The sequence below is a fragment of the Thiorhodococcus minor genome (assembly GCF_010820565.1).
Lineage (GTDB): Bacteria > Pseudomonadota > Gammaproteobacteria > Chromatiales > Chromatiaceae > Thiorhodococcus > Thiorhodococcus minor.
The window spans coordinates 1-45,104 of the sequence record NZ_JAAIJQ010000044.1 but is presented as its reverse complement, the minus strand read 5'-3'; the positions used below and the strand labels follow the sequence as shown (position 1 = coordinate 45,104).

The 45,104-nt window shown below is 65.0% G+C and carries 40 protein-coding genes; 24 read left to right on the top strand and 16 right to left on the bottom strand.

The genetic code is table 11. The annotated features are described in order from the left end of the window. Window positions 1–143: 143 nt before the first annotated feature. On the bottom strand, window positions 144–509 hold the full coding sequence (locus G3446_RS15235) for a helix-turn-helix domain-containing protein (RefSeq protein WP_164453686.1): 366 nt from the start codon (window positions 507–509) through the stop codon (window positions 144–146). 318 nt (window positions 510–827) lie between these two features. Here G3446_RS15235 and G3446_RS15230 point away from each other — a divergent pair, with 318 nt between their 5' ends. The 6 genes from G3446_RS15230 (at window position 828) to G3446_RS15205 (ending at window position 10,882) form a co-directional block, all read left to right on the top strand. Then, window positions 828–1,238 (top strand): bacteriohemerythrin, encoded by a 411-nt coding sequence (locus G3446_RS15230; protein ID WP_164453685.1) that lies wholly within the window; start codon window positions 828–830, stop codon window positions 1,236–1,238. A 377-nt stretch (window positions 1,239–1,615) separates the two neighbouring features. Next, window positions 1,616–4,054 carry a tetratricopeptide repeat protein gene (locus G3446_RS15225; protein WP_164453684.1) on the top strand — a complete coding sequence of 813 codons (2,439 nt, stop codon included), beginning with the start codon at window positions 1,616–1,618 and terminating at the stop codon, window positions 4,052–4,054. A 172-nt stretch (window positions 4,055–4,226) separates the two neighbouring features. Then, a complete protein-coding gene (locus G3446_RS15220; protein WP_164453683.1) occupies window positions 4,227–5,573 on the top strand; it encodes a TIGR03790 family protein in 1,347 nt (448 codons plus the stop codon). Window positions 5,574–6,057: 484 nt separating this feature from the next. After that, entirely contained in the window at window positions 6,058–7,833 is a 1,776-nt protein-coding gene (locus tag G3446_RS15215; protein ID WP_164453682.1) for an N-acetylglutaminylglutamine amidotransferase, read from the top strand. Between the two features lie 194 nt (window positions 7,834–8,027). Then, complete coding sequence (gene ngg / locus G3446_RS15210; protein WP_164453681.1) at window positions 8,028–9,776, top strand: N-acetylglutaminylglutamine synthetase; 1,749 nt, start codon at window positions 8,028–8,030, stop codon at window positions 9,774–9,776. Next, complete coding sequence (locus G3446_RS15205; protein ID WP_164453680.1) at window positions 9,773–10,882, top strand: osmoprotectant NAGGN system M42 family peptidase; 1,110 nt, start codon at window positions 9,773–9,775, stop codon at window positions 10,880–10,882. The genes ngg and G3446_RS15205 overlap by 4 nt, the downstream gene beginning before the upstream one ends. Window positions 10,883–10,909: 27 nt before the next feature. On the opposite strand, the gene G3446_RS15200 is transcribed toward G3446_RS15205, so the two are convergent. Continuing rightward, the gene (locus G3446_RS15200) at window positions 10,910–11,707 is read right to left on the bottom strand and encodes an inositol monophosphatase family protein (protein ID WP_164453679.1); all 798 of its coding nucleotides are present in this window, start codon (window positions 11,705–11,707) and stop codon (window positions 10,910–10,912) included. A gap of 75 nt (window positions 11,708–11,782) precedes the next feature. Between G3446_RS15200 and G3446_RS15195 the strand changes: the two genes are divergently transcribed. From G3446_RS15195 to G3446_RS15180, 4 genes are all read left to right on the top strand, one after another. Further along, complete coding sequence (locus tag G3446_RS15195) at window positions 11,783–12,610, top strand: RNA methyltransferase (protein WP_164453678.1); 828 nt, start codon at window positions 11,783–11,785, stop codon at window positions 12,608–12,610. After that, window positions 12,595–13,392, top strand: coding sequence for a serine O-acetyltransferase (cysE, locus tag G3446_RS15190; protein ID WP_164453677.1), 798 nt, complete (start codon window positions 12,595–12,597; stop codon window positions 13,390–13,392). The genes G3446_RS15195 and cysE overlap by 16 nt, the downstream gene beginning before the upstream one ends. A gap of 62 nt (window positions 13,393–13,454) precedes the next feature. Then, entirely contained in the window at window positions 13,455–13,937 is a 483-nt protein-coding gene (gene iscR, locus G3446_RS15185; RefSeq protein ID WP_164453676.1) for a Fe-S cluster assembly transcriptional regulator IscR, read from the top strand. A gap of 169 nt (window positions 13,938–14,106) precedes the next feature. Beyond that, a complete protein-coding gene (locus G3446_RS15180; protein ID WP_342450126.1) occupies window positions 14,107–14,664 on the top strand; it encodes an iron-sulfur cluster co-chaperone HscB C-terminal domain-containing protein in 558 nt (185 codons plus the stop codon). Window positions 14,665–14,695: 31 nt separating this feature from the next. Here the strand turns inward: G3446_RS15180 and G3446_RS15175 are convergent, their stop codons facing one another. Next, entirely contained in the window at window positions 14,696–15,127 is a 432-nt protein-coding gene (locus G3446_RS15175; protein WP_164453675.1) for a rhodanese-like domain-containing protein, read from the bottom strand. A gap of 185 nt (window positions 15,128–15,312) precedes the next feature. Between G3446_RS15175 and G3446_RS15170 the strand changes: the two genes are divergently transcribed. Further along, a complete protein-coding gene (locus G3446_RS15170) occupies window positions 15,313–16,272 on the top strand; it encodes a lysophospholipid acyltransferase family protein (protein WP_342450125.1) in 960 nt (319 codons plus the stop codon). 105 nt (window positions 16,273–16,377) lie between these two features. Here G3446_RS15170 and soxZ read toward each other — a convergent pair whose 3' ends face one another. The 5 genes from soxZ to G3446_RS15145 form a co-directional block, all read right to left on the bottom strand. After that, window positions 16,378–16,689: a thiosulfate oxidation carrier complex protein SoxZ gene (gene soxZ, locus G3446_RS15165; RefSeq protein WP_164453674.1), complete on the bottom strand. Its 312-nt coding sequence runs from the start codon at window positions 16,687–16,689 to the stop codon at window positions 16,378–16,380. 93 nt (window positions 16,690–16,782) lie between these two features. Beyond that, window positions 16,783–17,256 carry a thiosulfate oxidation carrier protein SoxY gene (gene soxY, locus G3446_RS15160; RefSeq protein ID WP_164453673.1) on the bottom strand — a complete coding sequence of 158 codons (474 nt, stop codon included), beginning with the start codon at window positions 17,254–17,256 and terminating at the stop codon, window positions 16,783–16,785. A 272-nt stretch (window positions 17,257–17,528) separates the two neighbouring features. Continuing rightward, window positions 17,529–19,064 carry a beta-barrel assembly-enhancing protease gene (locus tag G3446_RS15155; protein ID WP_245232525.1) on the bottom strand — a complete coding sequence of 512 codons (1,536 nt, stop codon included), beginning with the start codon at window positions 19,062–19,064 and terminating at the stop codon, window positions 17,529–17,531. 157 nt (window positions 19,065–19,221) lie between these two features. Further along, entirely contained in the window at window positions 19,222–20,511 is a 1,290-nt protein-coding gene (locus tag G3446_RS15150) for a vWA domain-containing protein (RefSeq protein ID WP_164453671.1), read from the bottom strand. Further along, complete coding sequence (locus G3446_RS15145) at window positions 20,504–21,547, bottom strand: AAA family ATPase (RefSeq protein WP_164453670.1); 1,044 nt, start codon at window positions 21,545–21,547, stop codon at window positions 20,504–20,506. The genes G3446_RS15150 and G3446_RS15145 overlap by 8 nt, the downstream gene beginning before the upstream one ends. Window positions 21,548–21,919: 372 nt before the next feature. Here G3446_RS15145 and G3446_RS15140 point away from each other — a divergent pair, with 372 nt between their 5' ends. Further along, window positions 21,920–22,117 (top strand): Alvin_2107 family globule sulfur oxidation protein, encoded by a 198-nt coding sequence (locus tag G3446_RS15140; RefSeq protein WP_164453669.1) that lies wholly within the window; start codon window positions 21,920–21,922, stop codon window positions 22,115–22,117. A 97-nt stretch (window positions 22,118–22,214) separates the two neighbouring features. Here G3446_RS15140 and G3446_RS15135 read toward each other — a convergent pair whose 3' ends face one another. Both G3446_RS15135 and G3446_RS15130 read right to left on the bottom strand, forming a co-directional pair. After that, window positions 22,215–24,704, bottom strand: coding sequence for an ABC transporter permease (locus G3446_RS15135; protein ID WP_164453668.1), 2,490 nt, complete (start codon window positions 24,702–24,704; stop codon window positions 22,215–22,217). Next, window positions 24,701–25,390, bottom strand: a complete 690-nt coding sequence (locus tag G3446_RS15130) for an ABC transporter ATP-binding protein (RefSeq protein WP_164453667.1) — start codon at window positions 25,388–25,390, stop codon at window positions 24,701–24,703. The genes G3446_RS15135 and G3446_RS15130 overlap by 4 nt, the downstream gene beginning before the upstream one ends. Here G3446_RS15130 and G3446_RS15125 point away from each other — a divergent pair. Together G3446_RS15125 and G3446_RS15120 are read left to right on the top strand one after the other, a co-directional pair. Further along, window positions 25,389–26,015 (top strand): arylesterase, encoded by a 627-nt coding sequence (locus G3446_RS15125; RefSeq protein WP_164453666.1) that lies wholly within the window; start codon window positions 25,389–25,391, stop codon window positions 26,013–26,015. The two genes, G3446_RS15130 and G3446_RS15125, sit on opposite strands and share 2 nt — an antisense overlap. Window positions 26,016–26,116: 101 nt before the next feature. Then, window positions 26,117–27,244: an NAD(P)/FAD-dependent oxidoreductase gene (locus G3446_RS15120; protein WP_164453665.1), complete on the top strand. Its 1,128-nt coding sequence runs from the start codon at window positions 26,117–26,119 to the stop codon at window positions 27,242–27,244. A gap of 114 nt (window positions 27,245–27,358) precedes the next feature. Here the strand turns inward: G3446_RS15120 and secF are convergent, their stop codons facing one another. The 6 genes from secF to G3446_RS15090 all read right to left on the bottom strand — a co-directional run bounded on the left by secF (window position 27,359) and on the right by G3446_RS15090 (window position 33,798). After that, window positions 27,359–28,306, bottom strand: coding sequence for a protein translocase subunit SecF (gene secF / locus G3446_RS15115; RefSeq protein ID WP_164453664.1), 948 nt, complete (start codon window positions 28,304–28,306; stop codon window positions 27,359–27,361). Between the two features lie 12 nt (window positions 28,307–28,318). Continuing rightward, on the bottom strand, window positions 28,319–30,175 hold the full coding sequence (secD, locus tag G3446_RS15110; protein ID WP_164453663.1) for a protein translocase subunit SecD: 1,857 nt from the start codon (window positions 30,173–30,175) through the stop codon (window positions 28,319–28,321). Window positions 30,176–30,510: 335 nt separating this feature from the next. Continuing rightward, on the bottom strand, window positions 30,511–30,843 hold the full coding sequence (yajC, locus tag G3446_RS15105; RefSeq protein WP_164453662.1) for a preprotein translocase subunit YajC: 333 nt from the start codon (window positions 30,841–30,843) through the stop codon (window positions 30,511–30,513). Window positions 30,844–31,054: 211 nt separating this feature from the next. After that, the gene (tgt, locus tag G3446_RS15100) at window positions 31,055–32,161 is read right to left on the bottom strand and encodes a tRNA guanosine(34) transglycosylase Tgt (protein WP_164453661.1); all 1,107 of its coding nucleotides are present in this window, start codon (window positions 32,159–32,161) and stop codon (window positions 31,055–31,057) included. Beyond that, window positions 32,151–32,912, bottom strand: coding sequence for an HAD family hydrolase (locus tag G3446_RS15095; RefSeq protein ID WP_245232524.1), 762 nt, complete (start codon window positions 32,910–32,912; stop codon window positions 32,151–32,153). The genes tgt and G3446_RS15095 overlap by 11 nt, the downstream gene beginning before the upstream one ends. Before the next feature lie 31 nt (window positions 32,913–32,943). Further along, a complete protein-coding gene (locus tag G3446_RS15090) occupies window positions 32,944–33,798 on the bottom strand; it encodes an NAD(+)--dinitrogen-reductase ADP-D-ribosyltransferase (RefSeq protein WP_164453659.1) in 855 nt (284 codons plus the stop codon). A gap of 178 nt (window positions 33,799–33,976) precedes the next feature. Between G3446_RS15090 and nifH the strand changes: the two genes are divergently transcribed. From nifH to G3446_RS15040, 10 genes are all read left to right on the top strand, one after another. After that, complete coding sequence (gene nifH, locus G3446_RS15085; RefSeq protein ID WP_164453658.1) at window positions 33,977–34,858, top strand: nitrogenase iron protein; 882 nt, start codon at window positions 33,977–33,979, stop codon at window positions 34,856–34,858. A 121-nt stretch (window positions 34,859–34,979) separates the two neighbouring features. After that, the gene (gene nifD / locus G3446_RS15080) at window positions 34,980–36,464 is read left to right on the top strand and encodes a nitrogenase molybdenum-iron protein alpha chain (protein ID WP_164453657.1); all 1,485 of its coding nucleotides are present in this window, start codon (window positions 34,980–34,982) and stop codon (window positions 36,462–36,464) included. Between the two features lie 127 nt (window positions 36,465–36,591). Beyond that, entirely contained in the window at window positions 36,592–38,163 is a 1,572-nt protein-coding gene (nifK, locus tag G3446_RS15075; protein ID WP_164453656.1) for a nitrogenase molybdenum-iron protein subunit beta, read from the top strand. 78 nt (window positions 38,164–38,241) lie between these two features. After that, entirely contained in the window at window positions 38,242–38,460 is a 219-nt protein-coding gene (gene nifT / locus G3446_RS15070; protein WP_164453655.1) for a putative nitrogen fixation protein NifT, read from the top strand. Window positions 38,461–38,601: 141 nt separating this feature from the next. Further along, window positions 38,602–38,802 carry a 4Fe-4S binding protein gene (locus G3446_RS15065; RefSeq protein ID WP_164453654.1) on the top strand — a complete coding sequence of 67 codons (201 nt, stop codon included), beginning with the start codon at window positions 38,602–38,604 and terminating at the stop codon, window positions 38,800–38,802. Between the two features lie 84 nt (window positions 38,803–38,886). Then, entirely contained in the window at window positions 38,887–39,594 is a 708-nt protein-coding gene (locus G3446_RS15060; RefSeq protein WP_164453653.1) for a dinitrogenase iron-molybdenum cofactor biosynthesis protein, read from the top strand. After that, window positions 39,591–39,860: a DUF6129 family protein gene (locus tag G3446_RS15055; protein WP_164453652.1), complete on the top strand. Its 270-nt coding sequence runs from the start codon at window positions 39,591–39,593 to the stop codon at window positions 39,858–39,860. The genes G3446_RS15060 and G3446_RS15055 overlap by 4 nt, the downstream gene beginning before the upstream one ends. A 20-nt stretch (window positions 39,861–39,880) precedes the next feature. Continuing rightward, entirely contained in the window at window positions 39,881–40,645 is a 765-nt protein-coding gene (locus G3446_RS15050; RefSeq protein WP_164453651.1) for a 4Fe4S-binding leucine-rich repeat protein, read from the top strand. A 58-nt stretch (window positions 40,646–40,703) separates the two neighbouring features. Beyond that, the gene (locus G3446_RS15045) at window positions 40,704–41,666 is read left to right on the top strand and encodes a hypothetical protein (protein ID WP_164453650.1); all 963 of its coding nucleotides are present in this window, start codon (window positions 40,704–40,706) and stop codon (window positions 41,664–41,666) included. A 915-nt stretch (window positions 41,667–42,581) separates the two neighbouring features. Then, window positions 42,582–44,639 (top strand): EAL domain-containing protein, encoded by a 2,058-nt coding sequence (locus G3446_RS15040; RefSeq protein WP_164453649.1) that lies wholly within the window; start codon window positions 42,582–42,584, stop codon window positions 44,637–44,639. Window positions 44,640–45,104 lie beyond the last annotated feature (465 nt).

Here is a 45,104-nt window from a genome sequence, read left to right as displayed (position 1 = left end):
CGGTACGGCCAGACCGACAATTTCCACGCCTCAATCCCGGCAAGCTCAAGCCCGGATTCCACCCGGCGTACTGCCGGACGGCTTAAGTCCATGGCATTGGGTTGCGTCCTGGCACAGAATTCTGGGGTTGCGCAGACCTGCGCTCAGGATGCCGCCTGCTGATCGCCTTGCCGTTTCTTGCTTCGGGTCAGATCGATGATTTGGCGCCGGCTGTTGGGGTCAAGGGTGCGGAAATCCTTGATGAGGGAAAGCTCCTCGTCATCGAGAGGGCTTTCTTCTTCCAGTAGCAGAAGCCACGCGGGCGTGACGGTCTCGAGGGCGGCGGCTAGGTGCTGTGCCGCTTCCAGTCCCATCCGGCGGATTCCTTGCTCGTAGTTGCTGATCCTGGACTTGGACAAGACGCCATGGGTCCGTGCGGAGAGGTCGTTTAGGGACCAGCCGCGTCGCTGGCGCTCGGCGCGCAGACGAGTGCCGATCCGCTGAGAGCGTTCTGCGAATTCAGGTTCCACGATCAGCTAGCTCCGGAGTGATGGCGGGACCATGCAATCCCGATCACCTTACTCTAGCAAACGGATCCGATCATGAAAGGCGTGTTCTTACGGATTGTTGATACCGTCTGTCCGTGTGCGGGGTATCTTGCCTGGCCCGGCTCTGGCGGGCCGGGACCCGTCGCCGAGATTCCAATGTGACTGTGGGTGGCTTAGGATGCCGTCTTGGCCGAGCCGGGGCTCCCTGGCGCGTCCGCTCGCCGCAACGCCTCGCGCTTGCGGCCGGGTCGGCCGGGGGATGTGCTGTTTCTTGAATAACGCTTTTGCTGCAGGTGTCGAATGCTAAAAGACTGGTCCGATGTCTATCTTATCGGCGTCCCCGAGATCGATGAGCAGCACAAGGGATTCTTCGCTGCATCACATCAGCTCTACGAGGGCATTCTGGGGAGGGAGGGCAAGAACGCGGTCGTCGATGCGATTGCCTTCATGCGGAGCTATGCGGAGAAGCATTTCGACACGGAAGTGGACTTCATGCGTCGGCATGAGTATCCCGGTCTGCGAGAGCATTTACATCAGCATGCGGCCTTCTTCAGGCGCCTAGACGAGCTCGAGAACGATTTGATGATCTTTGGGCCTAGTGAAGACTTGGCGGAGCGCGCCCTGGACATCACGCAGGACTGGCTGATCGACCATATTGCGGACGAGGACATGCTCTATGCCTTGCATGTGAAGGGGCGAGCCGCTGGTTGAGGACGTCGGCGTGGCTTCGCGGACGTAGGCGATGGCGGTCATCGCGGCATCGCTGTGCAGGCGGCGCTCCGGTGCGAGCAGCGTCTCATGAGTGGTCTCCTTCCATAGCTCAGAATGGCGCTCGCAGCCATTATGCGTTCTTGGCTTCGCAGCCCAGTGCCAGTGCTTCATTGATGTGATCGAGACACCGCGCACACTGACGCAACAGTCAATGATGCTCGAACCGATCGCCCTTCCCGCGAGGGCGCCACTGCGCGTGGCTGGCGGCTTCGGCCTTGTCTCTCGGCCGCGAGTGAGGAGCGCCGGATTGCTTGTGATGCATCGATATAATACGGTCTTTGACCATGGTTATCGAGCTGACTTAGGAGCTGAAGTCGATGTCGTCGTCAACATTGCTGTCACGTCCGCGAGCGCGGGCCGGGTATGCTGGGCTTGCCTTGTCGATGCTTCTCGCGCTGCTCGCCGGGTGTGGCGCCGAAGACCGCAAGCAGGCCTATTTCGATCGGGGCATGGAGCTGCTCGCGGAGGGTGATCCGGTCAAGGCCCGGCTCGAGCTCAAGAACGTCTTGCAGATCGATCCCAAGCATGCGGAGGCTTGGTTTCAGCTCGCCCAGATCGAGGCCGACCGCCAGAATTGGAGCGCCGCCTTCGGCGGGTACAACAAGGCCGTCGAGCTGAAGCCCGACTTCATCGATGCACGTCTCAAGCGCGGGCAGCTGTTATTCGATGCCGGCCAGCAGGAGGACGCGCTGGCCGACGCCGCGGCCGTGCTGGCGCTGGCCCCCGAGAATCCTGATGCCTTGGCCCTGCGCGGGGCGGTGCGGGCCAAGCAGGGGGACCTGGATGTGGCGACGGCCGATGCCCAGGCCGCCTTGGCTGTCGATCCCAGCCATCGCAATGGCCTGCTGCTGCTCGCGGAGGTGCGTCGGGCTCAGGGTGCCGGCGCGGAGGCGGTCGCGCTTCTGGAGCGGGCCGCGGAGGCGCATCCGGATGATGTCCAGCTTCGCTTGTCGCTAGCCGCCGGCTATCAGTCGTTGGGTGATGCCGCTAAGGCGCGCGAGCAGCTCGAGAAGTTGACGGAGATCGAGCCGTCCCAGCTCATCCATACCGCCCGCCTGGCGGCCTTCCTGACGCAGCAAGGTGAACGGCAGGCGGCGGAGCAGGCCCTGAGACGCGCCATTGCGGCCAACCCCGAGGATGCACAGCCAAAGCTGCTGCTCGTCGAATGGGCGGTCAAGGAGCATGGGCCGGAGGCCGGTGTTGCGCTCCTGGAGGAGCTGGTCGCGCAGGCGCCGGATCAGTATGACCTGCGCTTCGCGCAAGCCGAGCTTGCCGCGAGCCTCGGGCAACGCGACAAGTCCAAAGACATCTATCGCGCCATCATCGAGCGGGACGACCTTGGAACGGCGGGTCTGAAGGCGCGTCATCGACTGGCGACGCTCGATTTTGCCAATCAGGAGATGGACCAGGCCCTGGCGCTCCTTGCTGAAGTGCTGGAGGAGGATCCGCGCAATGTGGATGCCTTGACGCTGCGCGCCGCAATCGCCTTGACGCGTGATGAGCCTGACGCAGCCATCCCCGATCTGCGCGACGCCCTGCAGAACGATCCTGAGTCCACGCGTGCGCTGCGACTTCTCGCCAAGGCGCACGAGATGCGTGAAGAGGTTCCCTTGGCCCAGGATGCGCTACAGAAGGCGATCGATGCCGCGCCCGCCGAGCCAGCGGCCTATCTGGACATGGCGCAGCTTCTCGTGCGGAGTGGTGACATGAAGGGCGCCTCGCGCATCCTGGAAGGATTCCTGGAGAAGGTCCCTGACGATACCCGCGTACAGAGTGCCTTGGCCAAGCTGCAGCTGTCCCAGCAGGATTGGGATGCGATGGAGCGGACCGCCGACCGGATCCTGGAGACGCGCCCCGACCATCCCCTGGGCTACTACCTCAAGGGGCTTCTGCTCCAGCGAGACGGCAGGCTTCAAGAGAGCGTCGAGGTGCTCAAGGTCGCCATCGAGAAGCGGGCCGATGCGGTCGAGCCAAGGCTCGCGCTGGCGCGCAGCTATCTGGGTCTAAAGCAGGTCGAGGATGCGGAGGCCAGTGTCAAGGCGTATCTGGATCAGCAGCCCGCCAACGCCGCGGCGCTCAATCTGTTGGGCGAGATCTATGCCTCTGCCGGCCGCTTCAAGGAGGCGGCGGCCCAGTTCGAGCAGGTCATCAGTCTCTACCCCAAGTCGCCGAGCGCCTATACGCGCATGGCCGACCTCTATGTGCGCGCGGGCGAGTCGGACAAGGCGATCTCGACGCTGCGCGCCGGGATCGAGGAGACCGGGCGTAATGCCTTCTTGATCTTCAGGCTGGGGATCGCCCTCCAGGACGCGGGGCGTGGCGACGAGGCGATCTCAGCCTACGAAGAGGTGCTCGATAGCAACCCCGAGGCCGATGCCGTGGCGAACAATCTTGCCATGCTGCTGGCCAATGCCCGGAAGGACGATCCCGCGAGCTTGAGTCGCGCGATGGAGCTGGCGCGGGGGCTCGCGACATCCGGGCAGTGGGTCCTGCTGGATACCTTGGGCTGGGTACAGTTCAGGAGTGGCGATATCGAGGGCGCCCTGTCGACCTTGGAAGAGGCTGCGGGCCAGGTCGATCCAGTGCCGGCGGAGATGCAGTTCCACCTCGGTATGGTCTACGCGAGCCTAGGGCGCGACGACCAGGCAAGGGAGATGCTGACGGCGGCGGTCGACTCGGGGGCATCGTTCCCCGGATTGGAGGAGGCGCGGGAGACCCTGGAGGGGCTGTCCTCGGCCTCACTCGGCGGCGGCTGAGTCCGGGTTGGCCTGACGGTTCGCCCGATAGTCTCTCGAGCCTATGTCTCGCGGGCGGGTATTCGTCCCTTGCTCGCTCCGGCTCGTTGAGCGGGGATCCCATTTGCGGCGGTTCTCGCGCGTCGCCTGCGGTCTGGGGGCTGGTCGCGCCGGCCGTCCAGCTGAGATCCGGATGGCGTCACGAGGGGCGTTGCCGCGTGCTCCGCTCCCCCGCAGAGACACTGCTCTTGGCTCGCTCACCGGACTCACGGCGGGTGCCTGTGCCCGCCTTTGGTGGGGCGCCCTCTGCGGGCTCCTGCTCAGCGTTGCGGTCTCGTCTCGGGCAGCCCCCGTGGTGGTGCTTCCCAAGCAAGCCCTGGGGCCGGAGGACGTGGCGATCATCGTCAATCGCGAGGACCCGGTCAGCGTTGCGGTGGGGCGTTATTACAGTCGCGTCCGCGCCTTGCCTGCCGACCATCTCATCGAGGTGTCGTTTCGCCCGGGCGCGTCCAAGATGCCAGCCTCCGAATTCGCCCCGATCTACGCCCGTGTGCGCGCCGAGACGCCTGACGCTGTCCAGGCCTATGTCTTGACCTGGACACAGCCCTACCGGGTCGACTGCATGTCGATCACGACCGCCTTCGCCGTCGGCTTCGACCGGGACTACTGCGCCTCCGGCTGTCGTCCCGCCAAGCCCAGTCCCTACTTTGCGTCCAACAGCCACCGGCCTTTCGCGGACTATGGCATTCGGCCGACGATGATGATTCCCGGCCCGACGCTCGACGCGGCGCGGGCGCTCATCGAGCGCGGCCGGTCGGCCGATGACACGCGCCCGACCGGGACGGCTTACTTGGTCAGTACCTCGGATGAGGCCCGGAACGTGCGTGCCCAGGGCTATGCCGAGACGATGCGTGAGCTCGGTGGGGCTCTGCGGATCGAGAGTCCGTCTGCCGACTTCATTCAAGACCGGTCGGACGTCCTCTTCTACTTCACGGGTCTCCGTGAGGTGCCGCGGCTGGCGACCAACGCCTTCCGGCCGGGCGCGATCGCGGATCATCTGACATCGACGGGCGGACAGCTCACCGATAGCCGTCAGATGAGCATCCTGCGGTGGCTCGCGGCGGGCGCGACGGGCAGCTATGGAGCCGTGACGGAGCCGTGCAACTTCCCGGCGAAGTTTCCTGACGTGCGAACATTGATACGGGCCTATGTGACGGGCTCGACGCTGCTCGAGGCCTATTGGCAAAGCGTGCTGATGCCAGGGCAGGGTGTCTTCGTCGGCGAGCCCCTGGCACGGCCCTTCGGCGGCTATGACGTTTCGAAACGCGGCAGCAATTGGACCTTGTCGACCTATGCGCTCAAGCCGGGGGCCTACCTGCTGGAAGGCGCCGGATCACCGCTAGGGCCCTACAAGCCCCTCATGACATTCGTGAAACCCTCGGCGCAGAGGCTGGAGCTTCCGCTGCCCCTGCCCGTGCTCCACTCCTATCGAATCCTGGCCGATGTTGCGGGGGGCGAGGGGTTGGATTCCACCCCTTGATCGCGGCTGACCGCCCTGCGCGCTGAGGCTCCGCGGCTGGAAACTCATGGCTTGGTTCGCTAACATGGCGGATAACAAGCAGATTTAGCGCTCGGCTCATGCGGATTCGGCCTCGACCGGGTCTGCGTCGCTAGCGTGCTCGGACCCGAGGTCCCCAGTGCGAGCCTAGGGCGGGCTTGAATCTGCGCGGCCGTGCGGCGAGAGGCGGCTTCCCCAGCTCTGCCTCGCACGGTCTTGTAACTGCGGACGAAAGGCCATGAGCGATCAGCCAGTCGCCCCAGAGATCTCGACAGTGGCTCTCTTGGCGTGGCTCCGGTGTCCGCCGGAGTCGGCCTTGGGGCCGGCTTGAGCCGTTCCGGGTCTTCTCGTCGCCGCTCCCGTTCGGAGCGGCGCGTCTCGTCAATCCTCGGCGATTCGCTCGGTTTGAGCCTGACGGCGTCTCGCTGCCGTCAATGTCTTTGCTCCAGTCTCAGGAGAAGCTTTCATGTGTGGATTCTGCGGTGAAGTCCGCTTTGACGACGCGCCGATCGATCTGGGTGCCTTGAGTGCCATGAGCGCGGCCATGATCCCGCGCGGTCCGGACGGACATGGTCTCTGGCAGCAAGGGCGTGTCGCGCTGGCGCACCGCCGCTTGTCCATCATCGACCTGAGCACCCACGCGGCGCAGCCCATGGTGGATAGCGAGCTGGGGCTGTCGGTCGCCTTCAATGGCTGCATCTACAACTACAAGGAGCTGCGTGCCGAGCTGCAGCAGAAGGGCTATCGGTTCTTCTCGCACGGCGACACCGAGGTCGTGCTCAAGGCCTTTCACGCCTGGGGCGCTGATTGCGTCGATCACTTCCACGGCATGTTCGCCTTCGCCGTGGCCGAGCGCGACTCGGGCCGCCTGACCCTGGTCCGTGATCGCCTCGGGATCAAGCCGCTCTACTACGCCGAGGTGAAGGGCGGGCTGCGCTTCGCCTCCAGCCTGCCAGCGATCCTGGCCGGCGGCGGCGTCGCAACCGACATCGACCCGGTGGCCCTGCACCACTACATGCATTTCCATGCCGTCGTGCCCGCTCCGCGCACCATTCTGTCGGGTGTTCGCAAGCTCCCGCCCGCGACCATTCGGACCATCGAGCCCAACGGCCGCTCCAGCGACCGGACCTACTGGGCGCCGCTCTTCGAGCCGCGTCCGGACGAGCAGGGGCTCGGCTTCGAGGACTGGCAAGAGCGCGTCCTAGCGAGCCTGCGCACCGCGGTCGAGCGCCGACTGGTGGCGGACGTCGACGTCGGTGTGCTCCTGTCCGGAGGGCTGGATTCGAGCCTCATCGTCGGCCTGCTCGCGGAGCACGGCCAGCAGGGACTGAATACCTTCTCCGTCGGCTTCGAGACCGTCGGGGAAGAGGTGGGCGATGAGTTCCAGTACTCCGACGTCATCGCCAAGCACTACGGGACCATCCATCACAAGATCCGTGTCGACTCGGCCTCGCGTCTGCTTCCCGAGCTGCCGAACTGCGTGCGCGCCATGGCGGAGCCCATGGTGAGCCACGATGTCATCGGCTTCTTCTTGCTCTCGCAGGAGGTGTCCAAGCACGTCAAGGTGGTCCAGAGCGGGCAGGGCGCCGACGAGGTCTTCGCCGGCTATCACTGGTATCCACCCATGGTCGGCAGCACGGATCCGGTAGCCGACTATGCGCGGGCCTTTTGCGACCGCAGTCATGAGGAATACAGGCGCGCGGTGCATGGCCGTTTCCATGGCGACGACCATAGCCGGGCCTTCATCGCGGCGCATTTCGCCCGCCCCGGGGCGGCTGCGCCGGTCGACAAGGCGCTGCGACTCGACCAGCAGATCATGCTGGTGGACGATCCCGTCAAGCGCGTCGACAACATGACGATGGCCTGGGGGCTGGAGGCGCGTGTCCCCTTCCTCGATCACGAGCTCGTCGAGCTGGCCGCGCGGATGCCCGACGAGTACAAGCTCTGCGACGAGGGCAAGTGCGTGCTCAAGGCGGTCGGCCGCAAGGTCATTCCCAGCGAGGTGATCGATCGCCCCAAAGGATACTTCCCGGTCCCGGCATTGAAATACCTCCGTGGTAAGGTGCTGGACACGGTTCGCGACCTGGTCCATTCCCAGGCTGCGCGGGAGCGTGAGCTGTTCCAGCCCGCCTATGTCGAAGAGCTGCTGGCCGCGCCGGACGACCACATCACGCCGCTGCGAGGCTCCAAGCTCTGGCAAGTCGCCTTGCTGGAGATGTGGCTGCAGGAGCACGGCGTTTGATAAGACGCAGGGCGAAGCCATCTCTCCACCTTGTGAGAGGGGCCTCGATCGGGCATTCGCTGCGCTCGGTGCCAGACGAGACCGCGGGTGGCCAAGGAGAAGACGTCGCTGGGACAGCGCCAGGGTATGGCTGGCGGTATGACCTCCCGGCTGCGCAGACATCCCGACCGATGCAGGTTTAAGGGCAGGTGACGATGAGCATGAAAGAACGTTTCCATCACCGTCTCGAGCGCAGCCGGGCGCCCTCGGTCAAGAATTGGGAGCGCGAGCAGCGCGCGGATCAGCACCTGGGGCAGTCCGCCTCGGTCGATTGCGGCTGGGGGCGCCTCTTGTTCGGCCAGTCGTTCACCGACCCCAAGTCAGTGGCGGTTGCGCTGCAGGACGAGCGCCCCGGCAAGCGCGACGTGGCCCTCTACTTGAGAGATCCGCACGTCGTCTTGTCATATGCGCCTCAGGACTTGTTCCTCGATCCCTCGCATACCTTTCGGCTGTGGCTGGAGCGCTACCAGTCTTGCCACCGGCGCCCCAAGGGGTTCCACATTCGGCTCCTGAACAGTCGTGACGACGCCGAGGCCATCCAGCGTCTCTACATCAGCCGGCGCATGGTGCCGCCGGGCGCCGACTTTATCTGGGGCAATCGCACCTCCAAGGAGCTCAGCTACTGGGTCGCGGAGGACGAGCAGGATGGCGTCATCCTCGGCGTCGTCAATGGTGTCGACCATGTGGCCGCGTTCGACGATCCCGAGAACGGCGCCAGCCTCTGGGCGCTCGCGGTCGATCCTCAGGCGCCTTATCCGGGCATCGGCGAGACCTTGGTGCGGCAGGTCATCGAGTACTACGTGGCGCGTGGCCGCGCCTTTCTTGACCTCTCCGTGATGCACGACAATGCCAATGCGATCCGTCTCTATGACAAGCTCGGATTCGAGCGGATCCCGGCATTTGCTATCAAGAACAAGAACGCCTTCAACGAGCCGCTCTTCATCGGACGACAGCCCGAGGCCAATCTCAACCCCTATGCCAGTATCATCGTCAACGAGGCCCGGCGGCGCGGCATCGGTATCGAGGTCATCGACGCCGAGGCCGGCTACTTCGCGCTGGTGCTCGGCGGCCGCCGCATCGTCTGTCGCGAGAGCCTGAGCGAGCTGACCAGCGCCGTTGCCATGAGTCGGTGCGACGACAAGGCGATTACCCATCGCCTGCTGAAACGGGCGGGCTTGCGGGTGCCGGAGCAGGCGCGCTACGAGGCGCTCGACCAGGCCGAGGCCTTCCTCTCGAAGCTCGGCAGCGTCGTGGTGAAACCGGCGCGCGGCGAGCAGGGCGCCGGCATCAGCGTCGATGTCCGCGATCCAGAGACGCTCGAGACGGCGGTTGCCGCCGCGCGTCGGATTTGTGACGTGGTCATCCTCGAAGAATTCGTGAAGGGCGAGGATCTGCGCATCGTCGTCATCGATCTCCAGGTCGTTGCAGCGGCGATTCGCCGCCCGGCGCACGTGGTCGGGACGGGGCAGCACAGCGTCCACGACTTGATACAGGCGCAGAGTCGCCGACGGCGCGCGGCCACCGGAGGTGAGAGCTCCATTCCGATGGACGCCGAGACCGAGCGCTGCGTGCAGGAGGCTGGTTATGCGATGACGGATATCCTTCCCGAGGGCGAGTACCTGCAGGTCCGTAAGACGGCCAATCTGCATACCGGCGGCACCATCCATGACGTCACCGCGGAGCTCCATCCCAGGCTAGCGGATGCCGCCTGCGCGGCGGCGCGTGCGCTCGACATCCCGGTCACAGGTCTGGACTTCATCGTGCCTTCCGTTAGCGCTCCCGAATATGTGATCATCGAGGCGAATGAGCGCCCGGGGCTGGCCAATCATGAGCCTCAGCCGACAGCCGAGCGTTTTGTGGATCTGCTGTTTCCGCAGACCGTGTTTCGGGAGGATTTTTCTTGAAGCTACCCAAGATCGACATGGATTACCTTGTCGATACGCTGCTGAGGCTGCTCTTTACTCCCAGTCCCTCAGGCTATACGGATCGCGTCGTCCATCTGGTCGCCGAAGAGCTCGAGCGGCTCTCGGTGCCCTTCGAGCTGACGCGGCGCGGCGCTATCCGGGCGACCCTCTCCGGCAAGGTGTCGCAGCCAGATCGCGCAATCGTGGCCCACATCGACACCCTCGGCGCCATGGTGAAGTCGCTCAAGGACAACGGACGACTTCATCTTGTCCCCGTCGGGCATTGGAATGCCCGTTTCGCCGAGGGCGCCCGCGCGACGCTCTTCACGGACACTGGACAATGGCGCGGGACCATCCTGCCGCTGAAGGCCTCGGGTCATACTTTCGCGCCGGAGATCGATAACCAGCCGGGCGGGTGGGACTATGTCGAGTTTCGCATCGATGCGAAGGTGCGGGGCCTCAAGGACCTCTTGAGGCTCGGGATGCACGTCGGCGATTTTCTCGCGATCGATACCTCGCCGGAGGTCACGGAGACCGGCTTCATCAACAGCCGCCACCTGGACGACAAGGCAGGTGCCGCCGTGCTGCTGGCGGCGATCGAGGCCCACAAGCGCGAGAACTTAAGGCTGCCGGTCGATTGCCATCCGCTGTTCACCATCTCGGAAGAGATCGGCTCAGGGGCCTCCGCGGCACTCCATCAGGACGTCGCGGAGATGCTGACCATCGATAACGGGACCTCGGCCCCAGGGCAGAACTCCAGCGAGTTCGGCGTGACCATCGCCATGGCGGATCAGAGCGGTCCCTTCGACTATCACCTGACGCATCGCATGATCCAGCTCTGCCAGGAGTTCGCCATCGCGCATCAGCGTGACGTCTTCAAGTATTACAGGTCCGATAGCGCCGCGGCCCTGGAGGCCGGCAATGACGTTCGCACGGCGCTCATCACCTTCGGCATCGACGCCTCGCACGGGTATGAGCGGATTCACTTGGATGCCTTGGAATCACTCGCCAAGCTGGTCAGCGTCTACATGCAGGGGCCGCCGCTTTATAGTCGCGACCGCTACGGGATCGGGCCGCGCGCAGGATTCCCGACTCAGCCAGGCTGAGGGCGTCCGCGCGCCGCGGCCGGCCGCTCAAGCCTTCAGCTTGTCATTCAGGAAGGGCGTCAGGAGGTCCAGCATATGGCGATGCACCTTGAGATTGCCGGCCGCCATGTTGCCGGTCTCGAGGAACCGATCGCCTCCGCTTAGGTCCGTGATGGTGCCGCCGGCCTCCTTGATCAGCAGGGCGCCCGCGGCGCAATCCCATGGCGATAGGCCAAGCTCCCAGAAGCCGTCCGTGCGTCCCGAGGCGACATAGGCCAGGTCCAGCGAGGCGCATCCGGGCCGCCGCACACCTGCGGTCGCGAGCGTCATCGCCTTGAACATGCCGACATAGGCATCGATGTGGCGCTGGTCGCGGAAGGGGAAGCCGGTGCCGATGAGGGCGCCTTCGAGGGATTGACGATTGGCGACGCGGATCTTGCGGTCATTGAGCTGAGCGCCCTGGCCGCGTGCCGCGGTGTACATCTCCTCGCGCATCGGATCGTAGACGACGGCGCACTCCAGCTGGTCCTTGTGCTTGAGCGCGATGGAGACCGCGAACTGCGGCAGCCCATGCAGATAGTTGGTGGTGCCGTCGAGCGGGTCGATGATCCACACGAATTCGCTGTTGCCATGCGCGCCGCTCTCCTCGGCGAGGATGGCGTGACTGGGGAAGCGGCGCTGGAGCTCCTGAATGATGGCTGCCTCCGCGGCGCGGTCGACGTCGCTGACGAAATCATTGCGGCCTTTCGACTCGAACTTGATGTCGTCGACTCGGTCCGAGTAGCGCATTAGGAGCCGGCCGGCACTGCGTGCCGCGCGGATGGCGATATTGAGACTTGGATGCATCTGTTGAAGGATTCTGCGGCTGTCGCTGTATCCTATCGTGCTGGTACAGCGATATTCGTGAAGAAGTAGCCCGCCATGATAGACCAATTTAAGGACCCGCTGGCGCGAATCCGTTTCGTCCTGGTGGAGACGACCCATCCGGGAAACATCGGCGCCGCGGCGCGTGCCTTGAAGACCATGGGTCTCTCCCGCATGGAGCTGGTGGCGCCGAGACAGCCGCCGGACGCCGAATCCTTCGCGCGCGCCTCTGGCGCGGACGATCTGCTGGCTGGCGCCGGCATCCATCCGACGCTGACCGAGGCGCTGGCAGGCTGTCGCCTGGTCATCGGTGCGAGCGCGCGTCTGAGAACCATCGAATGGCCGCTGCTCGACCCGGGTGAGTGCGCCCGCCGACTCATTGCTGAGAGTGCCGAAGGCGACGTGGCCGTGGTGCTTGGGCGCGAGAGCTCTGGGCTCACCAACGAGGAGCTGGCGCGCTGTCACTACCTGGTGCACATCCCCACCAACCCCGAGTTCGGCTCGCTGAACATTGCGGCCGCGGTCCAGGTGCTCGCCTACGAGATTCGACGCAGCCTGCGCGAGGCGAACGGCGCGCCTCTGCAGGAGCCGTCGCGTGAGGTGGCGACGGTCGACGAGATGGAAGGCTTTTACGGTCACCTGGCCCAGACCTTGATCCAGATCGGCTTCAGCGATCCCGAGCAATCACGCACCCTGATGAAGCGCCTGCGGCGGCTCTTCAATCGGGCGCGCCCCGATCGCGTCGAGATGAATATCCTGCGTGGGATCCTCAGCGCTGCGCAGGGGCGGAAATCCCCTGGACGTTTCGTGCGCTCGGACCGACCCGCAGCTGGCGCCGGGTCGAGCTGCGACGAAGGAGATGGGGCGAAATGCTCGAGCGATTGAGGGAAGACGTCGGTTGCGTCTTCGAGCGCGATCCCGCCGCGCGCAACGCCTTCGAGGTCCTCACCACCTACCCTGGATTGCATGCGGTGATGGCTCACCGTGTGGCGCATGCCCTCTGGCGGCGTGGGCTCAAGTGGCTGGCGCGCCTGCTGTCGAATGTCGCGCGGCTCTTCACCGGGATCGAGATCCATCCAGGCGCCCTGATCGGGCGGCGCTTCTTCATCGATCACGGTATGGGGGTGGTGATCGGCGAGACGGCCGTCATCGGCGATGACTGCACGCTCTATCATGGCGTCACCCTCGGCGGCACCACCTGGCAGAAGGGCAAGCGCCACCCGACGCTCGGGCGAGACGTCGTCGTGGGGGCGGGGGCCAAGGTGCTGGGCCCGATCGAGATCGGCGATGGGGCTCGGATCGGCTCGAACGCCGTCGTCGTCAAGTCCGTGCCCCCAGGCGCGACTGCCGTCGGCGTGCCAGGGCGCATCATCGAGCCGGACAAGGACGCGGCGTCAAAACGGCGCGCGGATACCGCAAAGCGCATCGGCTTCGACGCCTATGGTGCGACGCGCGACGCGCCAGACCCGGTCGCCAATGCCATCAACCGGATGCTGGATCACATCCATCACATGGATCTGCGCATGGAGGCCATGTCCCAGGCGCTGGAGAAGCGCGGCATCATGCATCACTTCGAGCATGATGCGGATCTGGACGCCATGGAGATCGAAGTAGCCTCCCGGCCGGACCTCCAGGACTCCGATAGTCCGAAAAAGAGTAGGGCTTAATTGATCGTAATGCTCGGGTAACGTATCATTTCGGCGGGAATCATGCTGGGAGGGGGTAGTAGGTGAGACTGACTACGAAAGGCCGTTATGCGGTGACAGCCATGCTGGATCTGGCCATCCATCAGGGGAAAGGCCCTATTGCCTTGGCGGATATCGCGCAGCGGCAGGGCATCTCGCTGTCGTACCTCGAGCAGCTCTTCGCCAAGCTGCGCAAGCGCGCCCTGGTGACCAGCGTGCGCGGCCCGGGTGGCGGCTACAACCTCGCCAGGGCGGCCGCCGACATCCATGTCGCGGAGGTGATCGCCGCCGTCGATGAGAGCGTCGACACGACGCGCTGCGGGGGTGCGCACAATTGCCAGGACAATGGTCCCTGCCTGACGCACGATCTTTGGAACGACCTCAGCGATCGCATCTACGAGCATCTCAACCAGATCGATCTTCAGCAGCTGGTCGACAAGCGTGATGTGGCTGGAAACCGGCCCCCGACGATCTGTGCCGCCGTTGACGTCAAGCTGGACGTGCTGCCGGTCGTCGTCCACTCGTGACTCCGCCTTGAGCCATCCTTGGGCGCGACCATTCCCGCGCGCGGCCTGATCGGTTTGCGCGTCGTCGATTTGACCTAGCGCACGCATCGCCGGCTTCGCGTCCTATACTATGCCGACGGGTGAGCCCCCGCCCTGACCACCCCGTGCATTTGCCGCGCTGAGTCCCGCCGTGCTGAGTCCTGCAAAGAACTATTTCGAGCTGTTCGATCTGCCGATGAGCTTCGCGGTCGACGTCAGCTTGCTGGCCGAGCGGTACAGGTCGATCGTCCGCTGGCTGCGTACCGAGGCCTTGCTCGGCCGCGAGACGCAGGACGCGGGTGAGCGCCCGCAATCGCTGGGGCTCGTTGATGAGGCCTATCGGACGCTCGCCGACCCTCTCGCCCGGGCTCGCTATCTTTGCGATCTCTATGACAGGGATCGCCAGCCTGCGGAGTCGGCCGGTTCCGGCGCGGGTGGACGCGGCTCGTCGCTGATGGAGCAGATCGAGCTGGAGGAGACTCTGGTGGCGGCCACCAATCGCTCGGATCCCGCGGGCGCCGTCGCCAAGGTGCTGACGGAATTGGCCGAGCGGAGCGCGGCGCTGGATAAGGAGCTGCACGCCCTGTTCGATGACCCGTCGCCGGAGAATCTCAGCGCCGCCCGAGAGATCCTGCGGCAGCTCGAGCTCTTGTCGCGCTGTCGCCGCGATGCCGAGGATCGGCAGGCCGTGCTTCGCAGCCGCGATTAGCCGATCCGGGGCGCGCGGGCAGGCGGCGTCCTCAGCACTGCTCCCAAGGAAGACCGTGGAAGCGCCATCCGCCTCGGGTGCTGCGCTGGTGGTGCTCGTCGAGCTCGCCCTCGAAGCCTTCGTCGACATGGTAGACGGACCTGAATCCTTCGCGGAGCAGTGCCCTGCCGGCCTCGAGCGAGCGCTTGCCGCTGCGGCAGATGAGGATGACGGGCGCGCACCCCGCCTCTTTGTCGCAGACGGCGCCGCCGAGCAGCAGCTTGCGGATCTCGGTGACGAAGTGCGGGTTGACCACCCAGTCCGGCTCGTCGATCCAAGGGATGTGCACGGCGCCCTTGGGGTGGCCGACGAACAAGAACTCCATCGACGAGCGAATGTCCACCAGCACGGCTTGCGGGTGGGAGTCGAGCATGTCCATGGCCTTCTGAGGGGTCAGACTCAAGGGCTCTGCTTCTTCGGTCATGTGGCGTTTCCTCTCTTGGCGGTGCCTGTTCTTGTTGGATGGATACGTCCGCAGCTCGCATGCTGCGCGTATCGAGAGATAGGATTGGGGCATTTCGTGGACAGTCTATCGATCCAAGGGGCGCGCAGCCTAGCCGCCGGCCGTGGCCGGCCATCGACATCTTCTGGGAGGACGGTTTGGGGCGAGTGAACAGCGAAGCCAGTCGGCCACTGGGGGTGGCGCTCAAGGACGCTGCCGCGCGGGCGCTGATGCGCCTCGTCGCGCGTCTGCCGATGCCGGCCATCCATCGGCTGGGTGCGGGTCTCGGGCTCTTGGTCGCGTATTGGCCCAATCGGCAGCGCCGCAATGCGCTCATGAACATCGCGCTGTGTCTGCCGCAGCTCAGTCGCGAGGAGCAGCTCGCGCTGCGCAAGCGCAGTCTGCAGGAGCTGGGGAAGACCTATTTCGAGATCGCCTATCTCTGGCTGAGGCCGGCCGTGGAGGTCCTGTCGCTGGTCCGCGAGGTGCGGGGCGCGGAGCTGCTCGAGCGCAGAGACGGGAAAGGGCTGATCGTGCTCTCGCCGCATATCGGTGCCTGGGAGCTGGCCGGGCTGCACCTCGCGGCCCAGGGCCCGACGGCGATCTTCTACAAGCCGCAGAAGTATCTCGACGATCTGATCCGCGCGGCACGCGCCCGCAGCGGTGCCGCGCTGGCGCCCATCACCGGCAAGGGGATCCGCGTGCTCGTGCAGGCACTCGAGCGCGGTGACTACGTGGGCATTCTGCCCGATCAGGAGCCCAAGGCCGACAAGGGTGCCGTCTTCGCGCCTTTCTTCGGCCAGCCTGCCTTCACCATGCTTCTGGTCAATCGGCTCGCGCGGCGGACCGGCGCGCCAGTGGTCTTCATGTTCGCCGAGCGGCTGAAGGGTGATCCGGGGTTTCGCCTGCACTGCATTCCGGCGCCAGAGGGTATCGACAGCGAGGACGACATCGAGGCGGCCACCGCGCTCAATCGCGGGATCGAGCAGTGCGTCATGACTTGTCCGGATCAATACGTCTGGCCTTACAAACGGCTGCGGCGAAGGCCGGAGGGTGCGCTCAAGGTCTATACGGGGCCGATCGACGACACCGCGGTCTTCCGTCACGTCGCCAGGCTGCACGGCTGAGACGGAGCGCCGCTTGCTTCGAAGGGAAAATTGGCGGTGAGGCGCCGTGCTGGCTGGCGAATCTGACGCGGGTCGATCCGTGGCTTCACGGACCGACCCGGCCTGCTAGGAGATCTCCGCGCTCGCGCTGGCGCTCTCGCCCTTATTGTCGGTCCAGGAGATCTCGATGGGATCCCCGGCCGCGCCGCCCTTGAACTTGAAGGAGAGATAGGGGTTCTTGGAAACGCCGCCGCTCCAGGAAGCTGTCATCACAACTTGATCCTTGTGCTTGCACACGACTTCCTGGATGAAGTGCGCGGGGATCTTCTCTCCCGTCTTGCTGTCCTTGCGCAGTCCGGTCTCCATCGCATGACTCATCAGGCATTTGACAGTGGTCGCGTCTCCGCTGGCCTTTGCGCGGATCTTAATGTCTGACATCGTATTGTCCTCGTTCTCTGAATGCTTGGTCGCCTAGTGTCCCGACGTCGATGCCGTGGGACGCTGATGGTGTGGGTCTTGCGGATTCGACGCTTAGCCGCCGCAGCCGCCGATGGTGACCTTGACGCTCTTGGCGTTCTGATACAGCTGGTCGCCGGACTTGACCACTGCCACGACGTCTGCGGTCTCGGCCATCTTGATGCGAGTGGAGACGAAGGGCAGGGCGCTTTCGCTCAGCTCGAACGCAGCGATCAGCGGCGTCTGATTCTTCGAGGCGATGATGGCGATGGAGGTCACGCCTTCCATGTCGGTCTCGACCGTCACCGGGACGACGGCGCCGTTCTCGGCGATGTCGGGCGCCTTGATCTTGATCTTGTCGGAGGTCTCGGCGCTCTCTCCGCCGAGCAGGTCGTTCATGGCCGTCGGGATGTCCTTGGCCGTGAAGGCAGCCTCGTTCCACTCGGCCAGCGCAAGCTGCGGGGTCAGCAGACCGGCGCCGATGGCTGCGCCCACCGAGCCGGCGGCCAGTGAGCCTTTCAAAAGGGTTCTACGCTTCGCGTCGATCATGAGTGATCTCCTGTGGAGCAATGCAAGGTTGCGGATCGCGACAACGGGGCGCGTCTAGCCGACGCTGACCGCCGTTGGGCCGCGGTTGGATGAAGGGGTCTTGCAGAAATGCGGTCACGTCGCATCATGCGTAGGCCGCAGGGCGCGTGACTCGGCATCTGGGGCCATGGATCAGACGCGGCTCTTGGCGAAGCCGGGCTGTGTCCTCTCGAGAGTCATCGTGGTGCCTCCTCTTTCGTTATTGGTTTCCGAGCCAGTGATTCGGCTGCGAGCTAGTGATTAGGCTGCAAGTGATTGGCTTGCGCCCGAATACCCCGCTGATCGCCATTCCTGTCTTTCTTCTTGCGCTTGCTGTCGCGCGCCTCTTCCTTCCAGGCATCTAGGCGCGCCTGGATCAGGGCTGCGTCGTGGTAGGGAATATCGCGTTGCCGAAGTGCGATCTCAAGTTGTCTGATGGCGGGCTCCAGATCCCCTTCCGCATAGAGCTTCTCCGCGCGGAACAGATGGGTCGCCGGGCGATCGCCGGCCCTGTGGGCGGCCTCTTCCAGCTTTTCGTAGAGCACTGCGTTTCCCGGTCTTAGCCTGGCGACGGTCCTCAGCTCGTCGAGGGCTTGCGTCGGCTTACCTGTGGCCATGAGGGCCTCGGAATAGGCGATTCGCAGCGGCCAGCTTCCTGGCGCCAGGCTGATGGCCTGCTTGAGGTTGGTGACGGCTCGGCTCGCGCGCCCTTGCTTGACGTCGAGTCGCCCATCCAGGGCGACGAATTCCAGCAGCATCGGCTTGGCGGCGAGCAGCTCGGTCGCGATCTCTTGGGAGGCGTCCGGCTTGCCGGCACGCTCCAGGGCGAGTGCGTAGCCATAACGCTCGGCCATGGCATTGCGATAGCGACCCTCCCGCAGTGTGTCCCGAAAGTGATCCACGGCCTGCTCGGGGCGCTTGTAGGAGCGCTCGCGCAGTTTGGCCCGCGCCAATTGGAACCTCAGGTGATCCGGGCGCTGGCGGGCGCCAAAGTCGTCCGCCCGGCCGAGCGCATCGGCGACGCGGTTGGTGTTGACCGGATGGGTGCGCAGAAACTCCGGGGCGTTGTTCTCGTAGACGCGGCTGTTTTTGGCCAGGCGCTCGAAGAAGCCCGCCATGGCGTAGGGGTCATAGCCGGCCTTGGCCAGGGTCACGATGCCGAGACGATCCGCTTCCTTCTCATTCTCGCGGGTGAAGTTGATCTTGCGCTGCAGGGTTGCCGCCTGGATGCCGGCGATGGCGGCCACGCCGGCGTCCGCCGAGACTTGGGCGCCGAGAATGGCGGCCGCGACCAGCAGGGCCGTTGCCGGGATGCTGAGCTTGCTCTGGTCGTCGATGCTGCGCATCAGGTGGCGCTGGGTGACGTGCGCGATCTCGTGTGCCATCACCGCGGCGAGCTCGCTCTCCGTCTCGGCGGCCAGGATCAGGCCCGCGTAGACACCGATGTAGCCGCCCGGACCGGCGAAGGCGTTGACCACGGGCTGGTCGATCACGAAGAAGGTGAAGTCGCCGCCGGCATTGTTGTCGGCCGCCAGCAGCTCACGCCCGAGCGACTCGACGTAGTCGGTCAGCACGGGATCGTCCAGGATGGGGAGGGATTCGCGGACGTTGCGCATGAAGGCCTTGCCGAGACGCTGCTCGGCCCCGGTGCTCATCACGGCATCCGCCGGGCTTCCCATATCCGGCAGTGCATAGGGCTCGGCCGGTGCTTCCGTGACGAGCACCGCAAGCAGGGCGCTTGCGCCAATCAGTATCTGCTTGGATCTCGGAAGCTGCGTCTGGCGTCTCATCATCTGCTCGGCGTTCGGTCTGCCGCAGGCCTCAGGTACTGCCGCGGGCGATCTCGACCGCGAGTATCCCGTGGTCGCCTCGACCCATGGTGTAAACAGCGTGAAGCTAAGGGGAAGGCCCGGTCAAGTCAAAGGCTCGTTCTGGTCGACGGCTCCTTCAATTCAGCTGGATGCGCTGTCCCCAAGGGACGGCTTCCCTGCCCTTGACTAGCCAAACGACCGGGTAAGGCGGCTCCTGGCCCGGCGACTTGCCCTTGGCGTCCGTGAAATAGATCAGCAGGTCAGGCTGGGCGCCCTCGCGCTCGATCCACTCGAAGACCGGCCGGAAATCCGTGCCTCCGCCTCCATTGATGGCCTCTGGGCGCTTGAATTCCTCCCAGGGCTCGAACCGGAACGGCGCGTCCTCGCAGAGCGCTGCGTCGCAGGGAAGCAGCGTGATCCGGGCGCTCACCTGACCCTTGAGGGCGTCGATCTCGGCGATGAACTCCTCCAGCTCATCGTCTCTGATGGATCCAGACGTATCGATGGCGACGGTGAGGTCGATCTGGTGGCTGCGCAGACTGGGGAGGATGAAGTCGCCTTCGCGCCGCGAGGGGCGCTGATAGCTGTAGTCCTCGCGTGAGAGCGCCGTCAGGTAGCGCGCCAGCAGCGACCTCCAGGGGAGCTGCGGCTGCAGGAGATGATCGATCTGCCGCGCCAGCTCGCCGCCCAGCTTGCCCGCCTGCATCGCCTGCTGGGCGGCGCCGGCCAGGCGTTGCCGCCATTGTACCGACAGGCTCTCGCGCTCGTCCGGCGTCAGCGGAGGGGGCGCGCTCGCGCCCGTGCCGGAGCCTTGCTCGGGCTGGCTCTCCGCGCCCTGTTCCGCGCCCTCGTCCCGGTCGCCCGTGGTCGGCGGAGGCGAAGATTGACGGTCTAGGTCCTTCTCGCTGAGCCCAGACCGACTGCCGCCCTGCTGGTTCTCTTGGTCGTAGGCGTGCTTGTCGAGCGTCTCGGAGTCGTCGTCATCCTCGATGAGCGGGTAGATCTCCTCGGCCGTCAAGCCCTTGAAGAGCGGCATCACCAGGGCGTTGGGCGGCGGCGCGAGGCCATCCTCGATCAATAAGGGATTGATCGCGTAATCGCAGGCGAGGTCCCACTTGTGCTGGACGCGGTGCTGGCGTCGTGCGAAGTGGGACAGCGCGCAATGCAAGGCCTCGTGCGCCAGCATGAACTCAGTCTGGGAGGACGTGAGCGAGTCGATGTAGTCAGGGTTGAAGTAGAAGGTGCGGGCGTCGGTCGCCGTGGTCGGGCACCAGTCTGGATTGGCGGCCTGCATGGGCAGGCGCAACACCAGCGCACCTAGGAACGGCTTGTCGAGAATCAGGCGCGTGCGTGCCGCCGCGAGCTTGGTCTCGATGGCCGAGGCGGGCTGCTGGCCTTGGTGCTCGTTTCCGGCGTGCTCACTCATAGAGCATCACATCCGAGACGAGCTGGGCCCAGTCCGCGAAGGCGGGCACCTCGAAGAGCTGATTGCCGACCGCGCGATGGAGATCCGCGACCAGCATCACCCCCATCTCGCGCTGGGGGAAGCGCCCGGCGTACTGCAGGATGTTGCCGAGGATCTGCTGTCCTTCCGGCTCGCTCGCCGAGCGGATGGCCCGTCCGACCAGTGCCGCGGCGACGGCGTACTGCAGATCGATCTCACGCGGCACGCTCGCGGACTCTCCGCGCACAATGGCGTCGAGATCCGGCATTTGATCCAGGCTCTGGATGAAGGCGGTCAGCTCGATGCCGGCCGCCGGTCCGACGCAGGCCTGGAGGGTGCCCTGCAGCAGATCCATTTGGTCCTCGAACTTGCGCAGTCCCCGATGGGCGAATTCCCACGAGCGTGGCGAGGGAAAGGCGATGGGGTTGTGCGCTGGATCGAAGTCGAACAGGAGCTCCGGCCGGAAGCGCAGGAAGGCGATGATGCGCTCGTCGATTCCGTTCTGATAGGCCCAGGCGACCCAGTCGTCCAGATGGGTGTCCACCTCGAAGTGCGAGAAGCGATTCGCCAGCGGCGCAGGCATGCTGTAGGTGACGCCGCGATCGCCCTGGCGGTTGCCGGCCGCGAAGATCGCCCAGCCATCGGGGACGCGATACTCGCCCAGGCGGCGGTCGAGGATCAGCTGATAGGCCGCCGCGGAAACGGCTGGCGGCGCCGAGGTGATCTCGTCCAAGAAGAGCACGCCCGTTTCGCCGTGCCGCCCGCTGTCGGGAAGCATGGCCGGCACTGCCCACTCGACCTGCTCGCCGGCACGGAAGGGGATGCCGCGCAGATCGCTCGGCTCCATCTGCGACAGGCGAATATCGATCACGGGCGCGGCGTGACGGGTCGCGATCTGGGCCACCATCTGCGACTTCCCGACCCCGGGCGGTCCCCAGAGCATGACTGGCGTGTGGTGTCCTTCGGCGGTGCTGGTGAATTCGCGATCTAGGACGCGGAGCAATTGAGCTGGGCGCATGATGTGGTTTCGTCCTCCGAATACAGCCGTGGGGGCGTGCCCAATCCCTACCTTACGATTAGTTTTCGTGAGGTGTGTCTGCCTGGACTGCTTCGCAAGCTGCAGGCGCTTGAGAAAAGTCATTGAATCTCGGGCTGTCTGTCAAGCGTCCAAGCATACTTGTCACCTATTAGAAAAACGCTGTATTCTTATTGCTTCCTCGTCCCCGTGATCGTACCCGTCGTGCGGGTCGCGCTCCGTCCGAGAGTCGAAGAAAAGAGAGGACAGGGCGGATCATGGTAGTAACATTTTGATCTGTCTGTTGAAAAAGTTGAGCTTGCCGAGTCCGTCTGGATCAGGCCCTCACCACATGAATTAGCTCGGAGACCGGAAATGAACCAAATTTACTATGATGCCGTGACCAAGATGGAGCAGATGGGCGTCGACGACGAGTACATCCAGGGCTGGCAGTGCGGGTTTCTCCAGAACCCCAAGCGCGAAGAGCAGCGCCTGACCGATGCCTATGAGGCTGGCTACAGCGACGGCGAGGAGAAGTCCACGGAGAACTTCGGAAACTGGGTCAAGGCCTAGGCTACGAATCGCTTCCCGCCGCTCCATGGTCGCGCCATCGCGCGGCCATCTTCCGTTTCCCGTCCGATCAAATTTCGCACCTTCCCCTTGCGCTGATCTAACCCTCACCCCGCAGCGTCCTTAGCGGTGGGCGAATGAGCAGCGGGTAGGTCGCCAGGGTTCCCGCTACGCCGATCAGCGCCCCCGATCCGAGCACGCCGAGCGCCCAAAGGCCTGGGTTGAAGCTGAATTCCAGCTCGAAGAGCTGCTCCGCGAGCAGATATCCGGTGGATTCGGCGAAGATCGACGCCAGCAGTCCGGCGAGCAGCCCGGCGGCGGTGAACTCGACGCCCAGGCTCGTCAGGAGCGAGCGTCGATCGGCCCCGAGCGTGCGCAGAATGCCATGCTCGACACGCCGCTGCTCCAGGCTCGCTTGAATCCCCGCGTACATCACCAGCAGGCCCGCGCCGAGGGTGAAGAGGAACACATACTCGACGGCCAGCACGCCGCGGTCGATGACGCCTCTCACTTGGCGCAGGATGGCGTCCACGTCCAGGGTCGTTACGCTCGGGAAGCGTCGTGCCAGCTCGGCCACGACCGCCTCGCGCTCCGCCGGGAGAAAGAAGCTGGTGATGAAGGTTGCGGGCTCGTCTCGCAGCAGCGCGGGCGAGGCGACGACGAAGAAGTTGGCGTTGAAGCTATCCCACTGCACCTTCCGCAGACTGGTCACGGGGCCGCTGATCGCATGTCCAGACACCCAGAAGGTCAGGTCGTCGCCGAGCTCGATGCCTAGGGTCTCCGCGATGCCTTCCTCGACCGAGAACTGCGGCGGTGCATCCTTGCTGCCCCACCAGTCGCCCGCGACGATGCGGTTGTCGGGCTGCATCTCCGCTCCATAGCTCAGGTTGAACTCGCGCGTTGCCAGCCGCTCGGCGCGGGGGTCCTGGTAGCGCTCGGGATCGACAGCCTGCCCGCCGATGTGCGTCAACCGTCCGCGGATCATGGGATAGAGGTCCGGGGTCTGGATCTCCACGCTGCTCAAGAATTCGCGCAGCGGCTCGACCTCATGCGGCTGGATATTGATCAAGAAGTAGTTCGGCGCGCCCTCAGGCACCGTCTCTTGCCAGGACTTGAGCAGGTCGACCCGCACCACGGCCAGTAGCAAGAGGGCGAGAATCCCCACCCCGAGCCCGGTGATCTGCAGCACGGCGGTGCCTGGGCGGCGTGCCATGGCCGCCAGGCCAAGCCGCCAGACGCCGCTGGCGCGCCCCGCGAGCCCGCCGGCGAGACGCACCAGCACCAGGACGGTGAGAATCAAGGCCAGCAGGGCCCCGAGCAGCCCCGCGAGCAGCTTCCAGGCCAGCTCGAAGTCGTTGGCCTGCCAAAAGACGAGCAAGGCGAGCGCGAGCCCAGCGGCGCCCAAGGTGAGCGCGGCGGATGCGCGCGGCCTGCCGAGGTCGCGGCGCAGTGCGCGCAGCGGCGGCACCTGGGCGAGCTGCGCCAAGGGCGGGACGGCGAAGCCGAGGAGCGCGATCATCCCGGTCGTGATGCCGATCAAGACGGGCGTCAGCGAGGGCGGCGGCAGATCCTGCTCGAGCCAATCCGCGAGCGCGGTGATCAGACCGAGCTGCCCCAGCCATCCCAGCAGGCAGCCGAGTAGGCTCGCGAGCAATCCGAAGACCAGCAGGCGCAGGACGAAAACACGCATCAGCAGGTGTCTCGGGGCACCCAGGCAGCGCATCACCGCGACCGCGTCGATTTGGCGCTCGACGAGCCGGTGGCTGGCGAGCGCGATCGCTGCGCCCGCGACCAAGAGCGTGACCAGGGTCGCCAGGCGGAGGAACCTGGAGGCGCGATCGACGGCCGAGGCGAATTCGGGGCGCGCCTCCAGCGCGTCGTCGAGCGAGACATTGGCGGCGAGTCTCGGCTCCAGCCATGGCTTGAAGTCGGCGATCGCCTCGGCGGGGCCGGCGATCAGCAGGCGGTAGGTGGCTCGGCTCGCTGGCCCGATCAGGCCGGTCGCGGGCAGGTCGGCGCGGCTCATGAGCACGCGCGGCGCGATGCTGAAGAGGTTGCGGCCTTGATCCGGCTCGTCGGTCAGGATGGCGGCGATCCGCAGGCCGGTCTCGCCGACGCGCAGGGTATCGCCGATGGCGATATCCAGGAGCCGCAGCAGCCGCGACTCCACCCAGACGTCACCGGCGGGCGGTCCGGTCGCGCTCGGTCGATCGTCGAGGTCTGTTGCCTCCGCCACCCGGAGCTCGCCGCGCAGCGGATAGCCGGGGTCCACCGCCTTGATCTGAACGAGCTGGGGCTGCCGGCCGGCCGTGACGACGCTGCGAAACTCGACCGTGCGGGCCGTTTCCAGGCTGCGTGAGCGGGCCTCCTGGCTGAGGTCCTCGGCAAGCGGCGACGAGGACTCGAGCGCCAGATCGGCGGCGATGAGCGCGCTGCCCTGGCGCTCCATGGTGGCTTCGACGCGGTTGGTGAAGAAGCCGACCGCAGTGATGGCCGCAACCGTGAGGATGAGCGCTGCGCTCAGCAGATAGAGCTCGCCGCTGCGCCAGTCTTGGCGCAGTAGGCGGAGTGTGATGCGCCAGGCCGTCATGCCATCTGCTCCAATTCGCCGTTCTCCATCCGCAGGCGTCGGTCGCAGCGCTCGGCCAGTCGGGGGTCGTGGGTGACCATCACCAGGGCCGCTCCCGTGTCCTGACGCAGCGCGAGCAGCAGGTCGATGATGTGCTCGCCCGTAGCCTGGTCCAGGTTGCCGGTCGGCTCGTCGGCGAAGAGGATGCTGGGCTGGGGCGCGTAGGCGCGTGCGATGGCGACGCGCTGCTGCTCGCCCCCGGAGAGCTGCTTGGGGTAGTGGCCGGCGCGGGCCGTCAGGCCGACGCGCTCCAGCGCCTCGTCGGCGCGTCGCGCCGCCTGGGGGGCTCCGGTGAGCTCGAGGGGCAGCAGGATGTTCTCGCGGGCCGTCAGTGTCTGCAGCAGCTGAAAGTTCTGAAAGACGAACCCGACGCGGCCGCTGCGCAGCTCGGCGCGCCCGTCCTCGTCGAGGTCGCCGACGCGTCGTCCGCACAGCCAGACCTCGCCCGTGGTCGGGTCGTCCAGACCTGCAAGCAGCCCGAGCAGCGTCGACTTGCCAGAGCCCGAGGCGCCGAGGATGGCGACGGCCTCGCCGGAGCCGATTTCGATCTCGAGCTCGCTGAGGATGGTCAAGCCGCCCGCCGGGCCGTTAACATGCTTGCCCAATGCGATTGCCTTCGACAGGCTTTGGGTACTTTCTGCTGACATGATCCGTCGACTCCTGATCTTGCTGTTACTGCTGCCGCTTTCGGCCGCCGCACGGGCGCCGGTCGTCCTCATTCTTGGGGACAGTCTGAGCGCGGGATATGGAATCTCAACCGATGAGGGATGGGTTGCGCTGCTGCAAGCGCGCATCGCGTCGGAGGTCTTGCCGCACGAGGTGATCAACGCCAGCGTGTCGGGCGAAACGACAGCGGGCGGCCTGGCGCGTCTGCCGCGGCTCCTGGAGTCCCATCAGCCAGCGGTGCTGGTTATCGAGCTGGGTGCGAATGACGGCCTGCGCGGCGTGCCGCTGAGCGTCTTTCGGGAGAATCTCGAGGCGCTGATCCGAGGCGGGCGCGATGCCGGGGCTCGGATCCTGCTGCTTGGCGTCCGCTTGCCGCCAAACTATGGTGCGGCTTACACAGAGGGCTTTCAAGCGGTCTACGCGGAGGTCGCCGAGGGCCTCGGGGTGGCCTTGGTGCCCGCTTTCCTGAAGGGGATCGCCGAGGATTGGGCGCTGATGCAATCCGATGGTCTGCACCCTAAGTCGCAGGCTCAGGGGCTGATCCTGGACAATGTCTGGCCCGCGCTCAGGCCATTGCTCGAGGCCGCCGGCAAGGCCGCGGGCTAGTCGCGGCCTGTCGAGCCCGCGCCTGTTTTTCTGCGCCTTGCAGCCAGCGCCTGAAGCCTGTGAGTGAGGCGTGGCTATCGAAATCACTGGATGGAGTATCTATGGAGCGTGTCACCATTGTTGGGGCCGGCTTCGCCGCCCTCACGGCCGTCCGCGCATTGCGGCGGCTGAAGCCGGATCTTCATATCACCGTCGTCAGCCGCAGGGCCGAGCTCGTCTACTACCCTGGGCTGATCTGGGTGCCCTCCGGGCTGCGCACCGGAGATGATCTCGTGATCGACCTGCGCGGGTTCTTCGACCGCATGAAGGTCAAGCACGTCGCCGCGGAGGCAACAGGCCTACGCGATGGCGGGCGTGTCTTGGAGACGACGGAAGGTCCGATCGAGAACCATGGCCTGATCATCGCCAGTGGCGGGCGCTTCATCAAGAAGCTTCCGGGCATCGGGCACGCCATCGTGCCCTGTGAGGGCGTCGCCGCCGCGAAGGCGATTCGCGACCGCGTGCGGGCGATGGAGGGTGGCAGCATCGCCATGGGCTTCGCCAGCAATCCCAAGGAGCAAAGCTCCATGCGCGGCGGCCCTGTCTTCGAGTTTCTCTTCGGCATGGACAATCAGCTGCGCGCGGAGAAGCGGCGCGACAAGTTCGAGCTGCATTTCTTCACGCCCGCGCCGCGTCCCGGCAATCGTCTCGGCCCCAAGGCCGTCGACGGTCTGCTGGCCGAGATGAAGCGGCGCGGCATCAGCACCCACCTGGGGCATAAGCTCAAGGGGTTCTCGGAGACGGCGGTCGCTACAGAGGCGGAGGAGTTTCCGGCCGACCTCATCCTCTTCATGCCGGGGATGACGGGCAATGCCTGGCTCGACAGCACCGAGCTGCCGCGCTCGCCGGGCGGTCTGCTGCAGGCCGATGCCCAGTGCCGCGTGCCCGGCTTCGAGCGGGTCTATGTCGCGGGTGACTCAGGTAGCTTCCCGGGTCCCGACTGGATGCCCAAGCAGGGTCACATGGCGGACCTGCAGGCCCGGGCGGCGTCACGCAATCTGGTTGCCGAGCTCAAAGGACAGACGCCCAAGGCCGGCTTCCGCGTCGAGCTCATTTGCATCGTCGACACCAACAGCAGTGGCATGCTGGTCGCGCGCAACGAGAAGTACAACCTGGTCATGCCGTCTTTGCGGATCTTCCATTGGCTGAAACGCTTCTTCGAGTGGATGTACCTGCATCGCTATCGCTGAGCTTCCTGGGCGCCGCTGTTCCTCGCGGCCAACGAGAAAGGGCCGTCCGCAGCCTGCGGACGGCCCTTTTCATGATGCGCCCGTCGCCTGGGCGCCTGCCCGTTGCGCCTCAAGCTAGGGGATGGCGTCCATCTCCGCGCCTTCCTTCTTGACCGGCATGAGGTCGTTTCGACTGAGCCCGAGCCAGATGACGACCGCCGTGGCGACGTAGATGGTGGAGTAGGTGCCGACGAAGATGCCGATGATGAGCGCAAGCGAGAAGCCGCTGATGGCCTCGCCGCCCAGGACGTAGAGGGCGAAGAGCACCAGCAGGGTGGTGCCCGAGGTCACGATGGTGCGCGACAGCGTCTGGTTGATGGAGCTGTTGGTGATCCCGATGACGGTGCCCTTGCGCATGCGGCGGAAATTCTCGCGGATCCTGTCGAAGATGACGATGGTGTCGTTCAGCGAGTAGCCGATCACCGCCAGCACGGCGGCGAGCACCGTGAGATCGAAGGGGATCTGGAAGATGGAGAACATCCCGACGGTGAAGATGACGTCGTGCACGAGTGCCGCGACCGCCCCCACGGCGAAACGCCACTCGAAGCGCAGCGCGACATAGATAAGGATGCCGATCAGCGAGAAGAGCACGGCCAGTCCGCCCTTCTCGCGCAGCTCTTCGCCGACCTGAGGGCCGACGAACTCCACGCGCCTGAGCTCGACCTCTCCCCCCGCTGCCTGGTTGAGCGTGCGATAGACGCGGTCGCTCAGCTGGGCGCTGTCCGCTTCTCCCTCCTTGGGCGCCAGGCGAATCAGAACGTCGGTGCGCGAGCCGAAATACTGGATGGTCGCTGCCTCAAGTCCTTCCTGCTCCAGGGTGGCGCGAACGTCGCTCAGCTCCGCGGGCGCTGGGTAGCCAAGCTCGATGACCGTGCCCCCGGTGAAATCCAGTCCGAGGTCGAAGCCGCGGAAGAGGATAGACAGGAGGCAGAGTACCAGCGCGGCTCCGGACAGCGTCGCGGCGAGCTTGCGCTTGCCCATGAAGTCGATGCCAAAGTCATTGATCGTGCGTTTCTTGCTCATACCGGACGCCCCTCAGATAGCCAGCTTGTTGAGTCGACGGCCGCCGTAGATCAGGTTGATCAGGGCGCGCGAGCCGAGGATGGCGGTGAACATCGAGGTCAGGATGCCGATGAAGAGGGTCACGGCGAAGCCCTTGACCGGCCCGGTGCCGAAGCTGAAGAGGACGACCGCAGCGATCAAGGTGGTGACATTGGCGTCCACGATGGTCGAGAGCGCCTTGTCGTAGCCCGCATGGATACTGGCCTGCGGCGAGTTGCCGTTGCGGATCTCCTCGCGGATCCGCTCGAAGATGAGCACATTGGCGTCCACCGCCATACCCACGGTGAGCACGATGCCGGCGATGCCGGGCAATGTCAGCGTGGCTTGCAGCATGGAGAGCACGCCGACGATCAAGACCAGATTGACCACCAGCACCAAGTCCGCCACCAGGCCGAACACGCGGTAATAGAGCGCCATGAAGCCGATCACCAGGGCCAGGCCGATCATGACGGACATGAAGCCCTGATCGATGTTGTCCTGACCCAGGCTGGGGCCGATGGTGCGCTCCTCGACGATCTGGATCGGGGCCGCCAAGGCGCCCGAGCGCAGCAGCAGGGCGGTATTGTGCGCCTCGTCGCTGCTGTCGAGTCCGGTGGTCTGGAAGCGTCGGCCGAAGGGCTCGCGAATGGTGGCGACGCTGATGACCTCCTCGACCTTGCGCGTGGTCTTGACCGGCTCGCCCTCGACCATCCTGGTGGTCGTGCGGTTCTCGATGAAGACGACCGCCATGGGCTTGCCTACGTTCTCCGTGGTCACATTGCGCATGCGTCGCGCGCCCTGACCGTCGAGGTTGACGAAGACCGCGGGTGTGCCGCTCTGGCTGTCGAAGCCGGCCGAGGCGTCCGTGATCTGGTCGCCGGTCACGATGACGCGACGCTTGAGCAGGATGGGCGTGCCGTTGCGCTCGGAGTAGAGCTTGCTGCCGACGGGGAGGCGGCCCGATACGGCGTCTGCGACGCTGTTCTCGGTATCGACGAGGCGATACTCCAGGGTCGCGGTTGCGCCCAGGATCTCCTTCAGGCGACCGGGATCCCGTGCCCCCGGCAGCTCGACGACGATGCGCCGCTCTCCCTGACGGGCGATGCTCGGCTCGGCGACACCCAGGGCGTTGACGCGGTTGCGCAGGGTGGTGATGTTCTGCTCCAGCGCGAAGTTCTTGATCTCTTGCTGCTGGGCCTCGGGAAGTCTGGCCAGGAGCACGAGATCTGCGCCATCCTGGGTGCTCTCGATGTCCAGGTCGCGAAACTCGCGCCTGATGGCCTTCTCGCCCGCGTCGCGGGTCTCCGCGTCCTTGAACTTCACCTCGATGCTGCCGCCGTCGCGGGTCACGGTCAGATAGCGGACCTTGTCCTCGCGCAGCAGTGTGCGGATGTCGCCGATGTAGCGCTCTAGGGCTTGATCCAGCGCCGCCTCCATGTCGACGTCGATGACGACGTGGATGCCGCCGCGCAGGTCGAGTCCCAACGACATCTGGTTGAGCTCCATGGCGCGCATCCAGCCCGGAAGGTCGGCGACCTGGGTCAAGGCGCTGCGATAGCGCTCGGCGAGCGTCTGCTCGATGGCCTCTTGTCCCTTGAGCTGATTCCCGGGTGTCGCGAAGCGCACCAGCAGCTTGCCTTCCTCACGCGGCTCGATCGCCTTGAAGGGGACATTGGCGTTCTCGAGTGCGGCCTGGATCTCACCTTTGCTCGAGTCGGTGATTTCGGCCCCGCGCGCGGCGGTGACCTCGATCGATGGGTCCTGGGAGTAGAGGTTTGGCCAGGCTAGCAATAGCCCGGTCAAGACCACGCCCAGAATCAACAGATTCTTCCACAGCGGGTATCGGTTCATTGTTGTTCCAATCGCTACGTCGGCTGTCGGAGGGGACAGAGTGGGAAGGGCGGGATGAGGCGCAGCACCGGGCCTCGCGGCGCGCACCCGCAAGGGCTGGAGGGGCTCCTGTCGGCGGTGCTCCGGCCTTGGCTGTGGTCCAGTGCTATCGCGCGGGTCTGCGTGGCCGCGGCGGCGCCGTCAGGACCGTCCGGGCGTTGGCGCCCTGTCGGTGGCGCTCATGCTCCGAGTGGTGGTCATGCCCCGGGTAGTGGTCATGCCCCGGGTAGTGGTCATGCCAAGAAAGCGTCGGCTCCGCAGGCAGGGCAGCGCTCGGTGAGCGCTGCGCGGGAGCCTCAGAGCTCCTTCAAGGTGCCCTTGGGCAGTACCGACTCGACCGCCGCGCGGCGGATCTTCACCTGAACCCCGTCAGCAACTTCGGCCTGCACGAAGTTCTCGCCGATGTCCGTGATGCGAGCGGCCATGCCGCCCATGGTGATGATCTCGTCACCCTTGGCGAGGGCCTCGACCATCTTGCGGTGCTCCTTCTGGCGCTTGGCCTGGGGGCGGATGAGCAGGAAGTAGAAGATGACTGCGAACAGCACCAGCGGCAGCAGTGCCATGAAGGGATCGCCCGCGGCAGCCGCGGGCTCGCCTTGCGCTAGTGCGTCGGAGATAAAGAAGCTCATAGTGGTTCCTGATGTCGTTGCGGACCGCCATGCGCGACGTGTCCGATGGCTTTGATTGCAGATCGGCACCGCCAGGCGATGCAGACCAGATAAAGTCGGTCGCGAATTATCGCACACCGACGTCGAAGGTGAGAGGAGATTTCGGCCGTGAGAGGATTACAGGCTCTTCATGCGCGAGCCTCGCTTGGGCCGGCCGCGAGCCAGCCCCGCATCATGGCGAGCGGCTGGATCTCAGGTCGACGAACTGGGCGACGAACGAATCGAGCCGTCCATCACGGATGGCATCTCTCAGTCCGCGCATCAGCCCTTGATAGTAGTGCAGGTTGTGGATGGTCGCGAGACGGGCGCCGAGGATCTCCTTGCACTTGTCGAGGTGGTGCAGATAGGCGCGGCTGTAGTTGCGACAGGTGTAGCAGTCGCACATGGGGTCGACGGGGCCCTCGTCGCTGCGGTTGGCGGCGTTGCGGACCTTCACGATGCCATGGTGCGTGAAGAGATAGCCATTGCGCGCGTTGCGGGTCGGCATGACGCAGTCGAACATATCGATGCCGCGCTGCACGGCGGCGACGATGTCCTCTGGGGTGCCGACGCCCATGAGGTAGCGCGGGCGATCGGCGGGGAGCTTGTCGGAGAGGAAATCCAGCACCCGCAGCCGGTCCGCTTCCGGCTCGCCGACGGAGAGGCCGCCGACGGCGTAGCCGTCGAAGCCGATTCGCGTCAGACCCTCCAGCGACTCGGCGCGCGGCCCCTCGTGCATGCCGCCTTGTACGATTCCGAACAATGCCGAGGGATTGTCGCCGTGCGCCTCGCGCGAGCGCGCCGCCCAGCGCAGCGACAGCTCCATGGACGCCCGTGCCTGCGCCTCGTCCGCGGGGTAGGGCGTGCACTCGTCGAAGATCATGACGATGTCCGAGCCCAGGTCGCGCTGGACCTGCATCGAGACCTCCGGGCTCAAGAAGACCGGGCTGCCGTCGATGGGAGACTGGAAGTGCACACCCTCCTCGGTGATCTTGCGCAGATCGCCCAGGCTGAAGACCTGGAAGCCGCCGGAGTCGGTGAGGATGGGCTTGTCCCAGTGCATGAAGTCGTGCAGGTCGCCGAGCTGCCGGATAATCTCGGTCCCCGGGCGCAGCATGAGATGAAAGGTGTTGCCCAGGACGATCTCGGCGCCAACGTCCAGCAGCTCCTCAGGCGTCATGGCCTTGACCGTGCCATAGGTCCCGACTGGCATGAAGGCGGGGGTCTCCACCCTGCCGCGCGGGAAGCTCAGGCGGCCGCGCCGCGCCAGGCCGTCGCGTCCCAGAAGCTCAAAGTCCATCCGCTTCCTCCAGCCAAGTTAGCAGCTCGCTTAGGGTCTCGATGGCGACCTCGGGCTCCGCGAGCGCGTCCGGCCAGGGCTTGCCAAGCCGATTGATCCAGGCGGCGCGCAGACCTGCCTGGCGCGCCGCCTCGACGTCCAGCCAGGGATCGTCGCCCAGGTGGAGACACTGATCGGGACGGCAGCCGGCGAGCGTGAGTGCGTGCTCGAACATGGCCGGATGCGGCTTGGCCGCGCCGGCCTCGGCGGCGGAGATGCTGTGATGGAAGAGACCTTTCAGGGGTGTGACCTCGACGTTCGAGTTTCCATTGGTGACGGACACCAGCGAGAAGCGCTGCGACAGCGATTGGAGTGCGGGCAGGACGTCCGGGTAGGGCTCCACTCGGCAGCGGTGCTCGAGGAACAGGGCGAGCGCCTCGTCGACGATGCTCGTGTCATGGCGGTGGCGGTCCAGCAGCTCGACGAGGGATAGGCGCCGCACCATTCCCAGGTCGTGCGCGATCTCGGGGCGGCGCTCCATGATCCCTTTGCGGTGCTGACGCATGCTGTCGACGTCTTCGGCCTCAGCCAGCCGAGGCGCCCGATCCTGCAGCCAGGCATAGAGCGCCTCCTCGGCGGCCTGGATGACGGGCATGCAGGGCCAGAGGGTGTCGTCCAGGTCTAGAGTGATGAGGCGGATGTCGGGCACGCGCGGTCGCTGATAGCCGTGATGTGGGCCTGCATTGTGCCCGGATTGGGTGGCTCGGGCCAAACTGCTCGCTTCTGGCGCCTTGGCTTGGCGATCAGATCGTACTGATGCAAACCTCATAGGCTCCGCCGATCACCACATACTCGTCTTCCCCCTTGAGCATCCCGGGCAGCAGTCGGTTGTAGAAGAAGACCTTCGACAGCGGGACCTTGGCCATGAGGATGTAGTCGCCGAACTCGTCCGCGCGCTCGCGGTTGCTGGTGAAGCTGTTGAGATTGTTCAGCAGGACGCGGTGTCGACCGCAGACGCCTGTCTCCAGGATCTCGTGCTCGTCGATGCGGTTGATGCCCCGGTAGAGCCTGATGTGCAAGGTGTGGGGGTGCTCGCGTGCCAGCTCGTACTGGCAATAGGTGTAGAGCAGGTCGAGCTGGGCCTCCAATGCATTGGTCGCGTAGAGCCCGCGTGTGCCCTGTAGCACATAGTGGTGATAGGCGTCGCCGTTGCGATCGATCAGCGAGCCGGCGTGATGTCGCGCCAATAGCCCGAAGCGGCTCTCCACCCAGCGTTTGAGCACCGCGCCCTCGCGCCCGTCCGAGTCGAACGACCAGCCCCGCACCATCCGCAGGTAATTGGCATTGACGCGCGACTTCCGCCGCCGGCCGGGCGTGAGTCCCGCCTCGTCGAGCTCGTCGAGCAGGAAGTTCACGGTCATGTAGTCCTGGAAGCGTTGTGCGCGATCCGCGTGCCGACCGAAGGCGGCCAGGGTCGCGAAGAGGTCTTGGTGGAAATCGCGGACGCCGTCGATCTCCAGCGGGACCGGGTGCTCCTGGAAGGTGAGGCTGCCGAGGATGACGGCCGGTAGGTTGCAGTGGTTGAACGGGAGGCGGGCGCTGGCGGGCAGGGAAGGGGCCGGCTGGCTGCTTTGTTCGCTTTGTCTGTTGTTATCCATACAGCCCCCGGGGCTTTGTCGGGGATGCTACCAAGACTGGGGAGGTGCTTAGGGTCAGGTAGAGCCTTCAAAAACAGTGGGTTGAGGGTTTTCTTTCGCCTGGCATGAAGGTTGCTTGGTAGCTGGCGAGTGACGATTCGTTCAACGCTCGTGAGACGAGCAAAACAGGAGAACCCACATGGCACTGCGTCAATGCGCCATCTACGGCAAAGGCGGAATCGGCAAGTCTACCACTACCCAGAACCTGGTTGCGGGTCTGGCTGAGCTTGGCAAGAAGGTCATGATCGTCGGTTGCGACCCCAAGGCCGACTCCACGCGTCTGATCCTGCACTCCAAGGCGCAGAACACCATCATGGAGATGGCGGCCGAGGCGGGCTCCGTCGAAGACCTCGAGCTGGAAGACGTGCTCAAGGTCGGCTACGGCGACATCAAGTGCGTCGAGTCCGGTGGTCCTGAGCCAGGCGTTGGCTGCGCTGGCCGCGGCGTCATCACCGCCATCAACTTCCTCGAAGAGGAAGGTGCCTACGAGGCCGACCTGGACTTCGTCTTCTATGACGTGCTCGGCGACGTGGTCTGCGGCGGCTTCGCCATGCCGATCCGCGAGAACAAGGCCCAGGAGATCTACATCGTCTGCTCCGGCGAGATGATGGCCATGTACGCGGCCAACAACATCGCCAAGGGTATCGTGAAGTACGCCAGCTCAGGTGGCGTGCGTCTCGCCGGCCTCATCTGCAACAGCCGCAACACGGCCCGCGAAGACGAGCTGATCATGGAGCTGGCCCGTCAGCTGGGCACCCAGATGATCCACTTCGTGCCGCGTGACAACGTCGTGCAGCGCGCCGAGATCCGTCGCATGACGGTCATCGAGTACGAGCCCAAGGCCAAGCAGGCCGACGAGTACCGTCAGCTGGCGCAGAAGATCATCGACAACAAGATGTTCGTCGTCCCAACCCCGATCTCCATGGACCAGCTCGAAGACCTGCTCATGGAATTCGGTGTGCTCGAGGAAGTGGACGAGTCCATCGTCGGCAAGGCCGCAGCAGAAGAAGCGACCGCCTAATCGGCGCTCACTGCCTGAACAGCGGACGCGGCACCCAGGTGTCGCCGTCCACCGCTCATGATTTCTCACCGTGCGACTGTCGGCGGATTAGTCGCGGCGCCGAATTTGAGGAAAAGCCACCATGGCAAGTATGACTCGCGAAGAGACCCAGGACCTCATCCAGGAAGTCCTCGAGGTCTACCCGGATAAGGCCAAGAAGGACCGTGCGAAGCACCTGGCCGTCAACGATCAGTCGATCGAGCAGTCCAAGAAGTGCATCATCTCCAACCGCAAGTCGCTCCCCGGCGTCATGACCGTCCGTGGCTGCGCCTACGCCGGCTCCAAGGGCGTGGTCTGGGGTCCGATCAAGGACATGATCCACATCTCCCACGGCCCGGTTGGCTGCGGTCAGTACTCCCGCGCCGGTCGTCGTAACTACTACGTCGGCCACACGGGTGTGAACACCTTCGGAACCATGAACTTCACCTCGGATTTCCAGGAGAAGGACATCGTGTTCGGCGGCGACAAGAAGCTCGACAAGCTCATCTCCGAGATCGAAGAGCTGTTCCCGCTGGCCAAGGGCATCAGTGTCCAGTCCGAGTGCCCGATCGGTCTGATTGGCGACGACATCGAGGCCGTCTCCAAGAAGAAGAGCAAGGAGCTCGAGAAGCCGATCGTCCCGGTTCGCTGCGAGGGCTTCCGTGGTGTGTCTCAGTCGCTGGGTCACCACATCGCCAACGACGCCATCCGTGACTGGGTCATCGGCAACCGCGATGGCGACAACTCCTTCGAGACCGGCAAGTACGACGTCGCGGTCATCGGCGACTACAACATCGGTGGTGACGCCTGGGCCTCGCGCATCCTGCTCGAGGAGATGGGTCTGCGCGTCGTCGCACAGTGGTCCGGTGACGGCACCCTCTCGGAGATGGAGCTGACCCCCAAGGTCAAGCTGAACCTCATCCACTGCTACCGCTCCATGAACTACATCAGCCGGTTCATGGAAGAGAAATACGGTGTGCCGTGGATGGAGTACAACTTCTTCGGCCCGACCAAGATCGCCGAGTCGCTGCGTAAGATCGCCGCCTTCTTCGACGAGACCATCCAGGCCAACGCCGAGAAGGTCATCGAGAAGTACACCGCCGAGTACGAGGCCATCATCGCCAAGTACCGTCCGCGCCTGGAAGGTAAGAAGGTGATGCTCTACGTCGGCGGTCTGCGTCCGCGTCACGTCATCGGCGCCTATGAGGATCTGGGCATGGAAGTGGTCGGCACGGGCTACGAGTTCGCGCATAACGACGACTACGACCGCACCATCAAGGAGATGGGTGACTCGACACTGCTGTATGACGACGTCACCGGCTATGAGTTCGAGGAGTTCGTCAAGAAGGTCAAGCCTGACCTGATCGGCTCCGGCATCAAGGAAAAGTACATCTTCCAGAAGATGGGCGTGCCTTTCCGCCAGATGCACTCCTGGGATTACTCCGGCCCCTATCACGGCTACGACGGCTTCGCCATCTTCGCCCGTGACATGGACATGACCATCAACAATCCCTGCTGGAAGAGCATGCAGGCACCCTGGCAGAAGCCTGCCGAGGGTGAGGCCGAGGCGGTCGCCGCCAGCGCCTGATTGAACGAGCCGCCAGCGGCCAGCTACCAGCACTTCTTGCTGGTGGCTGGAAGCTGGCCGCTGGAAGCCCAGCTACCCCTTTTCATGCCGTCTGTCCGCAGATTAGCGGCGCGGTAGGAGCACACTCATGAGCCAGACAGTCGACCAGATCAAGCCTTGCTACCCCTTGTTCCGTGACGAGGATTACAAGGAAAACCTCAAGGCCAAGCGTGATACCGTCGAGGAAGTGCCTGCACTCGATAAGATCGAGGAGACCTTCCAGTGGACGACCACCAAGGAATACCAGGAGCTGAACTTCAAGCGTGAGGCCCTGACCATCAACCCGGCCAAGGCCTGCCAGCCCCTCGGCGCCGTGCTCTGCGCACTCGGCTTCGAGAAGACCCTGCCTTACGTGCATGGCTCCCAGGGCTGCGTCGCCTACTTCCGCACCTACTTCAACCGCCACTTCAAGGAGCCGGTCGCCTGCGTCTCCGACTCCATGACCGAGGACGCGGCGGTCTTCGGTGGCCAGAAGAACATGTTCGACGGTCTGGAGAACGCCAAGGCACTCTACAAGCCCGAGTGCATCGCGGTCAGCACCACCTGCATGGCCGAGGTCATTGGTGACGACCTCAACGCCTTCATCGGCAACGCCAAGAAGGAAGGGCACATCGAGCAAGACTTCCCGACGCCCTTCGCGCACACCCCGAGCTTCGTCGGCAGCCATACCACCGGCTGGGACAACATGTTCGAGGGCATGCAGCGCTACTTCACGCTGAACCACATGGAGGACAAGACGGTCGGCTCGAACGGCAAGATCAACATCGTGCCCGGTTTCGAGACCTACCTCGGCAACTACCGCGTCATGCACCGCATGATGCAGGAGATGGGCGTCGGCTACAGCCTGCTGTGCGATCCGACCGAGGTGCTGGACACCCCGGCCGACGGCCAGTACCGCATGTACGACGGCGGCACCCCGCTCGCCGAGATGAAGGACGCGCCGAACGCCATCGACACCATCCTGCTCCAGCCCTGGCAGCTGCCGAAGACCAAGAAGTTCTCGCAGATCACCTGGAAGCACGACGTCCCGGCCATCAACATCCCCATGGGGCTGGAGTGGACCGACGAATTCCTGATGAAGGTGTCCGAGCTCTCCGGCAAGGAGATCCCAGAGTCGCTGGCGAAGGAGCGCGGCCGTCTGGTCGACATGATGACGGACAGCCACACCTGGCTGCACGGCAAGAAGCTCGCTCTCTACGGTGATGCCGACTTCGTCATGGGCATGACCAAGTTCCTGCTCGAGCTGGGCGCCGAGCCGACCCACGTCCTCTGCAACCACGCCAACAAGCGCTGGAAGAAGGCCGTCGAGAAGATCCTGTCCGACTCGCCTTATGGGGCTGGCGCCGAAGTCCACATCGGCAAGGACCTCTGGCACCTGCGCTCGCTGTGCTTCACCGACAAGCCGGACTTCCTGATCGGTAACAGCTACGGCAAGTTCATCCAGCGCGACACCAAGCACAAGGGTCCTGAGTTCGAGGTTCCGGTGATCCGCATCGGCTTCCCGATCTTCGATCGTCATCACCTGCATCGCATGACCACCCTGGGCTACGAGGGTGCCATGTACATGCTGACCACGCTGGTCAACGCCGTCCTGGAGCGCCTGGACGACGAAACCCGCGAGATGGGCGTGACCGACTTCAACTACGACTTGGTTCGATAGCTCCCTGCCGCCAGCTGCCAGCGCTGTGTGGCTGGCGGCTGGCGAGCGCAGGACGCTCATCGAGAGAGTGAGATCTCTATGCCCAACGTAATGATTCGCAGGAAGGACGACGGTGGCCTGCTGTTCTACGTCGCCAAGAAGGACATGGAAGAGACCATCGCCACCGTCGAGACCGACACCGACGAGGCCTGGGGGGGCGAGGTGGAGCTGACAGACGGCTCGCGCTGGTACATCGACCCCATCAGCCCACCACCGCAGTTTCCGACGACCTTGCGCTTCAAGCGCGCCGGTGAGTGAGCGCCCTAGCGGCCTCGTAGCCTTGTAGGGTGGACAAGCGCAGCGCAGTCCACCAGCGTCGCCACGGGGCTCGGTGGACTTCGCTCTCGCTCGTCCACCCGACTTGTCGGCTGAATCAAGCAATTTCTCTGGAGTACCCAAATGGCCTTTCAAATCGTACGTGACGTCTGTACCGCTTGCGGCGACTGCGAGCCGGTCTGCCCGACCCAATCGATCAGCCCCTTCAAGGGTGTCTACAAGATCGACGCCGCGACCTGCAGCGAGTGCGAAGGTGACGGTGAGCCCGGAACCCCGCAGTGCCTAGATGCCTGCATGGAAGACGACTGCATCGTGCCGGTGTAACGACACCGCGTCGCGTGACACCGCGCCGCGGTGTCACGCCCTTTTCAGCCAAAGCGAACATACAGAGACCCGAGGAAACCCACCATGGCCAACGGCGCTCTCTCAGAAGACATCGCCCTGCGGATCGGGCTGGCGGCCCGCACGCTCCCAGATACGGATGCCGCGCGCCTGCTCCGTGTGCTCGCGGACGCCGTGGGTCTGCCGCCGACCGCCGAGAGCCTCGGTCGCCTCAAGGTCAAGGATCTCAAGGATGCCGCCGAAGGCGAGCTGGCCAGCCTGGATCAAGACGACCTCAAGGCCGCGCTCGCCATTCTCAAGGGCGAGGGGCTCGAGGGACTGGAGCCGCCACCGCCGGTCGAGCCCTATGCCGACGGCGACATGCCTGACTCCGTTCGGGTCGCCTGCGCCTCCAATCGTGGCGAAGACCTCGACGGCCACTTCGGCTCCGCGCGACGCTTCCTCGTCTACCAAGTCTCCGCCAAGGAGAGCCGCCTCATCGATGTCCGTGAGATCGACGACTCCCAGGCGGACGACGACAAGAATGCCTATCGCGCCGACCTCATCGCCGACTGCCAGGTCCTCTACGTCGCCTCCATCGGCGGCCCGCCCGCAGCCAAGGTCGTCAAGAAGGACATCCACCCGATCAAGGATCCCAAGGGGGGGAGCGCCCGCGACCGCATGGTCGCCCTGCAGCAAGTGCTCGCCACCAGCACGCCGCCTTGGCTCGCCAAGGTCATGGGCAAGAGCCCGGAGGAGCGCGTGCGCTTCGAGCGCGAGGAGAGCGAGGCGTGATCGAGGAGACCAGGCTCAATCAGGTCGCCGAGATCGTCCGTCGGGCCGGTCTCAACGAGCAGACCCTGGGCGCCCTGCGCGAGCATCTCCCGGACCTGCACTTCACCTTCTGCCTCGACGACGAGATCGGCGTCCATGAGCCCTTTCTCGAGGACGCCGGCTTCAACATCTACCTCGTCGACGGCCGCGAGCACTGCATGAAGCTCACGCACGACCTCGATTCGGCGACCGGCCTGCTGCTCGCCCAGGTCGAAGAAGAGAGCTGATCGATTGGGTGCACGCAGCCATGAAGACCACAGAAGACGCTCAAACAGCGCGGAGCTCGGTCGGTAACTGCAACGGCTGCCCACACCGCCGCGACCTGCTCACCGAGGGGCGCTGCACGCCCGGCGACGTCTGCGTCCGCGCCATGAGCGGGCGCCAGATCGAGCGCTTCTTCCGCGTCAACCCGGCACTGGCCGACGACTACGCGGGCGACAGCTTCTGGGAGCGCCGCGCCATCGCCGCGCGCTACCTGTCGCAGAAGAAGCTCTTGCCGCTCATCCAGGACCCCGACGAGGTCGTGCGGCGCGTGCTGGCCTACCGCCTGCCCATCGAGGCCCTGGACGCCCTCATCGAGGATCCGGACCGCGAGGTGCGCGTCACTGTCGCCGATCGGCTTCCGGCCGACCGCGTCGAGCGCCTGGCGACCGACCCCGACTACCTCGTCCGCCAGTACGTCGCGCGCCGGCTCGCGCCTGGCCGGCTGTTCCGCATGATCCGCGATGCGGACCGCCAGGTGCGCGTCACGGTCGCCGAGCGGCTGCCTGTCGAGAGCCTGGGGCTGATGCGCGACGACCCCGAGCCCGAGGTCCGGCTCAAGGTGGCCGAGCGCATTCGCTTCGAGGAGGTCGGCGCCTTGCTCGCCGATCCCGACTGGCGCGTGCGCGCGCGCCTCGCCGAGCGCCTGCCGCTCGAGATGCTGGAGCCCTTGCGCGAGGATACGGACCCTGATGTTCGCGCCATCGCCGAGGACCGCCTGGTGCGCGCCGAGCCGTCCCAGCCGGAATAGCCGACGCCCGCGCCTCAGAAACAAACCCGTACATCACAAGAATCGTGAGTCGACTCCCATGGTGAAGACAGCGAGTACCCAGCAGCCCGCCTTGGTGGCGGGTCTGGAGCTGCGCGTGGCGCAGGCATGCCAAGCGCTCGAAGTGGCCGATGGCATCGAGCCCATCGTCGCGGCGATACAGGACGAGCTGCCGGACCTCGAGGTCCGGCATGCCATGACGCGCTCCGGCTGGCATCGCCTGGGCGGTGTCGTGGACCTGGACGGCAACCGCATCGCTCATCACATCACCGAGTGGGCCGAGGCCGAGTCCGGCGGCGACATCGACGAGCTGATGCTCAAGCTCTCGGACGTTCAGTATTTCGCGACCCGTCTGAACGGCCGCACCCACTATCTGGTCGCTCAGACCGGACCGCAGGCCGCCGACTACATCCAGATCGAGGTCGAGCAGCTCCAGGAGGTCCTGGACCGCACCATCTCGGATCCGGATTGGTTTCCGGACAGCATTGCCGACTTCGTGGATCCAATCGATTTTCCCCGCTTGGAGCACGAGCCCGTGGGCGCCCCACGCCTGCTCTTCCGGCGGCTGATTCGGGCAGCCGACCTGGTCGCGTCGCCCGATGCGGGTCCCAAGCTGACGCGCTTCTTCGACGACTGGGACCGCAGCTCGGCCGCCGAGTCGGAGGGCTTCTGCCATCACTGGCTCTTGTCCGTCCGCGAGTATCAGGACCGCGACGGCGACGGCCATCTCAGCGCCAAGCCCGTGCCCATCGCACCGGCTGGGGTGCCCGAGCTGCCTGATTCGGAGGTGGCGCGCGGCGTCAATCTGGCGAACCAGCTTCACGGCTTCGACCGGGAGATGGGCTATCCCTTCGCCTGGTACTTCCACATGCTCACCAACCGCAAGGTCTCTCACAAGCTGGCCGAGGCTGTGCATGCGGACCTCATGGGGGCCTATGACTACCTGCCCGCGAGGGATCTCAAGATCCTGCGGGAGTGGTACCAGGCGCCTTACGGACTCTGAGCTCCAAGCGGGCTTGCCGTCTGGGCAGCGTGCAGGCCACGCGCCCCCGGCAAGCCCTTTCAATTCGCCTTTTCGTCTGAGCTTCAGGCCCTTCTCGCGCCGATAGCCGGCGCGCTGCGTCCGGCGACTTGGTGGCTCCCTTTCCACCTCATCCTCAGAAGGCACTGCCGCGCCGAGCCATTTCGGCGGGTCAGTCGCACCCGTCCGCAACCCCGACGCCTGGCAGCTCTTCCTCGGCTTACTTCCCCCTTCCTGCTCCTGGGTTGATAATCCTAGATCCGGCGGTCGGACGGCCTCCAGGGTGCGTCCGGCATGGTATCTGGCAAGGCGCAACGAGGCGTCGTCGTGGTGCTACGACAAGGCGTTGCAATGCAGCCAGGCGCCGCGCGGAGCGTGCACTGGGGGTCGTGGCGGCCTTCACCCCGCGGGTGAAGCAGCAGGAAGCCAGGATCTCGATCATGATCCCTGTGTTGCATGGAGCGCAGAGCGGTCAACTGCCGGATCTAGGATAATCCTGAAAAGAGCTGTTGAACCGCAAAGCGCGCTAAGAGCGCAAAGGATTTCAATGCGTTGCGGAGTGGATCTTACTCACCCGATGGGTGACATGGATGCATTGAGCAACCCTTTGTTTTACTTAGTGTCCTGTGCGACTTTGCGGTTCCAATTGCCGAATCTAGGACAATCGCTAGCGCGGTTGTCGCTGCATGCAGTTCCGCCTGAAGCGCCGCTCGCTTCGGGCTCCGGCTGCGCCCTTCGCCGCGCGTGCCGGACTGTCCGGCCTCCAGCGCGCTGATAGGATCGCAGTGGCATGGGGCCTGCGCGGCAAATGCATCCTGGATAACGACTGTGTACGATGAGGCCCTATCACATTGGCCGACGTTGCACGCTAGATCCGCTAGGGAACCGACTCCAGAAATGCCTGAGCAAGCTTTCAACAGTGAAATTCTGCTGCTATCCGCCGATCCGGCAACGGCGGAGGGGCTGTCCGAGGCGCTCGAGGCGCTGGGGGCTCGAGTGACCGCATGTCAGCGCTTGGCGGATGGCATGGGCATCGCCCTGTCGACACGCCCCGCGCTGGCTGCGGTGGACACGCGTCTGCTCGTGAGCCCGGACGAGATCGGGGAGATCGCGGAGCGGCTCTCGAAAGCTGAGCCTGAGGGAGCGCCTGCCAAGCTCGTGGTGCTGGCGGATCGGGAAGATCTCGGCTACCGGCTGGCGGCGATGCGCGCCGGCGCGGAGGCGGTCTTGCTGCTCGTGGATCCGCAGGAGCGTCTCGCCGAGCGCATCGCCGAGATCCTGGATATTCGCCACGAGGGGGCGACTCGGGTGCTGGTCGTCGACGACCAGCCGGTGGCCGCGCTCTTCGCCTCACGCGTCTTGCAGGGTGCCGGTATCGAGACACGACGTGTCACCAATGCCATGAAGGTCATGGATGTCTTGGACGACTTCCAGCCGGACCTCGTCGTCATGGACCTGCATATGCCCGGCGCCTCGGGGATCGAGCTGACCGGCGTCATCCGCGGGCGCGACAAGTTCGCCGACATTCCCATCATCTTCCTGTCCTCGGAGCTGGATCCGGACGTCCAGATGGCGGCGCTTAGGGTCGGTGGGGATGAGTTTCTCTCCAAGCCGGTTGCGCCCGACCGCTTGGTGACCGTGGTGCGCGAGCAGCTGCAGCGCGCCAGCGAGCGTCGCCGCCGCTGGCGCGGGTCGGCGAGCATCGACTCGCTCACTCGGCTCGCGACCCGCGAGCGGCTGCTCAAGCGTTTGGATTGGCTGCTCGGTCAGGCCTATTCCAACCAGTCTGGTGGCGCGATGCACCGGGTCGCCCAAAGCCGCCTTGGGCATCGTGCTATCGTCTATCTCGACATCATGGGCGTCGACGAAAGCCTCGAGCTGGTCGCGGCCGAGGTTGCCGCGCACGTGAAGCCAGGTGATCTCGCGGCGCGTGTCAGCGAGCGCTCGATCGCCATCCTGATCTGTCGGGATAGCAATCAGCAGATCGCCGAGCTGGCCCAAAGCCTGCTCTTCAGGGCAGGTGAGCTGCTCGAGCAAAAGAGCATTGGCGCCGATGTCGGTGGCGGATGGTACCCCTTGACGGGAGCCTGCAAGGATGCTGTCACGCTGCTCTCGCGGGCCGCGAAGGCGGCGCGCTGGTCGCTGCGGGGCGGGGCTGGCGAGGTCGGGCTCTACGACCGCGCCAAGTCCTCGGTGGCGCGGGATGATCGGCGTTTGGCCGTTCTGGACGCAGTGCGCTACGAGCGCACCGAGCTGCTCTATGAGCCGATGGTGGCGCTGACCGGGATCGTCGGTGAGCGCTACGAAATGACACCTCGGCTGCTGATCGGCGACGGCGAGGTCTTGCCGCCGGCGGACTTCATGGCAACCATTGCCCGCTCCGGGCTCGCGCCGAGATTCGACCGCTGGCTGCTCGCCGCAGGGCTTGACGTGCTGAAGAAGAAGATGGACGCGAAACAGCCGGTGCTCTTGTTCATCCACCAGTCGCTCTATGGCTTGGCCAAGGACGACTGGATCTACTGGGTGCGCGATGAGATCAATGCGCGCGACCTCATCCGACTGCGCCCGGTCCTGCAATTCGAGATCGGGGAGGCCGACAAGCAGCTCGAGCTTGCCATCAAGCGCTCACGCCAGCTCGGCCGCCTCGGCATCCGTGTCTGCCTGAACGGCCTTGATTTCAGCGAGCGCAGCATGCGGGTGCTGCACGCGGTGCCCTCGGGCTATGTGCGCATCAGCCGCCGCGTCATCCACGGGCCGGACGCCGACTCCATCGCCTGGCTCATCCAGTCGATCAAGGCCTGTGGCGCCAGGGTCATCGCGACCGGCGTCGACGGCCCCGCAGCGATCGCGCGGCTCTTCAGCGAGGGTGTGGATCTCATCCAAGGGCCCTATATCCAGCCGCCTGGGCTTGCGATGGACTTCGAGTTCGCCGCCGGGGGGGAGGCTTCGGGCTAGTCGGCCGTGCCACCCTATTTTGCAGGGACGGGGAATGCTTGGAGTATTAGCCTCCAGCTGTTGGTTTGCCGAGGTTTTCGCCTACCAACCTAGATTCGGCAATTGGAACCGCAAAGGCGCGAAGGACACGAAGAACAACAGAGGCTTGCATCGCTGCGTCGCTTCACCCTCTGAGTGAGCATCGCTTCGCAGACAAGGTGTTGCAATCCTTTGCGCTCTTTGTGCCCTTTGCGGTTCAACTGCTCTTTTTAGGATCAACGCTTTCACCCGTTGGGTGAGTTCGGGCGGGCACTCTGTGATGGCCAACTGACTGATCTAAGAAGCTGACAGCTGGCCGCTCTTTTCAGGGTTATCCTAACCCGGCAAAGCCGGAACCAAAGAGGGGCGGATCGTCTATCGTTTGAGTAAGCCCGCACACGGGAGTCAGACGATGAACCCCTTTGTTGAACAGCATCACGATGAGAT

Excerpts from the sequence above, each read along its gene's own strand:
- G3446_RS15230 (WP_164453685.1), top strand. The coding sequence starts at position 828 with ATGCTAAAAGACTGGTCCGATGTCTATCTTATCGGCGTCCCCGAGATC.
- G3446_RS15225 (WP_164453684.1), top strand. The coding sequence starts at position 1,616 with ATGTCGTCGTCAACATTGCTGTCACGTCCGCGAGCGCGGGCCGGGTAT.
- G3446_RS15220 (WP_164453683.1), top strand. The coding sequence starts at position 4,227 with ATGGCGTCACGAGGGGCGTTGCCGCGTGCTCCGCTCCCCCGCAGAGAC.
- G3446_RS15215 (WP_164453682.1), top strand. The coding sequence starts at position 6,058 with ATGTGTGGATTCTGCGGTGAAGTCCGCTTTGACGACGCGCCGATCGAT.
- ngg (WP_164453681.1), top strand. The coding sequence starts at position 8,028 with ATGAGCATGAAAGAACGTTTCCATCACCGTCTCGAGCGCAGCCGGGCG.
- G3446_RS15200 (WP_164453679.1), bottom strand. The coding sequence starts at position 11,707 with ATGCATCCAAGTCTCAATATCGCCATCCGCGCGGCACGCAGTGCCGGC.
- G3446_RS15195 (WP_164453678.1), top strand. The coding sequence starts at position 11,783 with ATGATAGACCAATTTAAGGACCCGCTGGCGCGAATCCGTTTCGTCCTG.
- cysE (WP_164453677.1), top strand. The coding sequence starts at position 12,595 with ATGCTCGAGCGATTGAGGGAAGACGTCGGTTGCGTCTTCGAGCGCGAT.
- G3446_RS15175 (WP_164453675.1), bottom strand. The coding sequence starts at position 15,127 with ATGACCGAAGAAGCAGAGCCCTTGAGTCTGACCCCTCAGAAGGCCATG.
- soxZ (WP_164453674.1), bottom strand. The coding sequence starts at position 16,689 with ATGTCAGACATTAAGATCCGCGCAAAGGCCAGCGGAGACGCGACCACT.
- soxY (WP_164453673.1), bottom strand. The coding sequence starts at position 17,256 with ATGATCGACGCGAAGCGTAGAACCCTTTTGAAAGGCTCACTGGCCGCC.
- G3446_RS15155 (WP_245232525.1), bottom strand. The coding sequence starts at position 19,064 with ATGAGACGCCAGACGCAGCTTCCGAGATCCAAGCAGATACTGATTGGC.
- G3446_RS15150 (WP_164453671.1), bottom strand. The coding sequence starts at position 20,511 with ATGAGTGAGCACGCCGGAAACGAGCACCAAGGCCAGCAGCCCGCCTCG.
- G3446_RS15145 (WP_164453670.1), bottom strand. The coding sequence starts at position 21,547 with ATGCGCCCAGCTCAATTGCTCCGCGTCCTAGATCGCGAATTCACCAGC.
- G3446_RS15140 (WP_164453669.1), top strand. The coding sequence starts at position 21,920 with ATGAACCAAATTTACTATGATGCCGTGACCAAGATGGAGCAGATGGGC.
- G3446_RS15135 (WP_164453668.1), bottom strand. The coding sequence starts at position 24,704 with ATGACGGCCTGGCGCATCACACTCCGCCTACTGCGCCAAGACTGGCGC.
- G3446_RS15125 (WP_164453666.1), top strand. The coding sequence starts at position 25,389 with ATGATCCGTCGACTCCTGATCTTGCTGTTACTGCTGCCGCTTTCGGCC.
- G3446_RS15130 (WP_164453667.1), bottom strand. The coding sequence starts at position 25,390 with ATGTCAGCAGAAAGTACCCAAAGCCTGTCGAAGGCAATCGCATTGGGC.
- G3446_RS15120 (WP_164453665.1), top strand. The coding sequence starts at position 26,117 with ATGGAGCGTGTCACCATTGTTGGGGCCGGCTTCGCCGCCCTCACGGCC.
- secF (WP_164453664.1), bottom strand. The coding sequence starts at position 28,306 with ATGAGCAAGAAACGCACGATCAATGACTTTGGCATCGACTTCATGGGC.
- secD (WP_164453663.1), bottom strand. The coding sequence starts at position 30,175 with ATGAACCGATACCCGCTGTGGAAGAATCTGTTGATTCTGGGCGTGGTC.
- yajC (WP_164453662.1), bottom strand. The coding sequence starts at position 30,843 with ATGAGCTTCTTTATCTCCGACGCACTAGCGCAAGGCGAGCCCGCGGCT.
- tgt (WP_164453661.1), bottom strand. The coding sequence starts at position 32,161 with ATGGACTTTGAGCTTCTGGGACGCGACGGCCTGGCGCGGCGCGGCCGC.
- G3446_RS15090 (WP_164453659.1), bottom strand. The coding sequence starts at position 33,798 with ATGGATAACAACAGACAAAGCGAACAAAGCAGCCAGCCGGCCCCTTCC.
- nifH (WP_164453658.1), top strand. The coding sequence starts at position 33,977 with ATGGCACTGCGTCAATGCGCCATCTACGGCAAAGGCGGAATCGGCAAG.
- nifD (WP_164453657.1), top strand. The coding sequence starts at position 34,980 with ATGGCAAGTATGACTCGCGAAGAGACCCAGGACCTCATCCAGGAAGTC.
- nifK (WP_164453656.1), top strand. The coding sequence starts at position 36,592 with ATGAGCCAGACAGTCGACCAGATCAAGCCTTGCTACCCCTTGTTCCGT.
- nifT (WP_164453655.1), top strand. The coding sequence starts at position 38,242 with ATGCCCAACGTAATGATTCGCAGGAAGGACGACGGTGGCCTGCTGTTC.
- G3446_RS15065 (WP_164453654.1), top strand. The coding sequence starts at position 38,602 with ATGGCCTTTCAAATCGTACGTGACGTCTGTACCGCTTGCGGCGACTGC.
- G3446_RS15060 (WP_164453653.1), top strand. The coding sequence starts at position 38,887 with ATGGCCAACGGCGCTCTCTCAGAAGACATCGCCCTGCGGATCGGGCTG.
- G3446_RS15050 (WP_164453651.1), top strand. The coding sequence starts at position 39,881 with ATGAAGACCACAGAAGACGCTCAAACAGCGCGGAGCTCGGTCGGTAAC.
- G3446_RS15045 (WP_164453650.1), top strand. The coding sequence starts at position 40,704 with ATGGTGAAGACAGCGAGTACCCAGCAGCCCGCCTTGGTGGCGGGTCTG.
- G3446_RS15040 (WP_164453649.1), top strand. The coding sequence starts at position 42,582 with ATGCCTGAGCAAGCTTTCAACAGTGAAATTCTGCTGCTATCCGCCGAT.